The organism is Actinoplanes sp. 13 (assembly GCF_056134165.1).
In genome coordinates this window covers 1-57,671 of sequence record NZ_JBVYOQ010000020.1, presented here as the reverse complement: position 1 = coordinate 57,671, position 57,671 = coordinate 1, and the positions used below count along the sequence as shown (strand labels likewise).

45 protein-coding genes and 1 tRNA gene are annotated in these 57,671 nt (G+C 69.9%); 25 read left to right on the top strand and 21 right to left on the bottom strand.

Annotation, left to right across the window (positions count from 1 at the left end; translation table 11 throughout):
• Positions 1-21: 21 nt before the first annotated feature.
• Both AC0NH5_RS30405 and AC0NH5_RS30400 read right to left on the bottom strand, forming a co-directional pair.
• Complete coding sequence (locus tag AC0NH5_RS30405; RefSeq protein ID WP_474410232.1) at positions 22-450, bottom strand: DUF6086 family protein; 429 nt, start codon at positions 448-450, stop codon at positions 22-24.
• A 165-nt stretch (positions 451-615) separates the two neighbouring features.
• The gene (locus AC0NH5_RS30400; protein WP_474410230.1) at positions 616-756 is read right to left on the bottom strand and encodes a hypothetical protein; all 141 of its coding nucleotides are present in this window, start codon (positions 754-756) and stop codon (positions 616-618) included.
• A gap of 104 nt (positions 757-860) precedes the next feature.
• Here AC0NH5_RS30400 and AC0NH5_RS30395 point away from each other — a divergent pair, with 104 nt between their 5' ends.
• On the top strand, positions 861-2,555 hold the full coding sequence (locus AC0NH5_RS30395; protein WP_474410228.1) for a recombinase family protein: 1,695 nt from the start codon (positions 861-863) through the stop codon (positions 2,553-2,555).
• A 2-nt stretch (positions 2,556-2,557) separates the two neighbouring features.
• Here the strand turns inward: AC0NH5_RS30395 and AC0NH5_RS30390 are convergent.
• Together AC0NH5_RS30390 and AC0NH5_RS30385 are read right to left on the bottom strand one after the other, a co-directional pair.
• Positions 2,558-2,642, bottom strand: a tRNA-Leu gene (locus AC0NH5_RS30390).
• A gap of 64 nt (positions 2,643-2,706) precedes the next feature.
• On the bottom strand, positions 2,707-3,342 hold the full coding sequence (locus AC0NH5_RS30385; protein ID WP_474410226.1) for a TetR/AcrR family transcriptional regulator C-terminal domain-containing protein: 636 nt from the start codon (positions 3,340-3,342) through the stop codon (positions 2,707-2,709).
• A 67-nt stretch (positions 3,343-3,409) separates the two neighbouring features.
• On the opposite strand from AC0NH5_RS30385, the gene AC0NH5_RS30380 reads away from it, so the two are divergent.
• The 3 genes from AC0NH5_RS30380 (at position 3,410) to AC0NH5_RS30370 (ending at position 5,442) form a co-directional block, all read left to right on the top strand.
• Entirely contained in the window at positions 3,410-4,375 is a 966-nt protein-coding gene (locus AC0NH5_RS30380; RefSeq protein ID WP_474410224.1) for an NAD(P)-dependent alcohol dehydrogenase, read from the top strand.
• Between the two features lie 47 nt (positions 4,376-4,422).
• Positions 4,423-4,602, top strand: a complete 180-nt coding sequence (locus tag AC0NH5_RS30375; RefSeq protein ID WP_474410222.1) for a hypothetical protein — start codon at positions 4,423-4,425, stop codon at positions 4,600-4,602.
• Between the two features lie 306 nt (positions 4,603-4,908).
• Positions 4,909-5,442, top strand: coding sequence for a hypothetical protein (locus tag AC0NH5_RS30370; RefSeq protein ID WP_474410221.1), 534 nt, complete (start codon positions 4,909-4,911; stop codon positions 5,440-5,442).
• A gap of 141 nt (positions 5,443-5,583) precedes the next feature.
• Here AC0NH5_RS30370 and AC0NH5_RS30365 read toward each other — a convergent pair whose 3' ends face one another.
• The 3 genes from AC0NH5_RS30365 to AC0NH5_RS30355 all read right to left on the bottom strand — a co-directional run bounded on the left by AC0NH5_RS30365 (position 5,584) and on the right by AC0NH5_RS30355 (position 8,951).
• The gene (locus tag AC0NH5_RS30365) at positions 5,584-6,141 is read right to left on the bottom strand and encodes a RipA family octameric membrane protein (protein WP_474410219.1); all 558 of its coding nucleotides are present in this window, start codon (positions 6,139-6,141) and stop codon (positions 5,584-5,586) included.
• Positions 6,142-6,273: 132 nt separating this feature from the next.
• The gene (locus tag AC0NH5_RS30360; protein WP_474410217.1) at positions 6,274-6,441 is read right to left on the bottom strand and encodes a hypothetical protein; all 168 of its coding nucleotides are present in this window, start codon (positions 6,439-6,441) and stop codon (positions 6,274-6,276) included.
• 353 nt (positions 6,442-6,794) lie between these two features.
• Positions 6,795-8,951 (bottom strand): cyclic nucleotide-binding domain-containing protein, encoded by a 2,157-nt coding sequence (locus AC0NH5_RS30355; RefSeq protein ID WP_474410216.1) that lies wholly within the window; start codon positions 8,949-8,951, stop codon positions 6,795-6,797.
• Between the two features lie 227 nt (positions 8,952-9,178).
• Between AC0NH5_RS30355 and AC0NH5_RS30350 the strand changes: the two genes are divergently transcribed.
• The 5 genes from AC0NH5_RS30350 (at position 9,179) to AC0NH5_RS30330 (ending at position 16,484) form a co-directional block, all read left to right on the top strand.
• The gene (locus AC0NH5_RS30350) at positions 9,179-10,363 is read left to right on the top strand and encodes a spore photoproduct lyase family protein (RefSeq protein WP_474410214.1); all 1,185 of its coding nucleotides are present in this window, start codon (positions 9,179-9,181) and stop codon (positions 10,361-10,363) included.
• A 35-nt stretch (positions 10,364-10,398) separates the two neighbouring features.
• Entirely contained in the window at positions 10,399-11,919 is a 1,521-nt protein-coding gene (locus AC0NH5_RS30345) for a protein kinase domain-containing protein (protein ID WP_474410213.1), read from the top strand.
• A 111-nt stretch (positions 11,920-12,030) separates the two neighbouring features.
• On the top strand, positions 12,031-15,057 hold the full coding sequence (locus AC0NH5_RS30340; RefSeq protein WP_474410211.1) for an AfsR/SARP family transcriptional regulator: 3,027 nt from the start codon (positions 12,031-12,033) through the stop codon (positions 15,055-15,057).
• Between the two features lie 179 nt (positions 15,058-15,236).
• On the top strand, positions 15,237-15,932 hold the full coding sequence (locus AC0NH5_RS30335; protein ID WP_474410209.1) for a transglutaminase-like domain-containing protein: 696 nt from the start codon (positions 15,237-15,239) through the stop codon (positions 15,930-15,932).
• Positions 15,933-16,064: 132 nt separating this feature from the next.
• Entirely contained in the window at positions 16,065-16,484 is a 420-nt protein-coding gene (locus tag AC0NH5_RS30330; RefSeq protein ID WP_474410207.1) for a protease complex subunit PrcB family protein, read from the top strand.
• 14 nt (positions 16,485-16,498) lie between these two features.
• On the opposite strand, the gene AC0NH5_RS30325 is transcribed toward AC0NH5_RS30330, so the two are convergent.
• On the bottom strand, positions 16,499-17,509 hold the full coding sequence (locus AC0NH5_RS30325) for a LacI family DNA-binding transcriptional regulator (RefSeq protein ID WP_474410205.1): 1,011 nt from the start codon (positions 17,507-17,509) through the stop codon (positions 16,499-16,501).
• A 151-nt stretch (positions 17,510-17,660) separates the two neighbouring features.
• Between AC0NH5_RS30325 and AC0NH5_RS30320 the strand changes: the two genes are divergently transcribed.
• The 6 genes from AC0NH5_RS30320 to AC0NH5_RS30295 all read left to right on the top strand — a co-directional run bounded on the left by AC0NH5_RS30320 (position 17,661) and on the right by AC0NH5_RS30295 (position 27,542).
• Positions 17,661-18,950 (top strand): sugar ABC transporter substrate-binding protein, encoded by a 1,290-nt coding sequence (locus AC0NH5_RS30320; RefSeq protein ID WP_474410202.1) that lies wholly within the window; start codon positions 17,661-17,663, stop codon positions 18,948-18,950.
• Positions 18,951-18,982: 32 nt separating this feature from the next.
• On the top strand, positions 18,983-20,470 hold the full coding sequence (locus AC0NH5_RS30315) for an ABC transporter permease subunit (protein ID WP_474410328.1): 1,488 nt from the start codon (positions 18,983-18,985) through the stop codon (positions 20,468-20,470).
• A complete protein-coding gene (locus tag AC0NH5_RS30310; protein ID WP_474410200.1) occupies positions 20,470-21,318 on the top strand; it encodes a sugar ABC transporter permease in 849 nt (282 codons plus the stop codon). Before AC0NH5_RS30315 ends, AC0NH5_RS30310 begins: the two co-directional genes overlap by 1 nt.
• Positions 21,318-23,624: a glycoside hydrolase family 31 protein gene (locus tag AC0NH5_RS30305; RefSeq protein ID WP_474410198.1), complete on the top strand. Its 2,307-nt coding sequence runs from the start codon at positions 21,318-21,320 to the stop codon at positions 23,622-23,624. Before AC0NH5_RS30310 ends, AC0NH5_RS30305 begins: the two co-directional genes overlap by 1 nt.
• Complete coding sequence (locus tag AC0NH5_RS30300) at positions 23,624-26,389, top strand: alpha-amylase family glycosyl hydrolase (RefSeq protein ID WP_474410196.1); 2,766 nt, start codon at positions 23,624-23,626, stop codon at positions 26,387-26,389. The genes AC0NH5_RS30305 and AC0NH5_RS30300 overlap by 1 nt, the downstream gene beginning before the upstream one ends.
• Before the next feature lie 727 nt (positions 26,390-27,116).
• Positions 27,117-27,542, top strand: a complete 426-nt coding sequence (locus AC0NH5_RS30295; RefSeq protein WP_474410194.1) for a hypothetical protein — start codon at positions 27,117-27,119, stop codon at positions 27,540-27,542.
• Between the two features lie 510 nt (positions 27,543-28,052).
• Here the strand turns inward: AC0NH5_RS30295 and AC0NH5_RS30290 are convergent.
• Entirely contained in the window at positions 28,053-28,439 is a 387-nt protein-coding gene (locus AC0NH5_RS30290; protein ID WP_474410192.1) for a hypothetical protein, read from the bottom strand.
• A gap of 239 nt (positions 28,440-28,678) precedes the next feature.
• Between AC0NH5_RS30290 and AC0NH5_RS30285 the strand changes: the two genes are divergently transcribed.
• The 5 genes from AC0NH5_RS30285 to AC0NH5_RS30265 all read left to right on the top strand — a co-directional run bounded on the left by AC0NH5_RS30285 (position 28,679) and on the right by AC0NH5_RS30265 (position 33,433).
• Positions 28,679-29,242 (top strand): hypothetical protein, encoded by a 564-nt coding sequence (locus AC0NH5_RS30285; protein WP_474410190.1) that lies wholly within the window; start codon positions 28,679-28,681, stop codon positions 29,240-29,242.
• 39 nt (positions 29,243-29,281) lie between these two features.
• Entirely contained in the window at positions 29,282-31,015 is a 1,734-nt protein-coding gene (locus AC0NH5_RS30280) for a CHAT domain-containing protein (RefSeq protein WP_474410189.1), read from the top strand.
• A gap of 570 nt (positions 31,016-31,585) precedes the next feature.
• Entirely contained in the window at positions 31,586-32,023 is a 438-nt protein-coding gene (locus AC0NH5_RS30275) for a MarR family winged helix-turn-helix transcriptional regulator (RefSeq protein WP_474410187.1), read from the top strand.
• 126 nt (positions 32,024-32,149) lie between these two features.
• A complete protein-coding gene (locus AC0NH5_RS30270) occupies positions 32,150-32,527 on the top strand; it encodes a Rid family detoxifying hydrolase (protein WP_474410186.1) in 378 nt (125 codons plus the stop codon).
• Positions 32,528-32,530: 3 nt separating this feature from the next.
• Positions 32,531-33,433 carry a PhzF family phenazine biosynthesis protein gene (locus tag AC0NH5_RS30265; RefSeq protein WP_474410185.1) on the top strand — a complete coding sequence of 301 codons (903 nt, stop codon included), beginning with the start codon at positions 32,531-32,533 and terminating at the stop codon, positions 33,431-33,433.
• A gap of 671 nt (positions 33,434-34,104) precedes the next feature.
• Here AC0NH5_RS30265 and AC0NH5_RS30260 read toward each other — a convergent pair.
• Entirely contained in the window at positions 34,105-34,866 is a 762-nt protein-coding gene (locus AC0NH5_RS30260) for a helix-turn-helix domain-containing protein (protein ID WP_474410183.1), read from the bottom strand.
• Positions 34,867-34,953: 87 nt separating this feature from the next.
• On the opposite strand from AC0NH5_RS30260, the gene AC0NH5_RS30255 reads away from it, so the two are divergent.
• Positions 34,954-35,334, top strand: a complete 381-nt coding sequence (locus tag AC0NH5_RS30255) for a nuclear transport factor 2 family protein (RefSeq protein ID WP_474410182.1) — start codon at positions 34,954-34,956, stop codon at positions 35,332-35,334.
• Positions 35,335-35,679: 345 nt separating this feature from the next.
• On the opposite strand, the gene AC0NH5_RS30250 is transcribed toward AC0NH5_RS30255, so the two are convergent.
• Complete coding sequence (locus AC0NH5_RS30250; protein ID WP_474410181.1) at positions 35,680-36,462, bottom strand: TFIIB-type zinc ribbon-containing protein; 783 nt, start codon at positions 36,460-36,462, stop codon at positions 35,680-35,682.
• A gap of 288 nt (positions 36,463-36,750) precedes the next feature.
• Between AC0NH5_RS30250 and AC0NH5_RS30245 the strand changes: the two genes are divergently transcribed.
• Complete coding sequence (locus AC0NH5_RS30245; protein WP_474410179.1) at positions 36,751-36,918, top strand: hypothetical protein; 168 nt, start codon at positions 36,751-36,753, stop codon at positions 36,916-36,918.
• Between the two features lie 340 nt (positions 36,919-37,258).
• Here AC0NH5_RS30245 and AC0NH5_RS30240 read toward each other — a convergent pair whose 3' ends face one another.
• Positions 37,259-37,810 (bottom strand): DUF4352 domain-containing protein, encoded by a 552-nt coding sequence (locus AC0NH5_RS30240; protein WP_474410177.1) that lies wholly within the window; start codon positions 37,808-37,810, stop codon positions 37,259-37,261.
• A gap of 590 nt (positions 37,811-38,400) precedes the next feature.
• On the opposite strand from AC0NH5_RS30240, the gene AC0NH5_RS30235 reads away from it, so the two are divergent.
• On the top strand, positions 38,401-38,838 hold the full coding sequence (locus AC0NH5_RS30235; protein ID WP_474410176.1) for a hypothetical protein: 438 nt from the start codon (positions 38,401-38,403) through the stop codon (positions 38,836-38,838).
• 76 nt (positions 38,839-38,914) lie between these two features.
• Here the strand turns inward: AC0NH5_RS30235 and AC0NH5_RS30230 are convergent, their stop codons facing one another.
• From AC0NH5_RS30230 to AC0NH5_RS30220, 3 genes are all read right to left on the bottom strand, one after another.
• Entirely contained in the window at positions 38,915-39,553 is a 639-nt protein-coding gene (locus AC0NH5_RS30230) for a LysE family translocator (protein WP_474410174.1), read from the bottom strand.
• Positions 39,554-39,970: 417 nt separating this feature from the next.
• Positions 39,971-40,504, bottom strand: coding sequence for a hypothetical protein (locus tag AC0NH5_RS30225; RefSeq protein ID WP_474410172.1), 534 nt, complete (start codon positions 40,502-40,504; stop codon positions 39,971-39,973).
• 15 nt (positions 40,505-40,519) lie between these two features.
• Entirely contained in the window at positions 40,520-41,125 is a 606-nt protein-coding gene (locus AC0NH5_RS30220; RefSeq protein WP_474410170.1) for a TetR family transcriptional regulator, read from the bottom strand.
• A gap of 37 nt (positions 41,126-41,162) precedes the next feature.
• Between AC0NH5_RS30220 and AC0NH5_RS30215 the strand changes: the two genes are divergently transcribed.
• The gene (locus AC0NH5_RS30215; protein ID WP_474410169.1) at positions 41,163-41,537 is read left to right on the top strand and encodes a nuclear transport factor 2 family protein; all 375 of its coding nucleotides are present in this window, start codon (positions 41,163-41,165) and stop codon (positions 41,535-41,537) included.
• A gap of 222 nt (positions 41,538-41,759) precedes the next feature.
• Here AC0NH5_RS30215 and AC0NH5_RS30210 read toward each other — a convergent pair whose 3' ends face one another.
• The 4 genes from AC0NH5_RS30210 to AC0NH5_RS30195 form a co-directional block, all read right to left on the bottom strand.
• Positions 41,760-42,008, bottom strand: a complete 249-nt coding sequence (locus AC0NH5_RS30210; RefSeq protein ID WP_474410168.1) for a hypothetical protein — start codon at positions 42,006-42,008, stop codon at positions 41,760-41,762.
• Positions 42,009-42,139: 131 nt separating this feature from the next.
• Positions 42,140-48,172 (bottom strand): RHS repeat-associated core domain-containing protein, encoded by a 6,033-nt coding sequence (locus AC0NH5_RS30205; protein WP_474410167.1) that lies wholly within the window; start codon positions 48,170-48,172, stop codon positions 42,140-42,142.
• A gap of 34 nt (positions 48,173-48,206) precedes the next feature.
• Positions 48,207-49,514, bottom strand: a complete 1,308-nt coding sequence (locus AC0NH5_RS30200) for a hypothetical protein (RefSeq protein ID WP_474410165.1) — start codon at positions 49,512-49,514, stop codon at positions 48,207-48,209.
• Entirely contained in the window at positions 49,511-50,887 is a 1,377-nt protein-coding gene (locus AC0NH5_RS30195) for a hypothetical protein (RefSeq protein ID WP_474410164.1), read from the bottom strand. Before AC0NH5_RS30195 ends, AC0NH5_RS30200 begins: the two co-directional genes overlap by 4 nt.
• A gap of 285 nt (positions 50,888-51,172) precedes the next feature.
• On the opposite strand from AC0NH5_RS30195, the gene AC0NH5_RS30190 reads away from it, so the two are divergent.
• Positions 51,173-55,414, top strand: coding sequence for a WD40 repeat domain-containing protein (locus tag AC0NH5_RS30190; protein ID WP_474410162.1), 4,242 nt, complete (start codon positions 51,173-51,175; stop codon positions 55,412-55,414).
• A gap of 4 nt (positions 55,415-55,418) precedes the next feature.
• Here the strand turns inward: AC0NH5_RS30190 and AC0NH5_RS30185 are convergent, their stop codons facing one another.
• The gene (locus AC0NH5_RS30185; protein WP_474410160.1) at positions 55,419-57,047 is read right to left on the bottom strand and encodes a serine/threonine-protein kinase; all 1,629 of its coding nucleotides are present in this window, start codon (positions 57,045-57,047) and stop codon (positions 55,419-55,421) included.
• A gap of 80 nt (positions 57,048-57,127) precedes the next feature.
• On the bottom strand, positions 57,128-57,671 hold a 544-nt coding region (locus tag AC0NH5_RS30180), incomplete at its 5' end, for an Lrp/AsnC family transcriptional regulator (protein WP_474410157.1).

Genomic DNA, 57,671 nt, shown 5'->3' with positions numbered 1-57,671 from the left:
CGACAGGGCGTGCCAGCGGCCTCAGCGCCTCGGCATCAAGCGCTCGGCTGCAGCTGCCATCCGGATCAGGTCGCGCTGATCAGCCGCTGGGTAGAAAGCGTCGATGTTGAGCGAGATCGCGTCGACAGAACGGTCGATTGGAGCGGTCAAGGCCGCCAGTTGCCGCCCGCTGCGCTCGACCATCACCATCGCCTGCGGCAGGTAACCAGTGAGCATCGCCTTGAAGATCGTGTGATCCGATGCGAGATGCTGCGCCACCAGCACGTCGACAAACGTGGCGAACGCCTGCGGGTCGACCGCGTACTCGTCGTTGTGTAGATCCACGACTCCGCACGGCCGGTCAGCAACCGGCACCAACGCCTCAGTCATCCTGAAGAAAAGCTGAGCCACCCTCGTAGCCGGGTTCCACAGCGTCTCCCCCGTCGTCGCATCATCGAAGTACTGGCTCACCGCGCCATGATCCCAGCCGCGGGAATGGCACAACCATCGAACACCGCCTGTGCCGGCAACGTCGCTCGTGCCTCGACGAACGTACCCACCTGCATGACGGACGGTCGTCCAGTGCTGATAGGCGAGAATTTCAGCAGCGAGTCGCGCCCGGCGGGCGTTGCGCGCTCAGTCGCCGACGAACACGAGCTCGCCGTGCTCCTCGGTGCAGCGTTCGGCCATCAGGCGCAGCCGCATGAGCCCACGGTGCTCGGGACCGGGCGCTGCCTGGGCGAGCAACAGGTCGACCTCCGCGATAAGTTGCGGCATCTGGCTTGCACCGAGGCGGGTCTCGCCATGCGGATCAACCCGATGGGTCTGCTGCACCGATAGGTGACAGAACAAGTCACGCGGCCTGACTGGCCGGTGGGGTCATGACCTCCTGGAGTTTCGAATCAGTTCGCTCCCTCGGCTCCACTTCGATTGTGCAGTGGGTTGCGCATTGGCTGATGCCTGCTTCGCCCTGTCCTTCCTCCGTTCCATCATCAAGATCGTTCGACGTCTGGATGTCCGCCACGCCATCAGCGCCACGGCTTCGAGGTCGTGGCGGGCCACGTGTCGCGGGCGGGTTGCGATTCGCGTTCTACGGGCGGATCTCGACGAGTGAGTATCAGGATCCGGTGTCGTCACGGGCCTGGCAGCTGGAGGCGGCGCAGCGGCTGGTCGCCGGCAGGGGCCGGATCGTGGTGGAGTTCTTCGACCCGGGTGCGTCGCGGAGTATGCCGTGGGCCAAGCGTCCGCAGGCGGCCGCCTTGCTGGCCGCGGCCGCCGACCCGGACCGCGCGTTCGATGCGGTGGTGGTGGGTGAGTTCGAGCGGGCGTTCGCCGGCGGGGAGGCTCGCCGGGTGATCGAGACCCTGCACAGCTGCGGGGTGCAGTTGTGGCTGCCTGAAGCCGAAGGTCCGGTCGACCTCGAGGAGCCGGAGCATCGCGCGCTGATGGTGATGCTTGGGCATCAGTCACAGCGGGAGGTGCTACGGACCCGGTTCCGCGTCCGCTCGGCGATGGCCGCCCAAGTCCGCGAACAAGGCCGCCATCAAGGCGGCCGCCCACCGTACGGCTACCAGCTGGTCGACGCCGGGCCACACCCGAACCACATCCAGGCGAGCTGGGGCCGGCGCCGACACCGCCTCGAACCAGACCCGGTGACCGCCCCGCACGTGCGAGGGATCTTCGCCCGCCGTCTGGCCGGGACGAGCACCGCCGGGATAGCCCGGGAGCTCAACGAACGGCGCATCCCCTCACCAGGTGTCTACGACCGGGTCCGTAACCCGCACCGCGCGCAGGCGGTGTGGACGCTGCGCACGGTCGCCGCGATCCTGGCGAACCCGCGCTACACCGGCCGGCAGGTGTGGAACCGGCAGTTCACCGACCACCGCGAAGCCACACCGGGCGACCGGCGCACCAGCCTGGGCCCGGTCCGGATCTGGAACCCCCGCTCGGACTGGGTGATCTCCCCAGCCCGCACCCACCCCGCGCTGGTCAGCGACGACGACTTCACCGCCGCCCAGAACATCACCGCCCAGGCCGTGCCCGAAGACGGTTCCCATCGCCGCTACGCCCTGACCGGTCTGTTGATCTGCGCCACCTGCGGACGGCGGCTGTCCGGGCACTGGGTCAACGACCGGCCCGGCTACCGCTGCCGCCACGGCCACACCAGCGCCCGGTCCGCAAACACGGACGCGCCCCGCTGGATCTATTGGTCGCAGGCCCGGCTCGTCGCGCAGTTGATCGCCGGGAACGCGGCGCTCACCGGCCTGGACGGCGCCGCCGACCTGGCCGCACATCTTCGGAGCTGTGACGCGGTCATCGTCTGCGGCCCCGCAACGGTCACCATCGCAACCGCCGACAACCGACCGCCCACCCCGCTGGCAGGAAAGGACGAGCCAGAGGCGGTAGACGCTGCGGACGAGCGGCCGCCTGAAGGAAACCAGCGTTCAACCCTGGCTGAGCAGCGCGAACAGACCCACGAACTGCCGTCGCGGAGCATCGGAAACCCGCATTCGAGCCTGGCAGCAAGAAACCCCACCCGACCTCGCGGCGCACGCGATGATCGATATGGGGTTTAACGTGTCCGAGGGGGGACTTGAACCCCCACGCCCGATAAAGGGCACTAGCACCTCAAGCTAGCGCGTCTGCCATTCCGCCACCCGGACCTGCTGCTCAAGAACTTAACAACCCCCGCGACCCACCTGACAACGAGGTCCCCCCACCAGCCCTTCAGGCTCGTGATATAGCGCGTTCGAGGCCGTCCAGGATGAGGTCGAGGCCGAACGTCACCTCCGCCTCGCCCGGGTGTCCGCCTCCCGCGACCAGGCGCGTCATCTCGGCCATGTGCGGATGGTCGGCGAGCAGATGCAAATGGGCGGCCGCCGTCGAGGCGTACTCCGGTGTCGCTATCGGGAAGCTCAACTTTCGCATGGTGAAGCCGTAGACGAAGCTGTCCATCGTGCTCCACGCGTGATCCGCCAACCGCCAGGAGAAGCCCGCCCGGCGCAGCACGCCCAGCGTCCAGTCGATGAAACGCAGCATCGCCGGGCCGGTGTTGGTCTGCGACATCAGCAACGCCGGCGCCCACGGGTGCCGCATCAGGGCCTCGTGCAGGGCTATTCCACGCTGCTGCATCGCCGCCTTCCAACCCGGCTCGGCATCGGGAAGGACAACCTCGGCGATCACCAGGTCGGTGATCCCGGCGAGCACCGCGTCCTTGTTCGCCACGTGCCGGTAGAGCGACATCGCCTCCACCCCGAGCTCCTGCCCGAGCCGCCGCATGGTTAACGCGTCTGTCCCTCCGGCGTCGGCCAGCACCAGGGCTGCGTCCAACACCCGCTCCCGACTCAGCGGAGCCTTCACCACGGCCGTCTCCCTTGCGCCCTCATGCGATGCTTACGCCGTAAGCTTACAACGTAAGCAGGAGGTCACCGTGCAGGCGCTCATCCAACCGGCCTACAACCGCGTCGAGGTCACCGAGATCGAGGCCCCCACTCCACGACCCGGCGAAGTGCTCGTCCGCGTCCACGCCGTCGGTCTCAACGCCGCCGACCGGCTGATGCTGTCCGGCTACCCGTACGCCATCCGGTTCGGGCTCGGCGGTCTCCGCAAGCCGCGGCAGAACTTTGTAGTCGGTCGCGCACTTGCCGGCCGCATCGCGGCCGTCGGCGCGGACGTGACCGGTTTCAGCGTGGGTGACGAGGTGCTGGCCGAGTCCCCGGGCGCGCTCGCCGAACTGGTCCGCGTCAAGACGACCCTGCTAGCCCCGAAACCACGAGGCATGTCCTTCACCGACGCGGCCGCGCTCCCGCTCAGCGGAACCACCGCCCTCCAAGCACTCCGAGGCCAGATCAGAAGCGGCCAGCGAATCCTCATCACCGGCGCCGCGGGCGGCGTCGGTACCTTCGCCGTCCAGCTTGCCAAGACCATCCACGGCGCTCACGTCACCGCCGAATGCGCCGGCCGCAACGTCACGGCGCTGAAAGAGCTCGGCGCCGACAAGGTCATCGACTATGAGACCGCGACGGCGCTGCCGGCGAACTTCGACGCGATCCTCGATCTGGCCGGCAACCACACGCTGCCTGAGCTGCGCACTGCCCTCAGACCCGGCGGCGTGCTCCTGCTGTCGGCGGGCACGGGCGGTCGCTGGCTCGGCCCCGGCCGACGCATCCTCACCGCCGTGATCACCGCACCGACCACCGGCCGCAAGATGCGCCCCGTCGTCGCCCGCCCGGACCGCGACGACCTCACCACCGTGGCGGGGATGGTCGAGAACGGACAGGTCCGTCCGGTCATCGACACCGTCCACCCGTGGGCCGAGGTCACCGCGGCGATGGACCGGCTCGCCCGTGGGCGGGTGACCGGAAAGCTCGTCGTGACGCTCGCCGAGGATGAGTGACGAATTGCAGGGGCGCGGATCGGCCCCGGCACTGCGAGAATGCCGGGATGGACGACGTGCGAACCAGATCCGACGACGAGGTCCGAACTCCGACGATCAGCCGCCGCGGTTTCTTCGGCCGGACGGTCGGCCTGGCCGGCGCGGCGGGCGTGCTCCTCGCGCTCACCGGCTGCCCAGGCGGCGACGGTGGCGACGACGATGACGACGGTGGCGACGACGACGATTAAGAGCCGATTCAACCACCTTTTTTAGTACGCCCATGTAAGCGCCCGTGACTACACCGCGACCTCACTGCCGCTCCAGGCGCTGCCGCGACCGCCGGGCTTACCCGGTGGTCCGGCTCGCGCGCGCCCGATCGCGGGACGGTGGGCCGCCGGGCGGCAGATAGACCGCGGAGGCGTGGGACGCCCGGCAGGCGATGAATCGCGGGGGCGTGGGACGCCCGGCAGACGATGGATCGCGCCGGTGTGAAGCGCCGGGCGGCAGATGGATCGCGCGGGTGTGCGACGCCTGGTGGCGGGTAGGCAGCGGCCATGCTGAGGAATGCGGTGTGGCAAGGTGCGCTGGCCGGGCTGGCTGGTGCGGCCGTCATGACAGTGGTGGAGAAGGCGGAGCAGCGGCTCACCGGGCGCCCCGACTCTTACGTGCCGGCGCGGGTGCTGGCGCGCCTGACCGGGGCGCCGGAGGGTGGGCGGCGGCCGCCGCGGTGGATGAACCTGGCCATGCACTACGGGCAGGGCGCGCTGGCCGGTGTCGTGCGTGGGGTGATGGCACAGGCGGGGCTGCGCGGCGCGTGGTCGTCGGGGATGTTCACCGTCGTGCGGCTGACCAACGATCAGATCTTGGAGAACGCGACCGGGGTGGGCGCGCCGCCGACGACGTGGCCGCGGGCCGAGCTGGCTGTGGACCTGCTGCACAAGACGGTCTACGGCTTCGTGACCGGGGCGGTGGCCGACGCGCTGGCCGCCCGCGACGGTGACGGGCCGGGGCAGCGGCACGCCCGGATGCGCCCGGGCCGGCAGTCCGACGTGGGGCCGCTCCCCCGCCGGCTCAGCGCCGGCCGGTGAGCCGGCGCGGACCAGTGAGCCGAAGCGGACCAGTGAGCCGGCGCGGCCCAGTGAGCCGGCGCGGCCCAGTGAGCCGGCGCGGCCCAGTGACGGGTGAACAGCGGCTGAGCTTGCCGCTGTCTGCTCCCCGCACCTCCACCGTCAGGCCAGGAGAGCGACGATGAAGCCGGCTACATAGATCAGAGCGAACGAGCCCGGAATCCATTGTTCGATGTGACTCAACGGCCAGTACCGGGACGGAGTCTCACCCCTACCCAGCGCTGTCCATTCGGCTCGCCAGTACGGAGATGCTGGTAGCCGTTCCTCCAGCGCGCCTATCACGATGTACTTGGCGGAGTTCAGCTGTCGATAAGAGCGCAACAGCCAGTACCAGGCAGCGCATTGCACGAGGAGACCTGCCAACGGCACTGCCAGGAACCCGGCGTCGGCGTTCGGCGGCTCCTTCCACAGCAATCCGGCCGCAGTGATCACCAACGTGTTGAGGGTCAGAAAGAAGGTATTCGTCAGACCTCGCCGGGCGCTGACCCGGTCCGCCATCTCCACGTACGTCTTGTACTGCTCGAGGATGGCGGTTTGGTAGGTCTCCCCGTGGCCGGCGTACCGGCCTGCGTCGGTGTCCGTCCACAACGTCGGGCTCACCTCGTCGATGCTTGCGGTCGTGACCCGCACCGACCGGCTCAGGAGCCCCTTGACATTCACGCCGCCGACTCTCGCCCGGCCCACGTCGCCTTCGGCTGGGCACGGTGCCCCCGGCCCGCCGGCTCCTGGTCCACTATCGGACGACCGATGAGCCCACATCGAGGAGTGAGCAGGCGCTGAGACCCGCGGCCTTCAGTCATCATCGTTCTCTGATCTGTCCAGGGGTTCAGTACCGGGATCAAGGAGGAGGTGAAGCGCACCGTTGAAATCGGTGTCGTGGTCTGACGCCGTCCGCTCCAGAAGTTCGTAGATCTTGTCATCGACCACAATGGTCCACGGCGTCGGTACGGCCTCGGTCATCGGCTGCTCCCTCAACTCTTCAAGTCGAGCCAGATGTTGTCGCTGGGCATGCCCGGCCTCATCGGCATGTGCATCCGCGTCTGATCAGGCTACCGCCGCACGTGCCTTGTCCCGAGGAATCAGGGCCCGCATATTGGCGGCCGGGTGCCCGGGGCGGCATCTGAGGTCAACCGCGTGCTGCCCCACGTTGCTTGCGACCAGCACGTGTTCAGGTCGAAGCTGACATCGGGGCGACCCGGTTGAGTCGGCCCGGTAGCCGAGTGCGGCGAAGAGGCGAGGTCGACATGATCGCAGAAGTGGTCGCTGGTGAGAACAGTGTCCACCACGAAGGCGCAGTAGTGGCCCGCCCAGCCTCACACCCGGTCATCCGTTGATGGAAGCCTCAGGGCGAAGGGTGAGGGTTCATGCCCCTGCTTGATAGCGATCGCCGCATCACCGATGGTCTTCATCGCTCCGGCGCGATCTCCGACCGCATCGATGAACGCGAACCCCGGAAGAATGGCCTGGGGGTGCCCTCCGGCCAATCGGACGAGGCCGATGCAAGGATTGTCGAACGTGCGTTGGCGATATTTGAGCTCCCGAAGAACCCAGTTGTCCTCGGCCGGCTTCGCGGTGACGTCGGAAGAAATGAGGGCTACGACCAGTCTCGTCTCCTGGAGGAGGTCCCGGAGGCGGTCATCGAACTTGTCGTGCGCCTTCGGCGGTGGCTCGACATGGACGCTGAGCCCTCGGCTCTTGAGGTACGTCTGCCATGCCAACGCTTCCTCGCGATTAGCCGAATTGTAGGCAATGAATACATCGACAGAATAACATTGCCGAACAGTTGCTCTCTTGAGATTGTCCACCAAACCGCTCCTGGCAGCCACCGGGAGCCGACTTATTCCTCGAGCCTTTATCTGCAGGACTCGGACCTGTTCACTTTCCATGCTTACCTGAGAACCGGCGACGACGAATCGTCGCCAGGGGGTGACCACGGCGCCGGGAAGGTTGACGTGCAGCACCGGCAGGTCGTTGAAGAACAGGGTCGCGTCTGGTGCGACCGTCGGCGCCACCGCGCCGGAGAGCAGGATGAACAATCCGCCCGCACCGTCATCCAGATCACGGAGATCTACGGAGTACGCGTCCCGGGAGATCGTGTGCAGCCGCACATGCTGCTGCATCATGCGAAGGTTCTGACGCCAGCCGCCTTTGGCCAGAGGACCACTGCGGTTCTCTCCCAGGAGAAACTCCAGCCGATGGCTGACGTGCTCAAGGACTCGAGCATCCGTGAATCGGCTGATCTGATCGGCCACTCCGCGAAGGCCTGGCGGCACCCGGCCTTCCAGATGTTGCGCCGCAGACAGCCCGGCATCCTGGCTGCTTATCGCCAGAAGAGCGGTGTCCGTCAGGGAGATGACATCGGCGGTCCGCCGGCCGCCCATAGCGAAGGCGAGTTCCCCGACGACGTCCCCCTCGCGCATGGTGAAAGCAGGCTTCCCCTCGTGAACCTCGTTTGAATTCGCCGGACGGTAGACACCCAGTTCTCCGCGCAAGATGACGAACATGGTGTCGCCGGCTTCGCCCTTGTGGCAGATGAACTCGTTGTACTTACGCTCCACGAGTTCGCTTCTGCTCACCAATTCGGTCATCGAGTCCACGTCGAGATATGCGAAGATCGGATTTGCCCGACGGGATTTGCGGTCTCCGAGGACCTCGATGTACTCCAGGTCCGAAGCCTGGAGCGGACTCCGCGTCAGTGCCCTGCTGACCAACTCGTCGCGGCTGTTCGTCTGGAAGATGCGCTTGATGTAGTACAAGGCGTCCCAGCCGGATCTCTGGCTCGCGTCGACTTCTTCGTGCTCCTGCGTCCGGTCCGGATCGGCATCCAGGTCCTCCTCCTCACCGTACAAGAAGTGCGACGGGGCGCCGAGCGCGATGGCGAGTCTGTCGTAATCCAGCCGGGTGCCCAGCTCCCAATCGGACTGCAGGCCGGGGAGCGAGGCAAGATAAACTGCCTCGTATTGGTCGAGACCTCGCCGTAGGATCCTTTTCTCGGTGAACGTCGAACGCTGCTCCGGTTTGGCCGCGGTGTAGGCGTCAACGAAGTTTCCCGAGGCGACAGCCGCTTCGCCGGGGCAGCGCGAGAGCAACCATGCGGTGGCGTTGATGCCGTCACCTACAGGCTGCCGCCTCCCATCCGCGCCCACCACAAAAGTCAACGGTCCGAAGTGCGCAGCAATCCTCAGCGCGGTTTGCGATTCCATGCTCCATTGCCTCAACGCCGTCAGGATGCGCCAGCAGTCGCTCTCCCAGTCGTTGCGGGTGAAGATTACGTATCCGCCGTCGCCGCCGGAGGCCCACACATAATTTTCCGAATCGCCCACGCCCAGGAGCTCACCGATTCTTCGGTTCATCTCCTCTATACGTGCCCGCTGCATCGTAGCTTCGGCCTGAGAGTGTCCGATGATGTCGCACCCGACGACTGCAAATTGCTGGAACGAGACCTCCGGAGCACTTCCGAGTCGTTCCATGTCGCTCCAATCTGCATCCTACGAGATTGTGCGTCCGCAACCCGACGGCGCGTATTGCACAGGGATGGTACTCCCATCAATGTCTTAAGGGGACCCGGCGCATGCGATGCCGCCGGCCGGGCCAGGGGGAACGCCGACCGGTGCACCCGGCGAGGCGGCAAGGCCGCATCCGACGGCCGGATCTGCGCCGAGCGGTAGATCCGGCCAGGTCAGGGTACGTAGCGAGGGTGTCGCTCAACTCGGTGGACGTGACCCGGCCGCTGGCACCCGACGTGCCCGCGGCACCGCACAGCGCCTCCGGTGAGGCGGTTGCCACGCATGATCTGGCGGCGGTGGCGCCACCGCCGCGGCCGGCGCGGCGGTGGATGCCGAAGCGGGTGGTGGCCACCCCGGCGGCGTATGACCACGCGCACGGCCGGCGCATCATGGCGCTGGTCGAGGAGCAGGGGCTCGAGGTGGAGCGGCTGCGCGGCAACCGGTTGACGGGGCTGCGCGGGGAGACCGAGCGGGAAACCTACGCGCGGGCGAAGTCGACGATGGCGATCGTGGTGAGCCCGCCGTCGCGGCGCAAGCTGCAGCCGATCGCGCCGAGCGCGGACTGGCGGTTCGACCTGGCCGAGGGCTGCCCGGCGCACTGCCAGTACTGCTATCTGGCCGGTTCGCTGTCCGGGCCGCCGGTAACTCGGGTGTACGCCGACCTCGACGACATCCTGGCGGGCCTGGACGAGTACGTGGGCCGGGGCACGATCACGTCCCGCCGGGAGGCCCGGCGGGATGAAGGGACCACGTTCGAGGCGTCCTGCTACACCGATCCGCTGGCGCTGGACCATCTCACCGGCAGCTGGCGGCGGGCCGTCGAGCATTTCGGCGCCTGGGACGCCCCGGTGCAGCTGCGCTGGACGACGAAGTTCGACGACGTGGACGGCTTTCTCGGGTTGGCGCACGCAGGGCGTACCCGGGTGCGGATGAGTGTGAATTGCCTTCCGGTGACGACTCGGGTGGAGGGCGGCACCAGCCGCCTGGAGGATCGGCTCGCCGCGCTGGGCCGGCTGGCTCGGGCCGGCTATCCGGTGGGTGTCACGATCGCGCCGATCATCGCGGTGCCGCAGTGGCGGGACCACTACGGGGAACTGCTGGACGGCATCGCCGCGGCGGTGCGCGGCGTGGACGGGCTGGATCTGACCGCCGAGCTGATCACCCACCGGTTCACGCCGGGCAGCAAGGAGGTGCTGCTGGGCTGGTACCCGCGGACGAAGCTGGAGATGGACGAGGCGGCGCGCAGCCGCAAGCACGGCAAGTTCGGCGCAGTGAAGTACGTGTATCCGGCGGAGACGATGGCTGAGCTGCGGACCTGGTTCCACGAGGAGATCGCGGTGCGGCTGCCGGAGTGCCGGGTCCTCTACTGGACGTGAGATGCGTGTCGCGCCGGGTTGTGTCAGGGTGACGCATGGAGCGCGTCCTGAGCGACCGGTACGAGCTGCGATCACTGCTGGGCCGCGGCGGCATGGCCGAGGTGTGGCAGGGCTACGACCGGCGGCTGGGGCGCAGCGTGGCGGTGAAGGTGCTGCACACCGACGCGGTGGCCGACCCGTCGCTGCCGGCCCGGTTCGACCGGGAGGCGCACACCGTCGCGGCGCTCTCGCACCCGAACATCGTGGCCGTCCACGACGTCGGCGCCGACGACGGCGTCTCCTACCTGGTGATGGAGCTGATCCAGGGCGGCAGCCTGGCGCAACGGCTGGCCGGCGGGCCGCTGCGGGTGGCCGAGGCGGTCCGGGTCGCGATCGGCGTGTGCGCGGCGCTGGAGTCGGCCGCCGCGGCCGGGGTGGTGCACCGCGACGTGAAGCCGGCCAACATCCTGTTCACCGCCACCGGCCAGGTGAAGGTCTGCGACTTCGGCATCGCCCGGGTCGTGGGGTCCGGGCAGGCCGAGCTGACCGGTTCCGCCCAGATCGTCGGGACCAGCTCCTACATGGCGCCGGAGCAGGTCACCGGGGACACCGTGGACGCGCGCACCGACCTGTACGGGCTGGGTTGCGTGCTCTACGCGATGCTGACCGGCCGGCCGCCGTTCACCGGTGACAGCCCGTTCCGGATCGCCTGGCTGCACGTCGAGAGCGTCGCCGCGCCGGTCTCCACGCTGCGGCCCGAGGTGCCGGCCGGCTTGGAGCGGCTGGTCGAGTCGCTGCTGGCGAAGTCCCCGGCGGATCGGCCCGCCGGGGCGGGCGAGGTGCGGGCCATCCTCGAACAGCTGGACCTGCAGCCGACGGCCATCGACACAGCACCGGTGGTCGGGGCACCGGTGGTCGGGGCACCGGTGGTCGGGGCACCGCCCGGTGAAGCACCGGCCGGCCCGGAGCCGGAACGGGCCGGCGGCGAACCGGTGCGGGCCGCAGCCACGGTCCCGACGCGTACGCTGCCCGCCCTCACCGACCCGCCGACGATGAGCCCGGGTGTCCTCGCGCTGATCGCCGCCGTGCTGGTCGCCGGGGTGGCCGCCATCCTGCTCGTGACCCGCTCCGATCAGTCCCGCCTGCAGGCCTCCCCCACCGTCAGCCCCACCACGGCGACGACCACCAGGGCACCGGCAGCCCCCGCCCCGAGGACGTCGTCCCCCACCGCCGCGGCCCCGCAGACGCAGAGCACGAGCGCCACCACGCCGCCGGCCACCACGCAGTCCGCTCCCACGCCGGCAGACGCCCGCCCGGTGGGTTCCGTGGCGGCGGTCCAGGCGGTGATCGACGAGCAGGTGGCGGCCGGGAACCTCGACGAGAAGGGTTCCCGCGACCTGCGCAAGGAACTCGACAAGGTCGCCGAGGAGGCCGCCGAGGGCGACCAGGAGAAGGTTGCGAAGGAGATGGCCGACCTGCTCGACGAGCTCGACGACCTGCGGCGCGAGGGCCGGCTGCGGGACCCCGGTTACGACGCCGTCCGGGCGAGCATCTCAGCGCTCTCCGCGGCAGGCTGATCCGTCAGGACGCGGCCTGATCGATCGTGGCCGCTTCCGGCCACGGTGATTGTGCCCGCCGCCAGGGACCCGACACACTGCGAGTCAGTCGACAGTGGACACGGGGGTCCGATGCTGTATCGCGTTCTCGGCCGCCTCGAGGTGCGCCGTCCCGGTGGTGAGCTCGTCCCGGTCGGCCGCCGCAAGCAACGGGCGCTGCTGGCGATGCTGCTGCTGCGGGCCGGCCGGGTGGTGCGGACCGCCGAGATGGAGGAGGCGCTGTGGGGTGACAGCCCGCCCTCCTCGGCCCGGGCCAACCTCCACTCCTACGTGTCGGCTCTGCGCCAGGTCCTCGACACCGCAGCCGCTGCGGGCGGGACTCGCCTGACGAACGTCCCCGGCGGCTACCGCCTCGACGTCGCGGCGGAGGAGTGCGACGCGATGCTCTTCGCCGCTCTGGCCGCCGACGGCCGGCGAGCCCTGCAGGAGGACCGGCCGGTGCGCGCGGCGGACCGGCTGGCACGCGCGCTCGCCCTGTGGCGCGGCCCGCCGCTGGAAGACCTGGCCGAGCTGGACTGGTTCGGGCCGGAGACGGCCCGGCTGGCCGAGTCCCGGCTGGCGGCCACCGAGGATCACGCGCAGGCGCGCCTGGCGCTGGGTGAGCACGCCGTGCTGGCGACTGAACTGCCGGCGATCCTGGCCGCGCACCCGCTGCGGGAGCGGCTGTGGGCGCCTTACCTGCGAGCCCTGCACGGCAGCGGGTCCCGGGCCAAGGCGCTGACCGAATACGCCTCGCTGGTCGCTCTGCTGCGCGCCGAACTGGGTGTCGCGCCCGGGCGTGAGCTGCAGGAGCTGCATCGGCGCATCCTCGACGACGAGCAGCCGGAGCAGGCCCCGGCGCCGTACCCGGCGGCGGCTCCGGCCCACCTTCCGCCCGCCGTCGCGGACTTCACCGGACGCGACGAGGAGCTGCGGGTGCTGCACAAGGTGCTGTCGCCGGGCACCGATCCGGCCGGCCTCACCGTCGCGGGCATCACCGGCATGGCCGGGGTCGGCAAGACCACGCTGGCCGTCCACGTCGCGCACACGATCGCCACGGACTATCCGGACGGGCAGATGTACGCCGATCTGGCCGGCACCGACATCTCCCCGCCGTCGCCCGCCGAGGTGCTGGGCCGCTTCCTGCGGGCCCTGGGCGTGCCGGGTCCCGCGGTGCCGCCGGACCCCGCCGAACGCGGTGAGCTGTACCGCAGCATGCTGGCCGGGCGCCGGGTGCTCGTCGTCCTCGACAACGCCGGCTCCGAGCAGCAGGTCCAGTCGCTGCTGCCGGGCTCCGCCGGGTGCGCCGTCCTGCTGACCAGCCGCCGCTGGCTGCCCGGCATCGCCGGCGCCCGTTGGACCCAGCTCGACGTGCTCCGCGGTGACGAAGGCGTGCGGCTGCTGGCCCGGATCCTGCCGGACGCCCGGGTCGACGGCGACCCGCACGCCGCCGCCGACGTGGTCCGGCTCTGCGACGGGCTGCCGCTGGCGGTGCGCATCGCCGGCGCACGGCTGACCTCACGGCCGCAGTGGACCCTGTCGCATCTGGTCACGCTGCTGCGCGACGAGCAGAGCCGGCTGGACCGCCTGTGCGTCGGGGATCTTCAGGTACGCGCGTCGATCGCCCTGAGCTATCACGGTCTCACCGCGTCGGCCCGCCGGCTGTTCCGGTGGCTCGGCGCGTTCGACGTGCCGGACTTCCCGGGCTGGCTGGCGGAGGTGCTGTCGCCGGACGGTGCCGACGACCTCGACACGCTCGTCGACACGCACCTGCTGACCCTGGTCGGCATCGACGTGGCCGGGCAGGCGCGGTACCGCTTCCACGACCTGGTGCGCCTGTTCGCGCGGGACCGGTCCCGCGCCGAGGACGCGCCGCAGGGGCTGCGTGACGCGGTCAGCCGTGGGATGGGCGGGTGGCTGGCGGTGGCGGAGCGGCTGTCGGTCCGGATGCCCGGGCCGTGCTTCGCGTCGATCCCTGGGAGCACGCCCCGGGCCGGCGTCGCTGAGGTGACGGCGGGTCTGGACGGCGCGGACCCGATCGTTTGGTTCGACGCGGAGCAGGCGGCGGTGCAGGCGCTGATCCGGCAGGCGTGCGGGACCGGCGACGACGAGACGGCGTACGACCTGGTCCAGCAGATGGAGAAGTACTTCGACGTGCGGGGCATGTACGCCGAGTGGGAGACCAGCAGCCGGTTGGCACTGGACGCGTGCCGGCGGGCCGGCAATCTGCGGGGCGAGGCGGTCGTACGCCGTGGGTTGGTTGATCTGACGACCTGGGTGACCGAGTCGCACGGTGCGGAGGCGATGGCCCGGTCGTCGGCGGAGGCGGAACAGGTCGAGGAGCTGTTCCGCCAGGCCGGCGAGTTCGGCGGGATGGCCGACACGGCGGTGATGCGGTCCTGGTCGCTGACGGCCACCGGGCGCCACGGCGAGGCGCTGGAGGTCGCCGGGGTGGCGCTCGGGTGGGCGGTGCAGGCGGGGCACGTGGGTGGGCAGGCGCGGGCGCATCTCGCGCTGGCGGTGGCGTGCGGGGAGTCGGGGCGGCTGATGGAGGCCGTCGGGCATCTGCACCAGGCGCTGGCGTGTGCCCGGGAGCTGGGCAACCCGCGGTGGGTGGCGACGGCCCTGCAGTTCCTCGGGATCGCGCACGGGCGGGCTGGGCAGTTCGAGGAAAGCGGCCGGTACCTCGAGGAGGCGCTGGCGATCTCACAGCGGCACTCAGACTCGTACACCCTGATCCTGACCTTGATCGTGAAAGCCCGGGTGGCACTCGGGCGAGGCGATGACGCGGCCCGGCCGACCGCCCTGACCGCGCTGGCGGCGGCGCGCGAACATCGGATGACGCACCATGTGGCGGAGTCGCTGGACGTGCTCGGGGAGATCGAACTGGTCGCGGGGCGGCCGGCTGAGGCGGCGGCATATCTGCGGGAGTCGGTCGGGCTGTGGCGGGCCCGGGGGTGGTTGCGGTTCCAGGCTCAGGCGCTGGTGCTACTGGGCAGGGCGCTGGAGGATCGGGAGGGTGAGGCGGCGCTCGTGGAGGCGGGCGAGTTGTTCATCCGCCTCGGCGACAGGGAGCGGGTAGCGGAGGCCGCACGGCTCCTCGCTGACCGGAAACGGTAGCCGCTGTCCGGCGGGCTTTCCTCGGCGGGGAGGCGCACGGAGCTGCGAAAATTGTAGCCTCGCAACCCATGGACGACATCGCACGCTTCTACCGGCAGCCGAGCTCGACCTCCGGTCTCGGGCGGCACCGGGACCGGGTGCCCGGCCTTCCGGCTGACCCGGAGGCTCTCGGTGCGATCGTGCGCGGGCTGCTGATTCACAACCACACGGCGACGGTCCAGGGACTGCGGTTCTCCGCCGGGCGCATGTCGCACATGGGAACCGTCGGCGCCGAAGCGATCCTGGACAACGTGATCGGTGTCGATGCGGCACCGCTGGATCGCGAGCGGCCGGTCGAGCGGAGGATGTACGGTTTCTGCTATCACTTCGCGCTGCTGCACTGCGCCCTGCTGCGTGCGACCGGCACACCGGCTCGCATCCGATGCGGCTTCGCCGGCTATTTCGCGGCGCAACGCTGGATCGACCATTGGGTGGTCGAATATTGGAATGGTGCCGGCTGGGTGCTGACGGACCCGCAAACCGGGCGCAGCAACCTGACTGGTGACGACTTCCAGGACGGTGTCACCGCGTGGAATCGCTGTCGCGGTGGTGCTGTGCAGCCGGCCGTTTACGGCAACGGAGAGCTGTGGGGCTGGGACGAGCTCCGGGGCAGTCTGATCAACGATGTCGCCGCGCTCACCAAGGTCGAGGTCGCCGGCTGGTATTGGTGCGACCGCCTCCAGGTGGAGCCCCTCGACCAGCCGCACGATGACCTCGACAAGTCACTCGACGTCCTCGCGCGACTCGCGGCCGCCGCGGACACGGTCGAAAAGCTCGAGAGCTGCTTCGGCCGGTATCCGGAGTTCCAGCCGCCGGCAGACGCCGTCGCGCGATAGGTCCACCCGGAGCCTGACCTGATCCGGGCCTGCCGCAACCAGCGTCGACCCCGGCCGGCAAGGGCCTGTTGCCCATGCCGGCGGCCGAACATCCGGGGTGGGCACCGTCGTGGGCGCCGGTACGGTGACCTGATGGTCGAGTCTGCTTGGCTTCCGTTCCGCAACATCAACGGCCTTTTGCGGCCGAACCTGGACCGCTCGGCAGGCCTCCATGTCGTACGCGATGCGGACGAGTGGACCCGGCATTGGGCGGCACCGTCCTCTCACCAACCATCCGAGCCGCCGGCGCCGGCAGTGGACTGGCAGACCGAGATGTGCGTCGTCGCCGCGCTGGGGACATGTCCCAACAGCGGATACAGCGTCCTGATCGATGCGGTCCAGGTCGTCGGCGATCGGATGACGGTCCTGGCGTGGGAGATCCGGCCCGGCCCGAACTGCGTGGCGTTGTGTGTCATCACCCATCCGCTTCATGCAGTGGCGGTGCCTGCCCACGCCGGCCCGGCCGAGTGGGTCAGGCGCATCGCCTACCAGGACTGTGAAGCGACCGATTAGATGAGCCCGCCGTATCAATGAGCCACGAACTGGCCGGTCGTGCCTCGCACGACCACCCGCGTCGGCAGCGTGACGTGCGGGTTGCCGACGTCTCCTTGCGCCAGGATGCGGTGCACCATCTCGCCGGCCACCTCGCCCTGTTGTCTCACCGGCTGGTGGACCGTCGTCAGGTCGAACATGTCGGCCAGGTGGTGATCGTCGATGCCGACGATCGACATGACGTGCGGGACGGACACCCCCGCCCGCCGCAGGGTGCGCAGCGCCCCGAACGCCACCTCGTCGGAGAACGCCACCACCGCGGTCGGTGGTGACGGCAGGCTCAGCAACGCGCTCATGCCGTCGACGCCGCCGTGGCTGCCCCAGGGGCGGTGCACGACGTAGGACGGGTGCACCTCCAGGCCGGCCTCCGCGATCGCCTCGGTGAAACCCTGCAGGCGGGCGCCCGGCGCGGCGTACTCGAGGCTCCAGTGGCCGGTTGAGTTGATCATCGCGATGCGTTGGTGACCGGCCCTGATCAGCTGAGCGGTGGCCTGGCGACCGGCCGCGGCGTCGTCGATGCGCACGTGCGGGTGGTCGCGCAGCGTCCCGCCGGCCATCACGACCGTGACGCCCATGAGGTCCAGGCGCCGGCGTTCGTCGTCGCTGATCGGCAGTGCGATCAGCACCAGCGCGTCCACCTGCCGGCGGGCGGGCAGCTCGTCGAAGAAGCGTCGCCGCTCCCGCTCCTCCTGGACCTCGTAGAGCAGCACGTCGAGGTCGGTGCCGCGAAGGCCGGTCACGATGCCGTCCAGCATCGAGGCGTAGAACCAGTGCGAGACGTCGGGGGTCACGACCGCGACCCGGCCGCTGGAGCCGCGGGCCAGCCGGGCCGCGTCGGGTGAGACCGCGTACGACAGATCCGCGGCGAGGCTCTTGATCCGTTGCCGTGTCTCGTCGGACACGCCGGGCCGGCCGCTCAACGCCCGGGACACCGTCGCGATGGAGACGCCGGCGCGTTCCGCGAGGTCAGCCATGTTCAACGTCACGGGCAACACGGTAAAGGACGTAAGCGCTTGCGTCACGTATCAAGCTCTTCAACAGGACTTTCACGGAATACATTGACATCTATCGTGGCGAGTTCCACTCTTCTTCGTAAGCGTTTACGTTCGTGACGACCCGCCACCGAGGAGAGTCCCGATGACACCGATACATAGACGAATCGCCGTGCTCGCCGCGGTCGCACTCCTGGCCACCGCGGCGTGCTCGGACGGCGAACCGGAGGCGACGGCGTCCGCCGGCACCGCGCCTCCGTCGGCACCTGCTTCCGGCGCGCCCGCCCGCCAGAACGCCGACCTGGTGATCTGGACCTCCGAAGTGGCGAGCCGTGCCGTCACGCCGATCGCCGAGGAGTTCGGTCGCCGCAACGGCATCACCGTGGCCGTCCAGGTGATCGCCGCCGACCTGGCGGCCAACGCGATCACCGCGAACACGGCCGGCAACGGGCCCGACGTGCTGACCCTGCCCAACGACTTCCTGGGCGGCGCGCTGCAGAACGGCGCGATCTCACCGCTCCCGCTGCGCGCCGAGGACCTCAGCGCGTACGAGAAATCCGCCGTCGACTCGGTGTCGCGCAACGGCCAGGTCTGGGCCCTGCCGTACGGCATGGAGAACCTGGTGCTCTATCGCAACACCAAGGCCGTCCCCAAGGCGCCGGCAACGGTCGAAGAACTGGTCTCGACCGGGCAGGCGGCGGTCAAGAAAGGCACGGTGGACCGCGCGCTCAGCCTGCCGGTCGGGCAGGAGGGCGACGCCTACCACATGCACCCGTTCTTCACGTCGGCCGGCGGCTCGCTGTTCGCCATGGGCGCCGACGGCCAGTACAAGCCGGAGAAGGTCGGCATCGGCAGCGCGGAGTCGATCGCGGCCGCCGAGAAGATTGGCGCGCTCGGCGAGAAGGGCTCCAAGGTGCTGACCCGCTCGGTCGACGGCACGAACGCGATCGCGCAGTTCACCGACGGCAAGGCCGCCTACCTGATCTCCGGCCCGTGGGCGCTCGCCGACATCCGCAAGTCCGGTCTGGCGTACGACATCACACCGGTCCCGCCGTTCGCCGGCGGCAAGCCGGCCGCGCCGTTCCTCGGCGTCCAGGCGTTCTGGCTCATGTCCAACGCGAAGAATCCCGCCTTCGCCGAGGAGTTCGTCACCAAGACCATGAACACGCCCGAGGCGATGACGGCCGTGTACGAGCAGGACCCGCGCCCACCGGTGCAGGTGGACGTGCTCAAGGCTGTCTCGGCCAAGGACGCGGACATGGGCAAGCTCGCGGCCGGCGCCAAGAACGCGACGCTGCTGCCGGACTTCCCGTTCATGTCCGGGGTGTGGCCGCCGCTGGGCCAGGCCTACGCCGCGGTCGTCGGTGGCGCCGACCCGGCCTCGACCATGCGGAAGACCGGCCGGACCATCCAGAGCGTGGTCAAGGCTCAGTGATCTCCCTCGGCCTCAAGATCCTCTGCTTGGGTATGGGGGTGGGCACCGCCGCGGCGCTCACCCCCGCCCTGGTGGCGGGCCGGCACTGGGCTTTCCTCACCGTCGCCTGGACGATCGTCGCGGTGCTGCTGGCCACCTACGCGACCCGCCGGGCGCTGGTGGCCAAATACCTGGTGCCCGGCTCGATCCTGCTCGTCCTGTTCACCGTCGTACCGGTACTCGCCACGATCCAGCTGTCCACGACCAACTACGGCGACGGCACGCGCACCACCAAGGAACAGACCGTCGCGCGCGTGCTGGCGTACTCGGTGGTCCAGGCGCCGGACTCGCCGGTCTTCAACCTGACCGTGGCCACCACGGGCGACCCGGTGGCCGGGCCGTTCACCTACCTGCTGGTGGACCGCGCGAGCGGTGACGCGTTCGCCGGCACCCAGGACGGCCTCGAAGAGCTCGACGAGGCGACCATCGCCGGCGGGTACGTCACCGCGGCGCCCGGCTACACCATCCTGACGCCGTCGCAGGTCAACGTCGCGGCGCAGCACCTGAAGGAGTTCAGCGTGCCGGCCGGCGACGGCGCGATCCGCCGGCGCGGCCTGCGCGAGGCTTTCCAGGGCCGCACCGTGCTGCGGTACGACAAGGGCAGCGACAGCATCACCAACACGGACACCGGCGCGGTCTACACTGTGCAGCGGCAGGGCGACCGCGAATACTTCGTCGACGGCGCCGGCACGCGGCTCTCGGACCAATCCTGGCGCGCGGACGTGGGCTGGGCGAACTACCGGCGGGCGTTCACCGACTCCCGGATCCTGGGTGGCTTCCTCAAGATCTTCGGGTGGACGGTGGTCTTCGCGGCCGGGTCGGTGGTGCTGACCTTCGTCGTGGGGACGGCCCTGGCCGTGACGCTGAACGACCGGCGCGTACGGGGTCAGCGGTGGTATCGGTCGGTGCTGCTCCTGCCGTACGCCATCCCGGGTTTCATCAGCATCTTGGTCTGGTCCGGCTTCTACAACCAGGAGTTCGGCCTGATCAACACGCTCACCGGGCTCGACGTGAACTGGCTCGGCGACCCGTTCTGGGCCAAGGTCGCGCTGCTGCTGCTCAACACGTGGCTCGGCTTCCCCTACATGTTCCTGGTGGCCACCGGCGCCCTGCAGGCCATCCCGGCCGACCTGAAAGAAGCCGCGACCATCGACGGCGCCGGCGGGCTCGCCGGGTTCCGCCGGATCACCTTCCCGCTGCTGCTGGTCGCGGTGGCGCCGATCCTCGTGGCGACGTTCGCGTTCAACTTCAACAACTACAACGTGATCGAGCTGCTCACGCACGGCGGGCCGTTCACGCCGGACAACCCGAACGCCGGCGCGACGGACATCCTGATCAGCTACACCGTACGACTGGCGTTCGGTGGCGGCGGCGCGCAGTTCGGTTTCGCGTCCGCGATCGCCACCCTGCTGTTCGTCATCACCGGCGTGATGGCGGCGGCGCAGTTCCGGACCATCCGCCGGCTCGAGGAGGTCTACTGATGTCTCGTTGGTGGCGGGAGGTCGGCTGGCGACACGCCGGCGGCATGGTGGCCGTCGCGTTCGCCGTCGTCCCGGTGCTCTATGTCGTCTCGGCGGCGTTCAACCCGCTGGGCACGGTCGTCTCCACCGATGTCGTGCCCACGCAGATCAGCTTCGTGCACTTCCGGGCGCTGTTCGAGGACCCGGCACGACCGTTCCCGAGGTGGGCGCTCAACACCGCGGTGGTGTGCGTGGCGGTGACCGGGGTGCAGGTCATCTGCAGCGCCCTCGCCGCGTACGCGTTCTCCCGGTTCCGCTTCCGCGGCCGCCGGGGCAGCCAGCTCGGCCTGCTGCTGATCCAGATGTTCCCGCAGTTCCTCGCGGCCATCGCCCTGTTCACCATGTTCACCGACATCGGTGAAGCGGTGCCGCGGCTGGGCCTGAACACGATCGCGGGCTACAGCCTCGTGCTGATGGGCAGCGCGCTGGCCCAGGTGTGGTTGATCAAGGGCTACTTCGACACCGTGCCCCGCCAACTCGACGAGGCGGCCATCGTGGACGGGGCCGGCCACGCCACCGTGTTCTTGCGCATCATCCTGCCGCTGGCCCGGCCGATCCTGGCGGTCACCGGGCTGCTCGCGTTCGTCGGCCTGATCGGCGAGTTCCTGCTCGCCTCGATCTTCCTGACCGACACGCAGGTCAAGACGCTCGCCGTCGGCCTGTACGGCATCATCGAGTCGGACCGGTCCAACAACCTCGGCGTCTTCGCGGCCGGCGCCGTGATGACCGCGCTGCCGGTGGTGCTGCTGTTCCAGTTCCTGCAGCGCTACATCGTCGGCGGTCTCACCTCCGGGGCGGTGAAGGACTGATGCGTCCCGTGGCCGACCCGGCCGCCGTGATCGCCGGCGACCGCTATCGCATCACCGTGCTCACCGACGGTCTCGTGCGCCTGGAGTACGCCGAGGACGGTGTCTTCGAGGACCGTGCGTCCACCTTCGCCGTCAACCGCAGGCTGCCCGTGCCCGCGTTCCGGGTCGTCGAGACCGGCGGGCATCTGGAGATCGTGACTGCCCGCTTCCGGCTCACCTATGACCGCGGCCCGTTCACCACCAGCGGGCTGAGCCTCGCGGTGCGCGGCGGCATCACCGCCTACCACTCCGTGTGGCGTTACGGCGAGGAGCCGGCGACGCTCGGCGGCACGGCCCGCACCCTGGACAACGCCGACGGTGCGGTCCCGCTGGAGCCGGGCGTCGTGTCCCGCAACGGCTTCGCGGTCCTCGACGACTCCGGCTCGTTCCTCTTCGACGACGAGGGCTGGGTCTCCGCCGACAACGTCGGGCGCACCGACCTGTACGTGTTCGCCTACGGCCACGACTACACCTCGGCGCTGAAGGCCTTCTACGCCGTGTCCGGTCCGGCGCCGGTGCTGCCGCGGTGGGCGCTCGGCAACTGGTGGAGCCGATTCCACCGGTACACCGCGGAGTCGTACCTCGACCTGATGGCCCGTTTCCGATCCGAAGGCGTTCCGTTCTCGGTCGCCGTGCTCGACATGGACTGGCACCTCACCGACGTCGAGGCGGAACACGGCAGCGGCTGGACCGGATACACCTGGAACCGGGAGCTGTTCGCCGACCCGAAGGAGTTCCTGGAACAGCTGCACGCGCAGGGCCTGCGCGTCACGCTCAACGTGCACCCGGCCGACGGGGTCCGCGCCCATGAGGAGGCCTATCCGGCGATGGCGGCCGCGCTGGGCCGCGACCCCGCGCTCGGCGAGCCGATCGCGTTCGACATCACCGACCGGAACTTCGTGGCCGCGTACCTCGAGATCCTGCATCGTGGTCTCGAGGCGGACGGCGTCGACTTCTGGTGGCTCGACTGGCAGTCCGGCCCGCACTCGCGGGTGCCCGGCATCGATCCGCTATGGATGCTCAACCACTTCCACTACCTCGACAACACGCGGGACGGCGGACCGGGCCTGACCTTCTCCCGCTATGCCGGGCCGGGCAGCCACCGCTATCCGGTGGGTTTCTCCGGTGACAGCGTCGTCTCCTGGGCGTCGCTGGCCTTCCAGCCGCGATTCACGGCGAGTGCGAGCAACATCGGGTACGGCTGGTGGAGTCACGATGTCGGCGGGCACTTCTTCGGCGTACGCGACGACGAGCTCGCCACCCGTTGGCTCCAGCTCGGTGTGTTCTCGCCGATCATGCGGCTGCACTCGGCGAGCAGCCCGTTCCTGCGCAAGGAGCCGTGGGCGTTCCCGGCGCAGGTCCGCGACGTGATGACGGCGTTCCTGCGTCTGCGGCACCGCCTCGTGCCGTACCTGGACACCATGAACCACGGTGACCTGCCGCTGGTGCTGCCGATGTACTACCGCTCCCCCGGCAGTGACGAGGCCTACGAGGTGCCGAACCAGTACCAGTTCGGCACCCAGCTGCTGGTCGCCGCGATCACCGAGCCGGCCGACCGCCGGACCGGCCTGGCCAGGGTGAAGGCGTGGCTGCCCGAGGGCACCTGGGTCGACGTGCTGACCGACATGGCGTACGAGGGCGGCCGCACCCTGTATCTGCACCGCGACCTCACGACCATCCCGGTCCTCGCGGCCGGCGGGGCGATCGTCGCGATGGACGGCCGGGCCGTCCCCGGCAACGACCCGGTTCCCCCCGAGCACCTCGAGCTGCTCGTGGTCGTCGGCACCGACGGCGAGTTCGAGCTCATCGAGGACACGACGCGGACGCCGATCCGCTGGCGGCAGGAGAGCGGCGAGCTGGTCGTCACCCCGGCGACCGAGCGCACGTGGACGCTCACCCTGCCCGCCTTCACCCCCGGTGCCGACCCCGTGGTGACCGTGAACGGCGTGCCCGCCGCCGCCGAGGTCCGCACCGAGCAGACCCGGACCTCCATCACCGTCGAGCACGTCCCGGCCCGGGCCGCGCTGCGGATCAGCGTCGGCCCGCGCCCGCGGCTGCGCTCCAACGACGTCGGCCGGCGGCTGTTCGCGCTGCTCGACCGGGCGCAGATGGAGATCCTGACGAAAACCCGCGTCCTGGACACCGTCACGTCCGGACGCTCGCTGGCGGTGCGCATGTCGGCGTTGCAGGCCCTCGACCTGGACGACGCCCTGGCGACTGCCGTCGGCGAAATTCTGCTGGCCCACCCGGAATCAGAGGAGGATTGATGCGCATCCGTCTCACTGTCGCCGCTCTCCTGTCCACGGTGCTCGCGGTCGGAGCGCTCAGCTCCCCGGCCGCCGCGGCACCGGGACGGGGCGGCGACGGCCTACCCGCGCGGCATTCGCTGCGAGCGCCGGTCACCGATGAGAACTTCTACTTCGTCATGGCGGACCGCTTCGACAACGGTGACACCGCCAACGACCGGGGCGGCCTGGGCGCCGACCCGCTCGTGTCCGGCTTCGACCCGACCAGAAGGGGCTTCTACAACGGCGGCGACCTCGCCGGCCTGAGCCGGCGACTCGACTACATCCAGGGTCTGGGCACCACCGCGCTCTGGTTGACGCCCAGCTTCAAGAACAAGGCGGTCCAGCCCGAGGACGGCCCGTCGGCCGGCTACCACGGGTACTGGATCACCGACTTCACCCGGATCGACCCGCACCTGGGCACCAACGCGGAGCTACGGGCGCTGGTCAACGCCGCGCACGCCCGGGGCATGAAGGTCTACTTCGACATCATCACCAACCACACGGCAGACGTCATCGGGTACGCCTCCGGGGCCCGCCAACCGTACGTGTCCAAGGACGTCGCACCCTACAGGACCGCGGCAGGCCGGCCGTTCGACGACCGCGACTACGCCGGCACGAACCGTTTCCCGCCGCTGTCGGCCACCGGCTCGTTCCCGTACACGCCGGTGCTGGACCCGGCCGAGACGACCCTGAAGGTCCCGGCCTGGCTGAACGACGTCACGCTCTACCACAACCGGGGCAACACGTCGTTCACCGGCGAGAACTCGCTGTACGGCGACTTCGCCGGCCTCGACGACCTGTTCACCGAGAACCCGCGGGTCGTACGCGGAATGATCGAGATTTATCAGAAGTGGATCGCCGACTTCGGCATCGACGGCTTCCGCATCGACACCATGAAGCACGTCGACGACGCGTTCTGGCAGCAGTTCGGGCCGCAGGTCCTGAGGTTCGCCAAGGCGCACGGCAAGACGGAGTTCTTCATGTTCGGCGAGGTCTACGACACGACCCGGCCGGTCACCTCCGCCTTCACCACCCGCGACGACATGCAGGCGGTGCTCGACTTCCCGTTCCAGGAGGCCGCGCGCAACTTCGCCTCCCGCGGGCAGCCCGCCGCACAGCTCGGGCGCTTCTTCGAAGGCGACGACTGGTACACCGACGCCGACTCGAACGTCTACCAGATGCCGACGTTCCTCGGTAACCACGACATGGGCCGCATCGGGTCGTTCGTGCGCACCGACAACCCGGACGCCGCCGAACCCGAGCTGGTGGCGCGCGACCGGCTCGCCCACGAGCTGATGTACCTCTCCCGCGGTAACCCGGTCATCTACTACGGTGACGAACAGGGCTTCACCGGCCCCGGCGGCGACCAGGACAGCCGCCAGACCCTGTTCGCCAGCCAGGTGCCGGAATATCTCGACGACGACCTGCTCGGCACCACCGCGACACACGCGCAGGACAACTTCGTCACCACCCACCCGCTGTACCAGGCGATCGGCGGCCTGGCCGCGCTCACCCGCCGGCACCCGGCGCTGCGCGACGGCGCCCACCAGCATCGCTACGGCGAGGCTCAGACCGGCGTCTACGCCTTCTCCCGCACCGACCGGCGGCAGCAACGCGAATACGTCGTGGCGCTGAACAACAGCGAGCAGCCGAGGACCGCGGCGATACCGACCTACGCGGCCCGGCAGAACTTCACCCTGGTGTACGGTGCCGGCGCCGCCCGGGCAACCACGGCCGGCGACCGCACGCTGACGGTGACCGTGCCGCCGCTGTCCACGGTGGTCTACGCGGCCACCGGGAAGATCTCCGCCCCGAAGGTCGCCCCGGCGATCAGCCTGAGCCGGCCGGCCCCGGCCGCGGAGACCAACTCGCGCATGCGGGTGTCCGCCGACGTCACCGGCGGATCTTTCGCCGAGGTCACCTTCTACGCCAGAACCCACCGTGGCTCGTGGGCGCCGATCGGCACCGACGACACCGCGCCCTACCAGGTGTTCCACGACACGACAGACCTTCGGGCCGGCGCTGAGGTCGACTACCGCGCCGTGGTGCTCGACAACGCCGGGCACACCGCTGCCAGCCGTACGCGCAAGGCCCGGGTGCCCGCACCGACATTGACCATCGAGGCCCCGGCCGAGGGCGCCAGGGTCCGCGACACGGTCAACCTGCGGGCGGTCGCCGACCCGGAACGCGCCAGCCACGTGGTCGGCTTCCAGCGCAGCGCCGCCGGCGGCCCGTGGACGACGGTCGGCACCGATGCGTCCTCCCCCGTCTACACCGCCACCGACAACCTGGCTCCGCTCAACCTGACGATCGGCGCCGAGGTGCGCTACCGAGCCGTCCTGACCGAACCGGACGGCACGCGGGTGACCAGCGCGGTGCGGACGGTCCGTTACACCGGACCGCCGCTGACCACCGCGACGCTGCGCTACCACCGCCCGGCCGGCGACTACGACACCTGGGGTCTGCATCTGTGGGGCGAGGCGGTCGACCCCGCGGTGCTCGCGCAGGTGACATGGGACAGGCCGTACCCACCGACCCGGATCGAGAACGGCTGGGCCGTCTTCGAGATCCCCCTCGCCGACGACACGATGCCGGTCAATTTCATCATCCACCAGCCCAGCGGCGACACGGTCCCGACCACCCGCGAGCCGGGCGGGGACCGCGCCTTCACACCGATCGACGATCCAGAGGTCTGGATCCAACAGGGCGACCCGACGATCCACACCAGTCCCCCACCCGGCTGATGGCTGTGAATCTCCGGCTCTGTTTCTGAGGGCCTTCGCTTCGCCGCCGGCACCGTTCAGAGCCCATGCACTGGGCGGGCCGGCGCGCGTTGAGATCGCGGGTGGTGCGGAACGCCCAGCTCGGGTCGCCGTCCTCGTCGAGGCACTTGACCAGCACGATCGCGGCCAGCGGGGTCCAGGCCTCAGGCAGGGGGTGCGCCTCCGGGCCGGGGAGCACCTCCGCCATCGGCTTACGGCCGTCCTGGTGGTCCAACGCTTGTTCCTTCCACCTCCGGTGAACTCTTCAGCACGGTGCGCCGACGCCGATAGTGATCAGGTACTCCGGCGGGAGGTGAGTATGGGGTTTGGGCCGAGCACCGCTGATCGCTGGAGGGCTCGTGATGACGCTGATGTGTGTGACCGCGGCAGCCTCGCCTCAGAGACCTCCCACGGCGCCGGCCACGCTGCTCCGCATGTGTGAGGAGCTCCGAGCCGAGGGTGCGCGGGCCATGAGCTGCGACGCCTTGGAGGGCGCTACGGCGGAGAGCTGCGCCGAATTGGTAGAGCAGCTACGCGAGTGGCGATGGGGCGGAGAGCCTCATGGCTTCCTTGTCGACTGTGAGGACGTCAGCTGACGCAAGCAGAGCGCCATAGCGCTTGCCCATCGCGGCAGGAGAGGGCGTTGCGCCGGCATGCGCGCGATCATGGCCTACCGTGATGCCGTGTTCGTAAGGTATCGAGTGCGACCATGACAGGCGAGCCGGTGTGGCCGCCCGCGAAACTGTCGGCGCTACGGCTCGGGCGCCGTTTAGCGATTGAGGTGCCCGCAACGGATCCGGGACGGCGTGCCTTCATCGACATAACACCGGGCGCCGTCGAAGGAGACGCACGGGCCCGCCGCGAGCGATGGACCAACAGAAGTCCTGCCCGGTCTTTCCGGATCGAGCACTGGGAGTATGAGGCCGACTTGCTTGACGGCTTCGACTACGACGTCGGGTCGACGCTGCTGCGCAGTGCCGACGCAACGAACGAGTCGGAGCTGTTGACCGTTTTGTATGAGTGGCAGCTCGACCCGCACCGGTTCGATTACGCCTGGGACACCGCCGACCCCCGGTCGCTTGGCCGACATCGTTGGATCATCATGCCCGGATCGCGGCAAGTCAGCGTAAGTTGACGCACGGACCCGAGGGCCCTTCTTGCATGATGATGAGCAGGTCGGCCACTGGCTGCAAAGTTCCGTGACCGATGCCATGCTCCGTGACGCGCCGCCAATAATCAGAGCACGATCGGCGGCAGAGCAGTGAACTGGGCGTGGCATCCAGCACAGGAAAGAAGCATGCACCCGCCCGGCGCGACGAATTCACGCGCCTACTCGGCATGCTCGCCGACCGCGAACACGCCTACGGGACGCTGTTCGACGAGGTTCGCGCCGCAGTCACCGCCCAGCCGCTGCCGCCGCTCGACGACATTGATCCACGGGTTCGCGCCGCAGCGGCATACGTCGTGGCCCGGACCGGCCGTCCGGTCACCCTGCCCCAGCCTCACCGGCGACGCCCGGCCCCTGCTCGCCGCACTGGTCGCATGCTTTGATGCGCCGACCTCACCCGCCGTACGCCACGAGCTGACCGCTTCGTCGAAAGCCCGTCAGGCAGCACGCCGCGAAACATGGGTAGACACCCTTGCGCTAGTGACAGCCGAAATCGGTTGGAATCTCTGCTGCCTTCGCCTTGAAAGCCCTGCGGACGGGGTCCGTTTCGTTGTCCACGAGGTCATAGAAGTCGCCGTCGGACGGCAAGGAGTCGGGGGATTCACCAATCAGGCTGCGGTCCAGGACGTCCTGCAGGAAGTCCGCGGCCTCGGCGAGCTCGAAATAGCGCAAAGCGTTGATTGCTCTGGTGACGCGAAACGGCTCATTGACCTCCAGCGCGAAGCCCAGGCCGCCACCCATTGCAGAGTTGTAGACGCGCAGCAACGACGCAAGGTGCTCGACGCCCGTTGGCGTGCCTTCAGGGACTTGTCCCTCAGCGCCGTAATCGCAGGCCTGGTTCCAGATGGCATCCAGGTCGTTCAAACCACTGTCCTCCACCATGAGCTGTCGACGATCTGGGCCGATGCGGGCTGGCGGGGAGACGCGACCGTCAACACGTCTCCATGATCGCTCATTGGTGCACCCTTGTCCCACTCGAGGTGATGGTGGTTCGAGTGCACCGGTGACCGTCGGGCCATAGCCCTGTTCGCTTCTGCGAGGCCCGGCAGCCCGGCACGCCCGATCGGATACAGGGCTGTCCGGTTCGTCCGTCAGAGACCGGCATGGACGATGGGGCTGTTGCCGTCGCGCTCTCGCAGCTCGCCGACCTGTTGCACCGGCTGCTCTCCCGCGACGACCGGCCGTGGACCGCGGAAACCCGGGCGGAGACCGAGCGCCTCCTCGGGGAGGTGCAATCGGCGCCGGAGGCGGCTGTTGTGGTGCGGGTCGCCCGGGTCATGCTGGAGCTGCAGCAGATTCAGGAAAGCGGCGATATTGCCGGGGTGGACCAGCTGCAGGCAGACATCGGCAACTGGCCGGCGCTGCCGGGCTTCGGCTTCTTCTCCGCGGCTTTGCGCGTCGTGGCCGCACTGCAGCGAGGAGACGACGCGGCGCTGCTGCGGGCCCTCCCCGACGTGGAGTCCGAGTCGCACGGGCTCGAAGGCAGCGTGCTGCAGTGGGCGGCGGGACAGTTCAGATTCGGTGCCGCCATCAAAACCTTCGAGCGCACCCGATCACCCGAGGCGCTGGACGCCTTGCGCGGCATGCTGGCCGAGCCTGGGCTCTCGGGCCAGGACAGAGCCGAACGGTTGGCTGCTGTCGGCGCCGCGGAGGCCCTCGGGGGCTAACGACAGATCGACTCGGCCGTCGAGCACCTTCGTGCGGCTGTGGCCGCCACTCCGCCCGGCGCGCCGCTCGCCAACACGCTGATGATGCTCGGTTCGGTGCATGGGATGCGGTATTCCCTGCACCATGACCTCGCCGACCTGGACGAGGCGGTCGAGGCGCTGGTGCGGGCCCGTTCTCTGGCCGGGTCGCCGGCGCATCCCAACTGGGCACCGATCGGGCCGCTGCTCACGCAGGCGTACCGACTGTCCGGTCGGCGTGCCGAGGCGTCTGCCGCAGCCGTGGACGGATTACGCGGACACGCGTGGAACGTGCTGCTCCAAGCTGATACGGCCGCCGCGACCAGTGCCTCGCGAGGGGCGGCCGACACAGCGATCGGGACGGCGCGGCAATTGCTGGCCATCGGTGACCCGGCGGGCGCCGCGAGAGCCCTGGACGCGGGCCGAGGGCTGATCCTGTTCGCCGCGACCGAACGGCGAGGCCTCGCCGACCGGCTCACCCAGAAGGGACACCCGGATCTGGCCGCGCGCTGGCGAGCTGCGAGCGCCGGATCAGCGACCGTGCCGCTCGAACTGCGCCGGGAGGTCCTCACTCGGATCGCGGGCATCGACCTGGAGTCGGCGGGTCCGGGAAACCTGCCCACCTTCAGCCGTAACGCCCGGCTGCTGGAGCCACCGGATCCGGATGAGACACGGCTGGCGCTGCGGGCGCTGCGGCTCGACGCGCTGGCCTATCTGCTGCCAGGAGCGGCGGTACTGGTGCCCGCCGACGCCGCACCCACCTGGCTTGCGCTGCCCGATCTCGGCGCGGAACCGGCCGGCTCACCGAGCCCGGCCCCGGCGGCCGGCCGTGATCTCGGCCCGCTCGACAACCCCGGCGACGTCGGCCTCTGGGCCTGGACGGCCGCGATCGGGCCGGTGTTGCGGCTGCTCGGGCCGGGTGCCGAAGGCCTGCTTCGGCTGGCGCTCGTGCCGATGGGTGAGCTGTCGGCCGTTGCGTGGCACGCGGCGCGGTACACGGTCGGCGGGCGGGTTCGCTACGCCGTCGAGCACGCCGTCTTCACCTACTGCGCCTCCGCACGCATGCTGTGCGACTCGGCCTGGCAGCCCCCGGTGCCGTGGACCCCGGAAGGGCTCTTCGTCGCCGACCCGGACACCCACGGCCACCACCGGAACCTGCCCGGCGCACGCACCGAGGCGTCGGCGATCCGGGACACCTATTATCCGTCCGCCCGCTACCTGGGACGGCTGGCCGACGGCTCGCCCGCGCCGGACGGGCCCGGCGAGCCGGAGGAAATCGTGGAATGGCTGGGCGACCGGTCCGGTGGCCCGGTGCTGCACCTGGCCTGCCACGGCACGGTCCGCCCGGCCGGCGACTCCTCGTACCTGCTCCTGCATGGCGGCCGCACACTGTCGGCCGAACGCATCGTCGAGGACCTGACGGCAAGCGGGCGAGACGTCGGACTGGCGGTTCTGGCCGCTTGCCAGAGCGGTGTCGCCTCACGCGGCGGCCCCGACGAGGCGTTCAGCCTCGCCACCAGCCTGCTGACCCACGGCGTCCGGTCCGTGGTGAGCACCCAGCGCAACGTCCCCGACGACGACACCACAGCCGTGATGTTCCTGTTCCACCACTTCCTGCATGAAGGCCTACCACCGCGGGACGCACTGCACGCGACCCAGCTGTGGCTGATCAACCCGGATCGCCCGGCGCCGGCCGGAATGCCGCCGCACCGGCCGTCGCAGACGTGGACGGCCTTCGTGCACAGCGGTCACTGAGCACTCCTGCCTGCGCGCCGCTCCGGCAAACAGGTCTCGGCCTACAGACAGGGAACGTACGGCGACAAAGCTGATCGATTATGTGCCCGGACTGCTGCAACGCGGACGCGTGGTCTCCTCCTGCACCGGTGCTCGCTGGCCCTTCAGCACGGTGCGCCGACGCCGATAGGACCCAGACACGTCGGCAGGAGGAAAGCATGGGGTTGGGCCGAGCACCGCTGATGCTTGGAGGACTCGTGATGACGCTGACGTGTGTGACCGCGGCAGCCCCGCCTCCAAGACCTTCTACGCTGTTCCGCCTTTGCGAGGAACTCCGAGCCGAGGGTGCGCAGGCCATGAGCTGCGACGCCCTGGAGGGCGCTACGGCAGACAGCTGCGCCGAACTGATCGAGCGGCTACGCGAGTGGCGACGGGGCGGAGAGCCCCACGGCTTCCTTGTCGCTGTGCGGACGTTGAATGAGCCATAGCGCGCGCCCATCGCGGCATGACAGCGCGCCGCGGCCGGCGTGAGGGACGTTCGATGGTTTTCGGGTGTTCCCTCCGAGCATTGCGTGTATATACACTCAATTGGTGGAGTCGGTCGAGTCTTCGTGTGTGTGCACGTCGCTGCGGATGGCGACCAGGTCGATCAACCGGTTGTACGACCGCGCCCTGTCAGAGGCCGGGGTGCGGGTGACCGGTTACAGCATCCTGTCCCGGTTGGCGCAAGAGGGTCCGATGTCGGTCAGCCGGCTGGCGGGACGGCTGGCGATGGACCGCACGACCTGCACGCGCGAAGTGGCGCCGCTCGTCGACGCCGGATTGGTCGACATGGCGCGCGGCTCCGATCAGCGTGTCCGCATACTGCGGCTGACCGAAGCCGGAGCGCGCAAGCGCGCGGAGGCGTTGCCGTTGTGGGAGGACGTGCAGCGAAGGCTCGCCGACGATTTCGGCGGCACCGACATCACTGGTCTGCTTGAGCGGCTGCGTCGGCTGCAGGCCGCCGGTGACCGCCTGTCCCCACCCTGATCCGCAGACCCTGTCAGGTCATCCGGCGGCACCGCATCCGGCGCCGTCGTGTACCACCGTGCGCCGGTCGAGTTCCTCGTCCGGGCCCCAGGACAGGGCCGTACCCATCGAAGGGAGAACACGATCATGGCTCGTATCGCGATCATCGCCGAGGAGCTGCCCGCGCCCGTGGGCCCGTTCTCGATGGCCGTTCACGGCGGCAGCCTGCTGTTCCTGAGCGGACAGGTCGCACAGGATCCGGCCACCGGAAGACTGATCGACGGTGACACCGGGCGGCAGACCGAACGGATCCTGAACAATCTCGCGGCAGTGTTGGCTGCCGCCGGCAAGAGTCTCGCGGACGTCGTGCGCGTCGGTGTCCATCTGACCGACATGGCCGACCTCATGGCGATGAACGAGGTGTACGGCAGGCATTTCACCGCCCCGTATCCGGCCCGTACCACCATCGGCGTCACGGCACTCCCGCTCGGGGCGACCATCGAAATCGATGTGGTGGTGGCCTGAGGCATGGCCTACACCTTCACCCTCGTCGACGTGTTCAGCGACCGGCCGTTCGGCGGCAACCAACTGGCGGTGTTCGCGGACGCCGACGGCATCGACGAGCAGACCATGCAGCAACTGGCCCGCGAGTTCAACTTCTCCGAGACCACCTTCGTCCTACCGCCTCGCGACCCCACTCACAGCTGCCGGGTCAGGATATTCACACCCACCCAGGAGCTGCCGTTCGCCGGCCATCCGACCATCGGCACGGCCGCCGTCCTGGCCGGATCCGGCCAGGACCGGCAGACATTCACCTTCGAGGAGGGCGTCGGTCCCGTCACCGTCAGCGTCGAAGGGCGAACAATCCGGCTGCATCTGCAGGCGCCGGTGTACGAAAGCGCCGACGAGACACCATCAGCCCCGGCGCTGGCCCAAGCCCTCGGCCTGCCCGAAGACGCAGTCGTGGACAGTTGGTACGCCGGCATCGGACTGCGGTTCTGTTTCATCCGCCTGGCCAGCGCGGAACTGGTCGACCAGGCCCGGCTCGACCGTACGGCCTGGATGGCTTCGATCGCTGACGGCTGGTCGCCGCACCTGTATGTCTTCGCCGGCGCCCTCGGCGACGACGCCCAGGTGTATTCGCGCTTCTTCGCACCGGCCGTGGGCGTCGAGGAGGATCCGGCCACCGGCTCGGCCGCCGCCTCCCTGGCCGCCAGCCTCGCGCAACGGTCACCCCGCCAGGACGGAACCCACCGCATGACCATCAGCCAGGGCGTGGCGATGGGTCGGCCGAGCACTGTGCACGCCACCGCCCACAAGGAGAACGGCGCGCTGACGGAGGTGATCGTCGCCGGACACGCTGTCGTGGTGGGCAGCGGCACCATGAACCTCCCGAAACGCGACCCCACGGGACATCTGTCGCCGAGATGAACCGTCGGGTGACGCCACCAACCGGCTGACAGCCCGCATCGGATCAACGCCCGACGGGTCACCGCACGCAGTCGCCGCCGCAACGGTGTTCGCCCGCGACCACGCCGGTCGATCGCCGACGCACTCATCTCGGCACGACAGGGCGCCAGGCCCTCACAGCCGACCACCGGTCGTGACGGCGGCCGACCCGAGCGCGGGCAGCGGCGCGGGCCGGCAGGTGGAAGCTTCAGCCCGTGGTCGGACGACGCCCCAAACGTCCCGCAGGCATGGTCGAACTGCTGTCCGGGATCTACGCGATCGGCGAGCAGGGCGAGATCTGGGTGAAGCAGCTCCTGACCGACGAAGTGCCACCGGAAAAGACCGTTGCCAAAGCAGAGAGCTTTCTGACAGGACCCGGATCGGTAGAGATCTTGAGCTGTTCTTCTACGACTGAAGCAACCGAAGGGAACAATTCAGACGCACTCACATCGACAGATCCGCGCCCGCACCCGAGTCACCGCTTCCGCACCTGGTCCTCGCTGGAGTACTGCTCCAGCAGCTCCCGCTTCAGCAACTCGATGCGGACGGTCAGAGCGCCGGTACGTGAGTATGGGGTTGGGCCGAGTACCGCTGATCGTTGGAGGGCTGTTCGCCCCGAGCACTGTGACGATGCCGGCCGTGCTTCGACAGCCTTACGTCGCGAAGTAGGCGGCGCTTTCCGCGTCCGCCGGGTAGTAGGACTCGATCGCCACCTCGTCGAGGGTGATGTCCATCGGCGTGCCGAACGTGGTGATGGTGGAGAACATGCGTAACTCCCGCCCGTCGATCCGGATGATCATCGGGATGACCACGTCGGCGGCGATCCGCCGGTCCGCCGCGTCGTCCGATCCGGGAGTCAGCAGCTCCTCGAAGATCGCCGTCAGCTCGGGGTCGGGCGCGGTGGCGAGCTGGCGGGCGACCCGGTTGCGAAACACCGCACGGACGTCGGCCAGGTTGACGACGATACGGGCGAACCCGCGCGGGTGCAGTCCCAGCCGCAGCAGGTTGACCGGTGGCCGCAGCAGGTCGGGGTCCACCTGCGCGAAGAACGGCTGGACAGCGCGATTGGCCAGCACGATGTTCCACCGGCGATCAAAAACCACCGCCGGGTACGGCTCGTGCGCACGCAACACCCTGCCAACCGCATCCCGGGCCGCCGACAGCGCGTCGTCATCCAGCGGGCGTTCCGCATAGCGGGGCGCGAACCCGGCGGCCAGCAAGAGCCGGTTGCGATCTCGCAGTGGCACGTGCAGTTGCTCGGCGAGTCGTTCGATCATGTCGGTGCTGGGTTTGGACCGGCCGGTCTCGACGAGGCTGACGTGCCGGGCCGAGACGTCCGCCGCGATCGCCAGGTCCAGCTGGCTGATCCCCCGGCGCTGCCGCCACTGCCGTAACAACTCCCCGACCGTGTACACGTGGCAGGAGCGTACTCATCATCAGGCTGGACGCGATGAAATCCCACTTCATCGACAAGCGCGGCGGCCCGCCGAAAGACTGCGTCCATGAAGACCATCATTAAGCAAGCGCTGGCCGGGCTGCTCGAGACGGGCGACGTCGACGCCCTCGCCATGTTCCTCAGCGACGACTTCCGCCACCACCGTCCGGACTCGACCACCTCGAAGACGCAATGGCTCACTGCCGTCCGCCACTCGCTGGCCCCGATCGCCGGCATGCAGATCGAGATCCTGCATCTGCTGGCCGACGGCGATCACGTGATCATGCATTCCCGGCGCCGGCTGCCCGACGCAGGCCCAGAAATCGTGGTCATCGACATCTGGCGAATCACCGACGGGCTGATCGCCGAGGCCTGGGAGATCATCGAGCCGGTCGCCCAGGCCGCCGCCAACCTGGCGTGGTGGGACCCTGCCAAGGCCCGGCCCTGACACACTCCACCGAGGCCGGATCGCCGGCTCAGCCGGCGGCGTCCGGCCAAGGATCGTCGAGATGGCCGCTGGCAATCGCGCGCCGGGATTCCCCGTCGTTGCGGTACCGCAGCGAATCACGGACAGGGGCAGACCCTGCCCGGTCACCCCGGAACGCGCCCGTACCGGCCGGACGAAGCGACGGGCACCCGGACCAGCGGCGATCCAATCCGCTAGCGGCACCTCCACATCACCGAACGGATGCGCGATCACCACCAGTACGTCATCAACCCTGTCCAGCTCACCGCCGTCGCCCATCGATCAATGCTACGGAGGCAGAAGCGGATGGTGGGTGGTCCTTGCTGATCAAGCGAGTGCGAAGTTCCAACGTGCAGGCAGATCGCTATCACACAGGGCGCAGGTGAAGTCGCCGTCGCGGACGATGTTGCGCTCGCCGCAGGCCGGACACTGTCGGAAGAGCAGCTTGGTGGTGAAGTCGTCAGGGTGCTCCACCCCGAGGCGGTCGAGCGCTCTGCTGACTGCCGTCCAGCAGTCCGGATCGGGGCAATAGCCGGTCGATTGGTTGGTCACCTCGAGCACGCACGGAACGCCGGCTTCGCGGGTGAACATCATTTCGCCTGCAGCAAGCACGTCCTGGCCCGTAGCCAGGACGACGTGTTCGCTGCGGCGTGGGGCGACTCTGAGCGAGCCGTCGAGCGTAACGACGAAGGTGAAGGGCTCGTTCAGCTCGGCTCGGTCGCGCCCGGCAAGCCAGCGGTCGAGAACAGCGACAGAGCCGAGAGTGACCGCCTCCACCGACGGCAGTTGGCCGTGAAATTCCGCCGGACCGACATAGCGGTATCGGCTCGGTTGCGTCATCGCGCGACGGTAGCCAGCAGCACCTGGGTTCGTCGAGCCAGTTTGTACGCCCTGATCGTCGGTGAGCTCGACCGCGCGGATCGCGCGGCACGAGAGTAACTTCGGCCCGTGACGGACGACATCACGCTGCGACTCGACCGGGCAACCGCAGAGGACCTCTACGCAACGTTGTATGAGCTCGGCGAGCATATTGCGGCTGGCTCCCCGATCGCCTTGCCGACCACTGACGAGGTCGAGCGGCTCGGAAGCTTCTTGCAGGATCTCGGTCATCGCTTGGGCCGCTCCTGCTCGCCGAGCTGCGACCACCCGGCCTGATCCAACATCATGCGGATCGTGGCAGTGGAGGACATCGGCCGTGATCGTCCTTGCTTGCCAGGTGACGGCGACGAGTCAGCCGGCCACGGCCCATCCAAGACTGTTGCACTCCGGGCAGTAGAAGAACGACCTGGATCCGCTTCCGCCCTGCCACGGCAAGACCTTCCCTTGCGAGAGGGTTATCCGGCCGCGTCCGCGGCATAGGTTGCATGTGGTCGCGGCCAGTGGCTTCGGCGGCCTCAGGTGAGCGAGTTCTGGATATTGCTCAGCGGCTCGGGCAAGCGCGAAGTCGCGCTCGGCTGGATCGGCCAGCCGAGCCGGCCTGCCGTCTTCGTGGTCTATGACCACCTCGCCGGCCGGGATCAGGTACATAACTGGTCCCCAGAGGTTGTAAACAGGCAGGCGCCCTGAGTCCGCGTAGCTGCTACGCCAGTCAGATGCTTGGGCTGCTTCATCGATCAATCGTCCGATCAGTCCAGCGTCCGTCATGTGCACCTCCTCGGCGCAGCATACGAAGCAGTGGCCAGCGCATTCCCGGGCTGCGTCCACCGACCTGCGTTTCGCGAACCTCCGTTCTTCTTGATCGGCGAGCATGCCACGGCGAGATCGTCCGGCCGGCCGGCTCATTCGTGGACGCCCTCATCTCGGCACGACAAGACGCCAGTCCTCAGCCCTCAACCGTCGGCTGTGACGACGGTGCCGGCCGAGCGCGGACAGCGGCATGTGAGTAACTCAGCATAGGCTTGGCATATTAGGGGCTGATTGACCATTGCGCGGTGGGATGTATTTCGCCGAGGCGAAGGCAGAGGATCAGCGAGGCTGGTCGGGCCTGGGTCGGTATATCAAAGGTGAGAGCGATTTCTGACTCGGTGCCTGGATCGACCGCTGACGGCACGAACCAGCCATTGAGGTTGCTCACGTCGGGCGGGTAATACCGCTTGCCGTCGTCCATTTCCAACCATGCACAGCCCTCCGACAATGATCCGTCTAACGGCTGGGTTCCGGTGTTCTGGATTCGGAGGACGTATGTTGCCACGCCGGTACCGTTCACCCGGTCGGCTTGGAGCCATGCGCTGAATCCCGGGTCGCCAGTCATGGTCACGGCTTCACCAAGAGGAACCGGGGCGAGCCAGGGGTTATGCGTACGGAAGTATTCGTCAATGGCCGCGTGATTCAACTTGGTCGCAGTGTATGCGCTGCCGGAGAGTTCGCGGTCGTCGTCTGCGTCGATCCGTCTCTGGTCGGCGAGTTGGGGCGTCGCCACGATCAGGATGCCGAGGAGTGTTGCGATGCCCGCGAGCACGGTCGAGACGCGGGCCCACGGATATCTTGATGTCATGAGCCGTGGGATCGGCAGGGTGGGCTCGGAGTTGAGGAGATCAAGGCAGGATCAGCCGTCTGTACCTGCGAGGCCTACGGAAGATCACCTCGCCGATGACGAGCTTGGGTCGCGGATGACCCTCCTGCTCTACCGCGGCGTCGCTGGGGGACAAGGTCGGCGCGTCATCAACGGTGACTACAGTGCGTGCCGGCCAGCGCGCTGCGCGCGGGCTACGACGGGGGACGCAGCGCGCGTTCTCTGCGGCAGAAGAGGATGCGGTCGCTGCTGCGTGTGAATGTATTGAGCATTCGCCCTCGGGACGGCTGGCCGAGAGGGCCGTGCCAGGGTCGGGCGTCGCGTCGGTCCGCGTCCACCCAGCGGCCGTCGTACCGGAACCGGGCGGACACCACAGCCGTCCAAGCCGCATGCGACGCATGCTCACTATCGCCGTCATCGCGGTGCTTCTCGCCGCTGGATGTGCTCGACCGCTGCCACGGGACCCGCAGGCCGTGCCGACCCAGGCCGGGGCCATCCCGGCCGCACATTCAGCTACCGAGACGAGGGAAGCCGAGGTGTACGAGCAGGTCCTGCGGCGTTACCTCAACACGCCGTCGGAGAACTCGTTCCCAGGGAAGACCTTTAAGACCGTGTACGTACTCGACAGCGTTCGATCTGACGCCGGCGACCCCATCGGCGACACACGCGCCGGTAGGCCCATCCCATCGGACGTCAAGGTCCGCATCACTGCCTCGCTCACCCAAACCGCCGCCGTCACGTTCATCTCCGACAAGGGCAGCGTGCTGGACACCAGCAGCGGCTGTGCCACGGTACGAGGCGGGGGAATCCTGATTACCCTCGGCACCATCGACGGCCATGACGACCAGGTGACCGTGGGCATTAATGGCTATGTGGCCTGTCTCGGTGCCACTTGGCTCACCTACCTCGTGCATAACCAACCCGGAACCGGATGGAATGTCACCGGCACGACCGGCCCGATGGCCATCGCATAGGGCCAACAAGAGGCTCCTAAAACACCCGAACCAGGCGCCCGAGGCAAGCGGGCACGCCCCAACGCGGCAGATGAGTTCAGTCCTTGCGTCCGGTGACGGCCACCGTGACGCCCAGACCGACCAAGGTGACCCCGCCGATCCCGCCGACCAGAGAAAGTCTTCTTGGTGAGCGGGCGAACCAGTTCCGTGCAGTGGCTGCAGCCAGGCCCCAGATGCTGTCGGAGACGACAGCGATGGCGTTGAAGACCAGACCGAGCACCAACATTTGCACTGCGACATGGCCTTGGCTGCGGTCGACGAACTGCGGCAGCACAGCCATGAAGAACACGATGGTCTTGGGGTTCGAAACGCCAACGGTGAACCCCTCCCAGAAGGTACGCAGGCCACCGCTGGCCGGCCGTGAGGCGGCAACGGAAGCCTGTAGCGCATCACGCTCCCGCCACGCCTTGACGCCGAGGTAGATCAGGTAAGCAGCGCCCGCCCACTTGAGCACGGTGAATACGACGACCGAACGTTCGACGACGGACGCGATCCCCAAGGCCACGGCCACGACGAGCAGGTACGCGCCGAGCGTGTTCCCTACCACCGTGGTCAGCGCAGCGCGGCGCCCGTGCGCCAGCGCCCTCCCGATCACGAACAACACGCTGGGTCCAGGTATCAATATCAGCAGGAACGACATAGCCGCGAAAGCGAGCAAGTGATCGATGGGCACCATGAGAATCAGAAAAGCATGGGAAGGGCCTGGACCTCCAGCGGACTGCTGTGCCGGGGTCAATACTTCGCCACATTCGAACGAACTCTCATCGGCATGTAAGTAGGTTCCTTGCTCATCCTGGGCAGCGCTCGACGTGGCCGCAGTGCTGTGAGTGCTCGACGTAGGTTCTCGCTCAGGTGCATACCCGATACTGCGGTCCGGGCCGAGTCGGCACTTGATTCTGCGCTGCCGTGAGTGAGCGGCGAGCGGAGCCGGCCGCTGACTCACCCCGACGAGGGCGCCGCTGGGTAATGCGTGCCGCGTTCCTCGCGCAACAGTATGCAGGTCGTGACGTATACGAGGTCCGCCACTACATCTTCCACATGAAGCCCGGGTCACTGACTCCCTGAGCTGCTACCGGCGTGAGGCGCAGGCGGTTCACAAGCCTTCGCGTCCCGAGACGACGGCAGCCGCCTCACGGATCGCGCTGTCGTACTGACTCCTGCGGAAGGTGAAGGGGCCGAAGCTTCCGTAGTCGCGTTTCGGCCGGAAAGGCTGCTTGAAACCGCGCCACGTGATGAGGTCCTTCTCGACGAGCACCTGAGACTCGAAGGGCCAGCATCCCACTTCGCCGCAGTCACAGCCCAGCAGCGCGATCACCCCTCTGTCCGTTCGGTAGGCGGACTCCGGCTCCCCCATGAGGTAGGCAGTCAGATCGCCCGTGTTGAAGTGGTCGAGCACAAGCCCGCCATACGTGCCGGGAACATCGAAGCCAGATGCGTGCTCATAGCCGGCGACCAGTTCGACCAGGCTGACGTCGTCGACGAACGGATGCAGCTCGCGCGCCGGGTCGGCGCCGTCGCCCCATGGGCGAACGTCGAACCGGACCCGGCGGGTGGTTGGCAGCGGAGGCACGAGCAAGTCTGCACGCCGCAGGACGTCCGAGGCCAGCGGTTGGTACTGCAACGGCACTTTCGCCCACCTTGCTCAAGCCGGTTCGGTCGGGGTCCGGCCGAGCAGACGCAGGATGCTGTCTCGCAGTGAGGCGGCCGCGGCGTCGGTGGTCATGCGGCCGGCTGCGACCTCGGCGCCGGCCGCGTGGCCGAGGGCGACCGTCGCCGAGACCAGCCAGGCCGCGCTGAGGGTGTCGTCGATCTCGCCGGCACTCTGGCCGTGCCGGATCAGCGGCTCCAGGCGTGCGATGACCGCTTCGTGTTGCCGTTCGGAGTCGGCCGGGCTTGGCGCGGCGGCCGATGGGTGCCGCGCCAGCGGGTAACGGTTGGACAGCTGCCATACGAGATCCAGCCAGGACAGGAGCGCGTCGGTGACGGTGTCGCTGTCGGCGACGGCAGCGTCCAGGGCGGCGACGGCTTCGGCGGTGATCCGGTCGATGACAGCGGCGACCAGCAGTGGGCGGGACGGGTAGTGCGCATACACGGTCTGCCGGGAGACGCCCGCTGCCGCGGCGACCTCTTCGATCGCCGCTTCCGGATACCGACCGAGCACCCGCACCGCAGCGTCCAGCACCACGGTGGCGCTTCGCTCGGCATCCGATCGGCGGCGCCGGCGCCGCTGCCTATCTACATTTGACACGTTGTCCAATCTACTGAGTGCGAATATCCTTGACAGCATGTCGAAGATAAAGCGCTTGATCGATATTCTGGTGCGCTATCCGCAGGAGGCCGGGCTCACCGACGAGGAGCCGGCGGCCGTTCTGGACCGCTACCACACACCGGACTTCGAGCTGATCAACGACGGCGTGCTGCTGGACCGGAAGCGGCTGATCGACCACATCACCCCGACCCGCAAGCGGGTCACCGCCGTCCGTGTCGAGGTGGAGCAGGCGCTGGTCGACGGTGACCAGGTCGCTGCCCGCACCCGGCTCGTCGCCCAGATGCGCAACGGGCAGACGATCACCACGGAGATCTACATGTTCGGCGAGATGACGGCCGACGGCCGGTTGCGCCGTGCGGTACAGGTCACGCGAGCGCTCCCGGCCGGTTAACGGCACTTGGCAGAGTGGATAGCCGCGGCGTTGGTAGTGGCTGAGGCGGGCCTGGTGTTGGCGTCGTCGTCGCCAGCGTGACCACCACCAGATGTGTCCAAGGGCTGGCGTCGCACTATGAAGGCATCGGTGGGATGCTTGCCGTCGTCCTCCCGGACAGCGAGGCCTGGTTCCTTCATAACCGCCCATGAGGTTGACGGTGACCCGCCGGCGGCGATCGGCCTAGTCCTCGCTGGAGTACTGCTCCAGCAGCTCCCGCTTCAGCAGCTCGATGCGCACGGTCAGGGCGCCCAGCAGCTCCTCGTCGTTGAGATCGCGGGTGGTGCGGAACGCCCAGCTCGGGTCACCGTCCTCGTCGAGGCACTTGACCAGCACGATCGCGGCCAGCGGGGTCCAGGCGTCAGGCAGCGGGTGCGCCTCCAGGCCGGGGAGCACCTCCGCCATCGGCTTACGGCCGTCCTCGTGGTCCATCGGTTCGTTCCTTCCGCCGCAGGGAGACTTCGGCGGCGATTCTTCCAGGTGCCCCGCCACTGCTCGTACTTCGCCGGAGCGCGGCGACGAGAGGACGTCATCCGACGTCCCCTCGTCGCCGGTCCGGGTGGTCAGGCCCGCCGATATGCCGGCCGTCGCGCCCTCCATCCCTGACGCAGAGGCGTCTTCTTCATCTTGCGGCGTTTGGAGGGGTTGGCGTAGACGACGATTTTCTTCTTGTAGGGCGACATGTGCCTCCCCCGCCGGTTCATGGACTTCCCGGCCCACCTGCCGATGGTGCTCCGCGACCGGTACAGCTTCTGCGCCGGCGTCCTGTTCATCCTCTGGTAGATGGACTTCGCCGTCCGCCCGATCCACCTGACCGCCTTCGGGACCCCCCGCACGACGGCCCGGGCGCCCCGGGCGACGGCCCGGCAGAAGCGCAGGCACGCCAGCACGATCGGGATCCAGATCCATCGGCCGTCCAGGTCCAGCCTGTTCACCGGGTCGCCACCGACGTAGTCGTAGTCGTTGGCGGAACCGCCCTCCACCGGGTCCACCGTCAGGAAGCGGCCGGTGGCCGGCGAGTACACCCGCACACCCATCAGCACCGTGTCGTCGAGGGCGTCGCTGGAGCGCTGTTTCGTGCCGAGCCAGCCGTACCGGTTCGCCGCCTGGCCGGCGGCGGGCCGGCCGTACTCGTCGTAGTCGAAGAGCTCGGGCGCGGTGAGCGCGACGTCCGTCGTGGCCGCGACGCTGCCGGACAGCCCGGCCAGCTGCAGCGTCACCTCGCCGCCACCGGCGATGGCAGCGAGGTCGCCGTCGGGTCCGGAGATCATGCGGGTGGTGACCGCACCGGGCTCGGCGATCCACGTCGGTTCGTCGCCGTCGGCGCCGTAGTGGTTGACGCTGGTGCCGGTCGTCTGCCAGGCGTCGTTGATCCGCTTGTCCGTGACGGTGGCGCGCAACCGCATCGCCGGGTCCAGCGTCCACCGCTTGCGGTCGTCGCCGAGCGTCTGCGCCGCCACCATGTCGTTGACGTGGTAGTCCAGCTTCAACCCGCTCGCCGTGGTCAGCGTCCGGCCGAGCGCGTCATAGGTGTAGCCCGCGTCGACGAGCCGGTCCGCTGAGTCAACCGTGTGGGTGACCGTCTGCGCCGTACCCTCACCGGTGCAGTTGCCCCACGTGCGTTTGGCTGTCCGGTTGGTGCGGTCGTCATAGGTATAGGCGCGGGTGGTGCAGGCCCCGCTCGGGTCGTTCTGCCGGGCCCGCAGCAGTCGCCCGGCCCCGTCGTAGGCGTACGCCTTGAACCCACCGGTGTACGTGTGCGACGTCCACTGCGACCGTGAGTTCTCCACGACCGTCTCGGCGTACACCGCCGCCCCGTCCGGCCGGGTGTAGCTGCGCCCCACCGGGTTGAACGACGCGTCGAGGGTGTCGCGCCGTTTCAGCCCGCCCGGATAGGTCTGCTCCACCAGCTGCCCGTCCGGGCTGTACCGGGCTGTGAACGTGCCCGCCCCCGAGTCGTACAGCGAGGTGAGCAGATCTCGCGGTTCGATACTGCGGTCGTACGCGAAGGTCCGCTCCCCCGAAGGGTCGGTGACCTTGACGATCCGCCCGTGCCGGTCGTGCTGGGTGCGGGTCACCGCCCCGTCCGCGTCGACGTAGGTCAGCGGCCGCCCGAGGGTGTCCTGCTCCTCGAGGATCACCGCGTCCGCCGTGCGGGTGCGCAGCTCCTCCCCGGTGTTCGCGTCGTATTCGGTGGTGACCGTCGGCACCGCCTTGGTCCCGTCGTCACCGCTGACGGCCACCGACCGGACCCGCCCGTCCGCCTCGTACGTCGTGGTGGTGCGGCGGGTCTTGCCGTCCGCGCTGTCGGTGACGACCGACTCCCCACCGAACCGGTGGTAGGCCTCGATCCGCTTCACCGGCAGCGCGCCGCTCATCCGGCCCGGGTCGTGCCCGGTCACCGCGCCCACCGCCCGGCGGGTGCACAGCTTGCCCGCCCACTGCGGCTTGGTGCCGCACGCCGCGTCGGCCTCGTTCGCGCCGGCCGTGTAATAGACGTTGCGTTTGGTTCGCACGTCGTCGCCGGACGCCCCCACACCCCAGGTGGCCGTCAGCCGTCCCGCCTCGTCGAACGTGCTGTAGGTGGTCAGCGCCAGCCCGTCCGCGTCGTCCACGTTCTTCGTGGCCTTGCGCAGCTTCCAGCCCGACGTGCCGCCCTTCTCCGCGTCGTAGCCGGTGCGGTCCACCGTCACGTCCGCGTCCGGCCGGCCCGGGGTGATCTGCGCGCCCTGCCGCGACGTCGTCAGCAGGTGATATGTCGCCCCGTCCGGCTTGCCCTCGTCGTAGGTGTTGACCGTGTGCGCCCGCGCCACCACCTGCGTGCCCGCAGCCAGCGTCGGCCGCGCCCCGCTCGGATCCCGCAGTTCCTCGGCGAGGGCCATCACCGTGACCGGCCCCAGCGTCTCCACGACGTCCACCCCGTCGGCGCTGTATTTGGTGATCGTCGACAGCAGCCGGGCCCGTTCGCCGGTGTCGGCCGGCAGGTTCAGCTCCCCGGCACCGGCCAGCTCACCCAGGGCCACCATCCGGTTCGTGGACTCCAAAGCCCGCACCACGTTGCCGAACCGGTCGTGTTCGGTGGTGTCGATGTGCCCGCCCGGCGTCGCCTCGTTGACCTGCAGACCGGAGGCGTTCAGGTAGTGCACCGTGGCGAACGTGTACCCGTCCGCCGGCGAGTCCTGGCTGCCGAACACCGCCGTGGCATCCGTCGGCAGGTCGGCCTGCGCCCACCGGGCGACCGACGCCCGGTCCATGTCGTGCGGCCCGCCGGCCGCCCGGGTCAGCGGCACGTCGTAGACGACGCTGGTGGTCGTCTCCCCGTCCACCTGGTCCCGTGAGCCCGGGGCCAGCGCCGGCCGGCGCACCCGCAGCAGACGGCCCTGGTTCGGGTCCGCCGCGGAGCCGCCGCCGTAGTCGAACCGGAACGGTTGCAGGCCCGGCGGCGTCAGGCCTGTCAGCCGCCCGTCCGCGTCGTACTCGTACGTCGTCTTCAGCGCCGGGCTGACCCGCGGGTCCCAGGCCTCCAGCAGCCGCCCCTGGGTGTCGTAGCGGTACCGGGCGACCTCGGTCGCGACCATCGCCGACCCGTCGAAGTTCCACAACTTCACCGCACGGACCCGGTCGACGAAGTCGCCCGACCCGGTTGCGGTGGCGTAGTCGTACTCCAGGACGTCGCAGCCGACCGCCGGGGTGGCCGCGGCACAGTCCCCGACACCGGGCGCGGCCGGGTTGATCACCCGTTTGATCAGCGCACGGCCGTTGCCGACGGTGTAGACCGTCCGGGACGTGGAGTCGGCGTCCGGCGTCCACGTCGCGCTGATCGCCAGCACGTCACCCTGCCGGGTGAACTCGGCGACCGTCCCGTCGGTCTCGGTCAGCCGGTACGCGTCGTCGGTCACCCGGGCCAGCGCCAGCCCCTCCTGACCCGGCTCCGGCGTGAACGTGCCGTCGGCGTGCTTGGAGAACGTGATCCAGCCGCCGTCGAGCAGGCTGACCTTGGCGAGGTTCTTCTCCGGGAACGCCAGCGTCGTCCAATCGACCTCCGACTCACCGTCGGCGCTGCCGCCACGCCACTGCGGGCCGAACGGCGCCACGATCTCGGTCACCGACAGGTCGTCGAAGAACACCTGCTTGCCCGAGCCCGTCGCGAACCCGTTGTACAGCCGCACGAACGCCTCGGTCGCGTCCGCCGGCACGCTCACGTCGACCGACAGCTCCTGCCAGCCGTCGACGTAGGCCGCCCGCGCGCTGGGCACCGCCTGATAGCCGCCGCCCGGCGTCTTGAACCACGGCACCAGCCGCAACCCGTGCGTCCCCGGCGGATTGAGACCGGTGGCGGCCGGCACGAAGATCCAACCCGTGATGCGGTACGACCTACCGGCGGCCATCCCCAGCCGCATCCCGCCGGTGTCCCCGCCGACATCGGCGTAGGTGTCCGTCGAGCCACCGCTGGACGACGGCGTGACCAGGATCGAGTCGGTGCTGTCGTGCCCGCGGGCCGTGCTGCGCGCGATCGACGCCGACCGGCCGGTGAACCCGGTCAGATCCGTGCCGACCTGACGCTGGTTGACGCTGAGCCGCTCCCCCTGCGGCACCCACCCGTCGCGCGGCTCCCGCGACGACGCCGTCCGCGTCACCGTCAGCCCCGCGTCGTCGGTGTCCGTCTCGGTCACCGTGTGGTCGCCGGTCAGCAGGTTCACCGACCCCGGCCCGACCTCGGTGTCCGCCGCGCCGTCACCGTTCGGGTCCACCGTGACCCGCACCCACGCCGTGTCATAGGTGTTCCCGCTGTCGGTGAACATCCGGGCCCGTACCTCGACCACCCCGCCGACGGCACCGAGCGTGTCCCGCGCGTTCCACACCGCGTACCCGCCCAGCCCGGCCACCGGCTGCGGCGCCGTCACCGGCCCGTCCGCCGCCGTGCGCAGGTTGACCAGCGGGATGTCGCCCTCCGGCGCTCCCGGCCCGCGCCGGTACTGGAACGTGGCCTTGGTGTAACCCGGCTGCCCGGTCACCGCGATCCGCATCCGCTTGACCGCGACCGCCCCGGGCACCGGCTCGATCAGCCCGGCCCGCCCCACGTTGAACTTGTAGGTGTGCGGCGCCGACAGGTTCCCGGCCTGGTCCTTGGCCCGCACCGTCAGCGTCCGCGACCCCTCCTGGGTGGGCGTGATGCTGACCGTGGCCGCGCCGGTGGCCGCCAGCGTCGTCGACGTGGTGTCGGTGTCCAGCGAGTACACGAACGCCGCCAGATCAGAGGTTCCCGACGCCGGGGTGAAGGTGAACAGCCCCGGCTGCCCCACGCCGCCGCGCCACTGGTCGTCCGCCGGATACTGCGGCGACGACACGAACGGCACCCCCGGCGCACCGCCGTCCGCGGTGAACTCGCACCACGGGCCCCACGGCCCCTCCCCGGCGTCGCTGACACCGCGCGCCCGCCACGCGTACGCGGTCCCTTCCGCCAACCGGCCCGCCGGCACCGTCGCCGCGAACATCGACCCGGACGCACCCGGCTCGGTGGTGAGCTCACCGGGCGCGCTGCCGTCGGTCTTCTGCCAGGCGAAGCGGGCCCGCACCGGCGCACCGGCGGTGCCGGTCACCGTGGTCCGCAGCGTCGGGGTCAGCGACGCGACCGACGGCCGCGACGTGCCGGTCAGGCAGGCCGTGGTGGGCACCGTCGACGGCGCCGACACCGACGGCACCGTGCCGTAGGTGACGCTCAACGTCGGGTTGTTGTCGAACTTGCGGTGATAGGTGGCGTCGTTCTCGAACGCCGCCGGGGTGCGCACGCCGAACGACACCGACGTCCAGCTCTGGCCGACCGCGAACCGCACCGCGCTGGTCACGTCCACCGGCACCGGCCCGGCCGCGCAGGCCGCGGGAACCGTGGCGACCAGCGGGTTGAACCCGCCGTAGGTGTTGTTCCACACCACGTTCGCCGGGTTCTCCTGGTACGCCCACGTCCACGACGAGGTCATCCAGTTCGTCCGGTACACCTCGAACGGCCGGGTGTCACACGCCGCCGCCGAGGTCTGCCGCAGGTTCCAGGTGGCGCCGACGATCTGCTGACCGGCCAGCCCGCTCAGGCTGAGGTTGAAGAACGAGCGGCGCCGGTTCGTGCCGCTGTTCGGGCTGCCGATCTCAGCGTCCTGGGTGCCGTTGTAGGCCGACGTGTTCGGCGTCGCCGAGTCGACCATGCTCCACGAGTGCCGGGCCTGGTCGGCGGCGGCGCGCGACCGCGCCGACCCCGCGGTCGCCGGCCGCACGCTCTGCTCGCGGGTGAAGGTGCCTTCCGGGTTCGCGAACACCCGCACCGACGCGGTGGTCTGCGAGACGACGCCGACGCGGCCGCCGCAGAGCCGGGCCGCGACCATCGCCGACACCGGGTCCGGCCGGTCGGCCGGGCACCGCGGCGCGGCCGCCGGAGCTGGAGCGGGTGCCGCGGCTGCCGGCCGGGCGGTGACTCCTTGCAGGCCTTCGCCAGCAAGCAGGACGATCAACAGAAAAGACAGCCGGCGTACGAACGAGCTGTACCGCTCGTGGTCGTACGACCAGATTCGGGTCTCGGAAGAAGGCGTGTCGGGACTCTCGGACATGGCGGGACCTCCGGAGCAACGGGGCAGGACGGGCCTACGCGTACAGGCGGATCCACTCGATCTCCAGCACCGCCGGGCGCAGCCCGTCGCCGCCGGTGAGGTTGTCCAGTTGGGCGGTGAGCGCGCCGGTGGCCATCGCCTGCACGTCCAGGCGGCCACCGGGCCCGCCGCCCCCGGTGACGCGGAACCACTCCGCGCCGTCGACGAAGCCGGCCAGCCCGTCGGCGGTCCACTCGAACGCGTAGTGGTGCCACTCGGTCACGTCGACCGAGCAGCGCTCGCGGTACACGACATCACCAGTAGGGCTGCTCGGATACCGCAGCAGCGCGCCCAGACAGGTCGCCTCCGGGTTGGCGTACTCGACAAAGCCGTACCCGCCGTCGGCCGCCGGGTCCACCGCGTGCCGCACCCGATAGGCGGCACCGGACTCGCCGGCGTTGCGGGAGCGGGAGCGGATCTCCCAGCGGCCGTACCGCTTGTCGGTGCGGTGCCGGATCCAGCCGGTGTCACCGTTCTCCTCACCGGAGAGCGTCAGCACGCCACCGGAAACCGAGGCGTTCTTGGCGCAGCGGCGGCCGTTGCCGCCCGGCCCGGCCGAGCAACCGGGGGTGCCGCCCTCGGTCCCGGTGGGCAACAGCCACCGCTGCGTGTCCACGGACCCGGACACGTCGAACTCGTCCGAGCCGGCCAGCGGGGCGCCCCAGTTGAAGCGCTGGGCCGCGGTGGTGGGCTGCTCCGCCGGTGGGGGTGTCGTGGTGGGCGGCGTGCTCGGCGACGTCACCGCCCCGGTGTGGTAGTCGCAGGCAGTGACCAGCATCGTCGCGCCGGTCGCGGTGAACTCGGCGTCGCCCAGCACATTGCCGCGGACCGCCCCGGCCGGTGCGGTGAACTCCTCGGCGACCCGGATCCACCCCGCCCCGCCGGGCAGGGTGGTCCAGGCGCCGTTGACGTGCCCCAGGTAACCGCTGTTGTCGCCCTCCGGGGTGGAGTACCAGTCCACCTCCGGGCGGGCACGGCCGGCCTGGGTCGTCTGGACGTCGAACGCCACCGTCCAGCGTTCGCCCGCCCGCACCGGCTGCTGCGGCAGGTAGAAGGAGGGATTGAGGACAGTCATGGACTTCTGCGCGAACGCGAACCGCGCGGCGGAGTGGTCGGTGATCGCCTGCCGCACCGGCGCCGGGCCACGGATCGCGCCCCACTCGGTGAGCGCCTTGTTCAGCACCGGGTTGTTGCAGGTCGACACGTTCGTACCCGTGGTGACGTTGTTCGCCGCCGCGGCCAGCCCCAGCGCGGGCAGCGCCGCCAGCACGCCGATCGCGGCGCTCCAGCCCCGCCGGCTCACTGCGAGACCCCTGGGATCGCATAGACCCGGGCGAAGTCGAACTCGAACACCGCGGGCTGCAGGTCGGCGCCGAAGAAGTTGTCCAGCTGAATGGTCTGGTGCATCCGGCCCGGCGCGCACTGCACGCAGTCCCGGCTGACGCTGAACCACTCGGCGCCGTCGATGTAGCCCTTGAGGTGCGCCGGCGTCCACTCGAAGCCGAAGTTGTGCCACTTCGTCAGGTCGACGCCGCACTTGCTGGCCTGCTCCTGCCGGCGCGGCTCGTGGTTCGGGTAATGCAGGACAGCCTTGGCGCAGTCCTCACCCGGCGCGGTGTTCTCCAGGTAGTCGTACTCGGCGCCCTCCGGCCACGGGTGCTCCCTCGGCCAGGTGATCAACACCGGGTGGTACTGCCGGCTGCTGTTGGCGGTGCTCGTCGCCTGCGACCGGGCACGGACCTCCCACCGGCCGTACTTCTGCCTCAGCTTGCTGCCCAGCCAACCGCTGTCGCCGTTGGCCTCGCCGGTCATCCGGGCGAACCCGCCCAGCACCCGGGTGTTCTTGTCGCAGCGCCGCCCGTTGCCGTTGTGGCCCTCGCCGCAGCCGCCGACCCCACCGCCGGCCAGACTCCACTTCGTCTGGTCCGGCACGGCGGGGGCAGCGGCGCTGCCGTAGTCGAACTCGTCGGAGGCCGGCAGCGGCGCGCCCCACCCGTGCCGCCCGGCCGCCGTGTCCCCCTCAGCCGGCGGCTCGGTGGTCGGCGGGGTGGTCGTGGGCGGCGGCGTCGTCGGCTCCCCAGGCGCACCGGTGGGGCGGTAATCGCAGGCAGTCGCCGCCCAGGTCATCCCGGCCGGCGCGGTGAGCTGCGCCGTCACGTTGGCGCGCGCCGCGGTCGCCGGCGCGGTGAAGTCCCCGGCCACCCGGGTCCACCGCTCGGCGGCGCTGACCGGCACCGGCACCGGCACGCCCTCGGTGTGCACCAGATAGGCGCCGGCCGACGTGTACCAGTCGACCTGCATGGTGACCGTCGCCGCGGTGGCCGCACCGGACACCCAGGTGTCCATCCCGAACGTCCACCGCTCCCCCGGCGTGACGCTCTTCTGCGGCAGGTACATCTCCGGGTTCACGCCGTTGGTCCCCGGCTGCGAATATCCGTGATCGGCCACCACGTGCCCGGTGACCGGGATCCGCGACCCGGTCACACCGGTGCCGTGCCGGCCCCAGCCGGTCAGATCCCGCTCGAGCACCGCGTTGCCGCAGACGTTGACGACTGTTCCGGTCCGGTCGTCGGCTGCCTGCCGGACCGCGGCCGTGGCGGTGATGCCCCCGGCCGTCACACCGATGCCGACCGCCGCGATCACGGCGACCCCCGTACGCCACCTCGGTTTTTTCACGACTTTCCCTCCAGGGATTGCGAGCCGCGACGAGTCTCCCGAGAGGCGCCACACATCGGTCTACACGTTCTTGTGTAGGCCGATCTGTGGCCGGCGAAGGGCCGCAACGCGCCTCGCCGTGCCCGACAGGCGTGTCCGGTCAGCCGCCCGAGCGGCTCCGTGCCGCCCACCCCACGCACACCGGGGGTAGCGGCTCCTGCTGAGCCGCTACCCCCGGTCGCCTGACCGCATCGGACGCACTCCGGGTCCGCAGCGGGTGCGCCGCCCGCCACTACTGTCCCCGAGATGCCGAGCGGTCGGACGCACGACGACTCACCGATCATCGGGCGGATGCGCGCGGCGGTGAGCGCCTCGGTCGCGTCCGGAGCCGATCACCTGCGCACGGCTTCCGCGCCCGTGCTCATGGGCACGCTGGCAGCGGCCGCCCTCGCCCCGGTGATGGCCGTGCTGGGCGGGGCGGGTCCGCTCACGGTCGCCGGGGCCGGCGTCGCCGGAAGCATCGGCGCGAACGTCACCACCGACCTGCTGACCCGGGTCATCGGACGGCTCCGCCGCGACCAGACGCCGGACACCACGCCGGAGGAGTTGCAGCAGCACGTCGCCGACCGGGTGGCGGCGGCGTTCCGTGGCGGCGATCCCACCGACCACGATCTACGCACCGACGTCGCCGCCCTGTTCGAGGCCGCCGACGTGGCCGGCACCGCGCTGCGGGCCGCGGTCGAGTGCGGCGACGATGACCTGGCGGCGGCGCTGGCGGGCGCTTTCGTGGAGACGACCGTCCTGTTCGGGGAGTTCGCGTACGCCCTCGCCGGACTACGGCTGACCATGGAGTCGCTGCGGGCCGAGGTTCGCCACGCGGCGGCACGGCACAGCGTCGACCGGGAACGTGCGCGCCGCACCGAGGCGGACGTCGGCCGGGTCCTGGACCGGTTGCGGGATCTCCAGTCCCGGCCGGCGTCCCCGGCACCGCCGGCAGCGGCGGCCGCGAAGTGGAGCGGATGCCCATACCTTGGCCTCGCGGCCTTCCAGGAGGACGACGCGGCCGTCTTCCACGGGCGGCGGGACATGACCCGGCGGCTCGTCCAACGGCTCGCCGAACACCTGGAACTGCCGGGCGTCACGCTGTTGCTGGGCGCTTCCGGCGCGGGCAAGTCGTCGCTGCTGCGCGCCGGCCTGCTGGCGGCGATCGCCGACGACGCCCTCGCGCCGGGCAGCCACGCGTGGCCGTGCCGCATCCTCACGCCGTCGGCGGACCCGGTAGGACAACTGGCCACGCACCTCGCGGACCTGCTCGGCATCCCGGCGACCGCGGTGCGACGGTCGCTGACGGAGGAACCGGGGAACGCGCACCTACTGGTCCGTCAAATGCTGACCGGTGCCCGCACCGGGACACCGGCCCGGCTCGTCCTGGTCGTCGACCAGTTCGAGGAGCTGTTCACCCTGAGCCCCGCGTCCGAGCAGGAGCCGCGGGACACGTTCGTGGCGGCCCTCGAGGCCATGGCGACCCGGCCCGTGCTGCCCGGCGGCAGTCCCGGCGCGCTGGTCGTCCTCGGGCTGCGCGGCGACTTCGTGGACCGGGTGACACGGTATCCGGCGCTGCGCGCGGCGATCGAGAGCGGCGCGTTCACGGTCGAGCCGATGACCGAGTCGGAGCTGACGGAGGCAGTGACCGGGCCGGCCTGGACGGCCGGGATCGACGTCGCGCCGGAATTCACCGACACCGTGCTCGCCGACCTGCGGAACCGGTCGGTGCCGGGCGGGTACGACAACGGGACGCTGCCGCTGCTGTCCCAGGTCATGTTCGAGGTGTGGCAGGCCCGGCCGGAGCCCGAGATCAGCCTGGCCGTCTATCGGGAGGTCGGCGGGGCCGCCGACATCGTCCAGATCAGCGCGGATCGGGTGTACGGCCGGCTACCGGCCGTGCGACAGGAGGCGGCGCGGGACATCTTCGTGCACCTGAGCGCGTCGGCGGACGGCCGGCTGAACCGCCGGTCGAGCACCCGCCAAGCGGTACGGGAAGCGGCCGGCGACCCCGTCACGGCCGACGCCGTGGTGGAGGCGTTCGCGGCGGAACGCCTCATCACGCTCACCGGCGAACACGTCGAGATCGCCCACGAGGAGTTGCTGCGCAGCTGGAACCGGCTGCGCGGCTGGCTGGTGCCGGACGCCGGCGACCGGGCGCTGCACCAGGCTCTCCTCGAGGACGTCCAGGCGTGGCGCCAACATGATCGGGACTCGTCCTACCTGTACGGCGGAGGCCGTCTCGTGGCTGTCGACGCCGCCGTACGGCGCTGGGGCTCCCGTCCCGCGCACGGGCTCGACGTCGGCCCCGACAGCCTGGAGTTCCTGGCGGCCGGCCGCAAGCGCAGCCGGCGCCGCCGGCGGGTCCGGCAGGTGACCGCCGCGGGGATGGCGGTGCTGTGTGTGGTCGCCGGCGGCGGCGCGGTGATCGCGAGCCGGGCAGCCTCCGAAGCGAACCGGCAACGCGCGGTGGCGCTGGCCCGCCAGCTGGCCACCCAGAGCCGGACCGACACCACGATCTCCCGGATCGACGCGGCGCGGCTCGCCGCGCTGGCGTTGCGCCTGGCGCCGGACGACCAGGCCGGCCACGAGGCGGCCGGCGCGAATCTCGGCGACTACCGCGGTGTTCTGCCGCTGCCGTCCACGGCGACGTCGCTGGCGTTCAGCCCGGACGGCCGGACGCTGATCGCGGCGGTGGGCGGCACCACCGTCCAGCGCTGGGACCTCGCCTCCGGAAGGCTGCTCGGCGCCACCCCCATCGCAAAGCCGGCGGACGTCATACCGGAGACTCAGATCAGCGACGACGGCCGGACCCTGATGCGGGAGCCGACCACGAGCGTGCACGACCTGCCGCTGGCGGTATGGCGGCTGGACGGCTCGGGAGGATCCGACGTCGTCACGCTGCCCCCTGCCGTCACGGTCATCGGCCGTCACGTGCTCAGCGGGGATGGCAACTGGCTCCTCACCGCCGACGCCGAGGACCGACCCCGTCTCTGGGACTTACGACAACACCCGGTCACCGAGGTGACAGTGCGCCTGCCGGAGCGGGTCGCCGGGATCACGGTGAGCGCGGACGGCCGGCAGATCGCCGTCACGACGGGCGATGAGAACCAGGTAACGGTGATCGACCGCGAGCAACCGGACCAGGTCGTGCGACAGCGTGGCTTCCCGGTGGGGTTCACCCGGGACGGACGATGGCTCGTCGTCGCCGACGGTGCTCGTGTGCAACTCCGGGAGTTGCGATCGAACAGAACGGTGACCACGAATCTGGTGCTGCCGAGCCATGTCGGCATGCTGATGACGGTGAGCCCTGACGGCCGTCGCATCGCCACCGGGGACGTGGGTGCCGTCGCCACGCACGACCTGGACACGGGCCGGTCCCTTTCGATGAATCCGGCCCCCGACACCAGTGAGATGCCGTCCGCGCTCGTCTTCAGCCCGGACGGCCGCACGCTCGTCGCCGCGTACACCGACAGTCTGATCCGGGTATGGGACACCGGGACGGGACGGCTCACCGACTCCGGCGTACCGCTCCCGGCGAACCACATGCTGTCCAGCCCCGACCTGCGCGCCTACGTCACGAAGAAGGACGGGAAGATGGTGCGCGCCTACGACACGACGACCCGGCGGCCGCTCGGACCCTTCCTGCGCGATCCGTCCGCGATGCGTGACAACACCTTCGAGTTCAGCCCGGACAACACCCTCATCGCCAAAGGGTCCGACGCCACCCGGATCTTCGACCTCCGCAGCGGTACGACCCGCGCACTCGAACCGTGGCCGGACGGCCAGGACTTCCTGGCTTTCCGCCCGCACAGCAGACAGGCGGCCCTCTTTTTCCACGAGGAGGAGCGCATCAAACTGTGGGACTTCGACCGGCAGGAATACCTCGGCACCACGCTGACGCCACCCGCGGGCGCCTGGGCCAGCAGCTTCAACGGCTCCGGCCGGCTGATCGCGGTCGCCGACGACACCAATTACGGGCCCGGAGACGTGCACGTCTACGACGTCACCACCGGCCGTCCGGCCGGTCCCACCCTCACCGCGGGCGGCGAGATCACCGACCTCGTCTTCAGCCCCGACGACCGCCTGATAGCCGCCGGCGATCACGACGGGCGGGTACGCCTGTGGGAGCGGCAGTCCGGCGACATGATCACCGAGTTCCGCGACCAGGACGGCGGAATCGGCACCCTCGCCTTCAGCGCCGACAGCCGGCGGCTGGCCACCGCGGGCGACGACAACCGCGTCTGGCTGTGGGACACCCGCGACGGGTCCAGGGTCGGCGCACCGATCAGCGTGGGCGGTGATGTGCTGGGAATGCGGTTCAGCGCGGACGGCGGCTCCCTCACCACTCTGAGTCGCTCCACCGCCAGGCCGCCGGTGCTGCGCACCTGGGATCTGGTTCGCTACCGGGAGCCGCTGGCGAGTCTCTGCGCCCAGGTGGGCGACCTGACCGACGCGGACCGCGAGCGCCTCGCCGTCGGCACAGATCTGCCGCGCGCCTGCTGAGACGTCACTCCTCGCCGTCGCCCCCCTCGTCCTCGTCCTCGTCCTCGTCCTCGCCCTCGGACCCCGGGGGCTTCGGCTTGCTCTTCTTCTCGTTCTTCTTCTGGCTCTTCGCGGGCGTGCCGGAAGCCGGCTCGGCCGGCCCGGCCCCGGAGGCGGCAGATCCGGCCTTGGAAGCGGAGCGTGTGGTCGCGGCCGCCGCGACCGACAGCGTCACCTGGCAGGTCGTGCCGTTGAGCTGGAACTGGTCCGGCAGGGCGTGCACGCCCTGATAGGTGCCGCGGATCGTGGCGGCCTGCCGGCTCCCGGGCGCCAGGTCGGCGATCCGGGCGGTGACCGTCCGGCCGCTCTGTCGCCAGCCGGGGGTCGCGCTGCTCAGCTGCTGCTTGCCCGGCAGCGTGAAGGTCAGCGGTGCGGCCGGGATCGGCACGGCGCCGGTGTTGGCGATGCTGACCTTGGTGGTGAACCGGCCGCCGGAGGCCGCCACCACATAGCCGATCGTGCACCGCGGCGCGGGTGCGGTCGTCGCGGGGGCGGCCGGGACCTCGGCCTGCGCCGGCTGACCGGCAAGACCGCCGGCCTGCGGGCTTCCAGGTTTGTCGGGCAGCGTCGCGGCCAGGACACCACCGGCCAGCAGCAGGGCCGTGGCGCCGGTCGCCACGGCGAGCCGCCGGTGGCGCCGCAGGACGGTGGTGAGGCGGCCGGTGATCGCCTGGGTGCTCGCCGCCAGGGCTGCCGCCGGCCGCCGGACCGGCGCGGTCGCGGGTTCCGCGGCCCCGCGCCGTCCGGTACTGCCGGCGGTGCCGGGGAGCGCGAGGACGGCCGGGCTGACCCCCACCGCCGCGCCCAGCACGGTCGCCACCGCGGCGGCGCTCGGACGGCGGGCCGGATCCTTGTCGAGGCACTGGCGGCACAGGGTGGCCACGTCGCCGGGCAGACCCGCGACGCGCGGCAGGGCGGTCGGCTCCTGGTACCGGTGCGCGCGGAGCATCTGGGTGGCGGTGGACGCCTGCCACGGCATCCGGCCGGCCAGCGCGCGGTAGAGGATCAGGCCGAGCGCGTACACATCGGTCGCCGGGCGGACCACGCCGTGCTCCAGGCGTTCCGGCGCCAGGTAGGCCGGGGTGCCGAGCAACTCGCCCGCGGCCCGGTCGTCGTCGCCGGACACCGCCGAGATGCCGAAGTCGACCAGTTTCACCCGGGCGCCGGACACCACCACGTTGCCCGGTTTCACGTCCCGGTGCACCACACCCCGGTCGTGGGCCGCGGCCAGCGCCGCGGCGACCTGGGCGCTGATCAGGACGGCCAGCCGCCACGAGACCGCGCCGCCTGCGAGCAGCTCCGACAGCGAGCGGCCCTCGACGACCTCCATCACCACGTACGGCAGTGGGCCGGGCGCCTCGCCGAAGTCGTACACCTCGACGATGTTCGGATGCCGCAGCCGGGCGACGGCCCGCGCCTCGTCCCGGATGCGGGCCAGCAGGGCCGGGTCACGCGCGAGGTCCAGGGAGAGGACCTTGACGGCCACGTCCCGGCCGAGCACCTCGTCGTGCGCACGCCACACCACGGACATGCCGCCCACGCCGAGCCGGTCGCGCAGGCGGAAACGGCCGTCCAGCAGGTCTCCGGTATTCATCACCGTCACCGATGCCCGGTCACCGCGCAGCGGAAACAGAACTCGGACCGGCCTTTGGGTGATCTTCGGCGGCGCACCGTTCAGCGCACCGCACCCATCTGTTTGACGTGCCGCAGGACCGGGGCCGACTCGATCCGCTCGACGCCGTGCAGCGAGCCCAGCTTCTCGGTCACGTAGCGGTAGAACGACGGCATGTCCGGGCAGACCGCGGTGGCCTGCACGTTGGTGGGCCCGGTGGTGGCCGCAGCGAAGACGATCTCCTCGTGGGTGGCGAGGGCGGCGCCGACCGCGGCCAGCCGGGCGGGCGCGACCGAGAGCCAGAGCAGGACCGCGGCGCGGAAGCCGAACAGCTCGCTCTCGATCTCGACGTCGGTGTAGAGCGAACCGGCACTGAACAGCTCGTGCAGGCGGCGGCGGACGGTGGACTCCGGCCAGCCGGTGGCGGTGGCCAGGTCGGTATAGCTGAGCCGGCCGTCCCGGGAGAGCGCCTCGACCAGCGGCGCGTCGGCATCGCTCAGGTGGGCGGCACGATGGTGGGCGGCGTTGGGTTGGGCGGCGCTGTGTTGGGCGGCGCTGTGTTGGGCGGCGCTGTGTTGGGCGGCGCTGTGTTGGGCGGCGCTGTGT

Excerpts from the sequence above, each read along its gene's own strand:
- AC0NH5_RS30355 (WP_474410216.1), bottom strand. The coding sequence starts at position 8,951 with ATGGAACGACTCGGAAGTGCTCCGGAGGTCTCGTTCCAGCAATTTGCA.
- AC0NH5_RS30215 (WP_474410169.1), top strand. The coding sequence starts at position 41,163 with ATGTCGAAGATAAAGCGCTTGATCGATATTCTGGTGCGCTATCCGCAG.
- AC0NH5_RS30395 (WP_474410228.1), top strand. The coding sequence starts at position 861 with ATGACCTCCTGGAGTTTCGAATCAGTTCGCTCCCTCGGCTCCACTTCG.
- AC0NH5_RS30320 (WP_474410202.1), top strand. The coding sequence starts at position 17,661 with ATGACACCGATACATAGACGAATCGCCGTGCTCGCCGCGGTCGCACTC.
- AC0NH5_RS30190 (WP_474410162.1), top strand. The coding sequence starts at position 51,173 with ATGCCGAGCGGTCGGACGCACGACGACTCACCGATCATCGGGCGGATG.
- AC0NH5_RS30340 (WP_474410211.1), top strand. The coding sequence starts at position 12,031 with ATGCTGTATCGCGTTCTCGGCCGCCTCGAGGTGCGCCGTCCCGGTGGT.
- AC0NH5_RS30250 (WP_474410181.1), bottom strand. The coding sequence starts at position 36,462 with ATGACCGAGATCCTGCAAGAAGCTTCCGAGCCGCTCGACCTCGTCAGT.
- AC0NH5_RS30205 (WP_474410167.1), bottom strand. The coding sequence starts at position 48,172 with ATGTCCGAGAGTCCCGACACGCCTTCTTCCGAGACCCGAATCTGGTCG.
- AC0NH5_RS30375 (WP_474410222.1), top strand. The coding sequence starts at position 4,423 with ATGGACGACGTGCGAACCAGATCCGACGACGAGGTCCGAACTCCGACG.
- AC0NH5_RS30360 (WP_474410217.1), bottom strand. The coding sequence starts at position 6,441 with ATGACCGAGGCCGTACCGACGCCGTGGACCATTGTGGTCGATGACAAG.
- AC0NH5_RS30295 (WP_474410194.1), top strand. The coding sequence starts at position 27,117 with ATGACAGGCGAGCCGGTGTGGCCGCCCGCGAAACTGTCGGCGCTACGG.
- AC0NH5_RS30345 (WP_474410213.1), top strand. The coding sequence starts at position 10,399 with ATGGAGCGCGTCCTGAGCGACCGGTACGAGCTGCGATCACTGCTGGGC.
- AC0NH5_RS30370 (WP_474410221.1), top strand. The coding sequence starts at position 4,909 with ATGCTGAGGAATGCGGTGTGGCAAGGTGCGCTGGCCGGGCTGGCTGGT.
- AC0NH5_RS30300 (WP_474410196.1), top strand. The coding sequence starts at position 23,624 with ATGCGCATCCGTCTCACTGTCGCCGCTCTCCTGTCCACGGTGCTCGCG.
- AC0NH5_RS30305 (WP_474410198.1), top strand. The coding sequence starts at position 21,318 with ATGCGTCCCGTGGCCGACCCGGCCGCCGTGATCGCCGGCGACCGCTAT.
- AC0NH5_RS30230 (WP_474410174.1), bottom strand. The coding sequence starts at position 39,553 with ATGGTGCCCATCGATCACTTGCTCGCTTTCGCGGCTATGTCGTTCCTG.
- AC0NH5_RS30265 (WP_474410185.1), top strand. The coding sequence starts at position 32,531 with ATGGCCTACACCTTCACCCTCGTCGACGTGTTCAGCGACCGGCCGTTC.
- AC0NH5_RS30255 (WP_474410182.1), top strand. The coding sequence starts at position 34,954 with ATGAAGACCATCATTAAGCAAGCGCTGGCCGGGCTGCTCGAGACGGGC.
- AC0NH5_RS30330 (WP_474410207.1), top strand. The coding sequence starts at position 16,065 with ATGGTCGAGTCTGCTTGGCTTCCGTTCCGCAACATCAACGGCCTTTTG.
- AC0NH5_RS30270 (WP_474410186.1), top strand. The coding sequence starts at position 32,150 with ATGGCTCGTATCGCGATCATCGCCGAGGAGCTGCCCGCGCCCGTGGGC.
- AC0NH5_RS30185 (WP_474410160.1), bottom strand. The coding sequence starts at position 57,047 with ATGAATACCGGAGACCTGCTGGACGGCCGTTTCCGCCTGCGCGACCGG.
- AC0NH5_RS30310 (WP_474410200.1), top strand. The coding sequence starts at position 20,470 with ATGTCTCGTTGGTGGCGGGAGGTCGGCTGGCGACACGCCGGCGGCATG.
- AC0NH5_RS30400 (WP_474410230.1), bottom strand. The coding sequence starts at position 756 with ATGCCGCAACTTATCGCGGAGGTCGACCTGTTGCTCGCCCAGGCAGCG.
- AC0NH5_RS30210 (WP_474410168.1), bottom strand. The coding sequence starts at position 42,008 with ATGGACCACGAGGACGGCCGTAAGCCGATGGCGGAGGTGCTCCCCGGC.
- AC0NH5_RS30315 (WP_474410328.1), top strand. The coding sequence starts at position 18,983 with ATGGGGGTGGGCACCGCCGCGGCGCTCACCCCCGCCCTGGTGGCGGGC.
- AC0NH5_RS30285 (WP_474410190.1), top strand. The coding sequence starts at position 28,679 with ATGGACGATGGGGCTGTTGCCGTCGCGCTCTCGCAGCTCGCCGACCTG.